The 43,457-nt window shown below is 65.6% G+C and carries 41 protein-coding genes and 1 tRNA gene; 29 read left to right on the forward strand and 13 right to left on the reverse strand.

The genetic code is table 11. The features are described from left to right. The first annotated feature begins 75 nt into the window (after positions 1-75). A complete protein-coding gene (locus tag RT97_RS02400) occupies positions 76-861 on the forward strand; it encodes an IclR family transcriptional regulator (protein ID WP_042577185.1) in 786 nt (261 codons plus the stop codon). A gap of 120 nt (positions 862-981) precedes the next feature. On the opposite strand, the gene RT97_RS02405 is transcribed toward RT97_RS02400, so the two are convergent. Then, positions 982-1,638, reverse strand: coding sequence for a GntR family transcriptional regulator (locus tag RT97_RS02405; protein WP_042577186.1), 657 nt, complete (start codon positions 1,636-1,638; stop codon positions 982-984). Positions 1,639-1,778: 140 nt separating this feature from the next. Here RT97_RS02405 and scpA point away from each other — a divergent pair, with 140 nt between their 5' ends. From scpA to RT97_RS02445, 8 genes are read left to right on the forward strand one after another with little or no spacing between them, the layout of a single operon-like run. Then, positions 1,779-3,941, forward strand: a complete 2,163-nt coding sequence (scpA, locus tag RT97_RS02410) for a methylmalonyl-CoA mutase (RefSeq protein ID WP_042577187.1) — start codon at positions 1,779-1,781, stop codon at positions 3,939-3,941. A 14-nt stretch (positions 3,942-3,955) separates the two neighbouring features. Next, positions 3,956-4,465 carry a GNAT family N-acetyltransferase gene (locus tag RT97_RS02415; protein ID WP_042577188.1) on the forward strand — a complete coding sequence of 170 codons (510 nt, stop codon included), beginning with the start codon at positions 3,956-3,958 and terminating at the stop codon, positions 4,463-4,465. A gap of 26 nt (positions 4,466-4,491) precedes the next feature. Then, positions 4,492-4,980: a GIY-YIG nuclease family protein gene (locus RT97_RS32305; protein ID WP_080898148.1), complete on the forward strand. Its 489-nt coding sequence runs from the start codon at positions 4,492-4,494 to the stop codon at positions 4,978-4,980. A gap of 20 nt (positions 4,981-5,000) precedes the next feature. Next, a complete protein-coding gene (gene meaB, locus RT97_RS02425; RefSeq protein WP_042577189.1) occupies positions 5,001-6,044 on the forward strand; it encodes a methylmalonyl Co-A mutase-associated GTPase MeaB in 1,044 nt (347 codons plus the stop codon). Between the two features lie 40 nt (positions 6,045-6,084). After that, a complete protein-coding gene (locus RT97_RS02430) occupies positions 6,085-7,629 on the forward strand; it encodes an acyl-CoA carboxylase subunit beta (protein ID WP_042577190.1) in 1,545 nt (514 codons plus the stop codon). Positions 7,630-7,649: 20 nt separating this feature from the next. Beyond that, on the forward strand, positions 7,650-9,698 hold the full coding sequence (gene accC, locus RT97_RS02435; RefSeq protein WP_042577236.1) for an acetyl-CoA carboxylase biotin carboxylase subunit: 2,049 nt from the start codon (positions 7,650-7,652) through the stop codon (positions 9,696-9,698). After that, positions 9,698-10,729: a biotin synthase BioB gene (bioB, locus tag RT97_RS02440; RefSeq protein ID WP_042577191.1), complete on the forward strand. Its 1,032-nt coding sequence runs from the start codon at positions 9,698-9,700 to the stop codon at positions 10,727-10,729. The genes accC and bioB overlap by 1 nt, the downstream gene beginning before the upstream one ends. Beyond that, positions 10,726-11,211, forward strand: coding sequence for a VOC family protein (locus RT97_RS02445; protein ID WP_042577192.1), 486 nt, complete (start codon positions 10,726-10,728; stop codon positions 11,209-11,211). The genes bioB and RT97_RS02445 overlap by 4 nt, the downstream gene beginning before the upstream one ends. A 111-nt stretch (positions 11,212-11,322) precedes the next feature. Here the strand turns inward: RT97_RS02445 and RT97_RS02450 are convergent, their stop codons facing one another. Further along, positions 11,323-11,820: an Lrp/AsnC family transcriptional regulator gene (locus RT97_RS02450; RefSeq protein ID WP_042577193.1), complete on the reverse strand. Its 498-nt coding sequence runs from the start codon at positions 11,818-11,820 to the stop codon at positions 11,323-11,325. A gap of 120 nt (positions 11,821-11,940) precedes the next feature. Here RT97_RS02450 and yedA point away from each other — a divergent pair, with 120 nt between their 5' ends. After that, a complete protein-coding gene (gene yedA, locus RT97_RS02455) occupies positions 11,941-12,852 on the forward strand; it encodes a drug/metabolite exporter YedA (protein WP_042577194.1) in 912 nt (303 codons plus the stop codon). Between the two features lie 26 nt (positions 12,853-12,878). On the opposite strand, the gene RT97_RS02460 is transcribed toward yedA, so the two are convergent. The 4 genes from RT97_RS02460 to RT97_RS02475 form a co-directional block, all read right to left on the reverse strand. Further along, positions 12,879-13,517 (reverse strand): LysE family translocator, encoded by a 639-nt coding sequence (locus tag RT97_RS02460; protein WP_042577195.1) that lies wholly within the window; start codon positions 13,515-13,517, stop codon positions 12,879-12,881. Beyond that, on the reverse strand, positions 13,514-14,149 hold the full coding sequence (locus RT97_RS02465) for an RnfABCDGE type electron transport complex subunit B (RefSeq protein ID WP_042577196.1): 636 nt from the start codon (positions 14,147-14,149) through the stop codon (positions 13,514-13,516). Before RT97_RS02465 ends, RT97_RS02460 begins: the two co-directional genes overlap by 4 nt. A gap of 17 nt (positions 14,150-14,166) precedes the next feature. Beyond that, a complete protein-coding gene (locus tag RT97_RS02470; protein ID WP_042577197.1) occupies positions 14,167-15,603 on the reverse strand; it encodes a polyhydroxyalkanoate depolymerase in 1,437 nt (478 codons plus the stop codon). A 157-nt stretch (positions 15,604-15,760) separates the two neighbouring features. Further along, positions 15,761-16,957 (reverse strand): amino acid aminotransferase, encoded by a 1,197-nt coding sequence (locus RT97_RS02475; RefSeq protein ID WP_042577198.1) that lies wholly within the window; start codon positions 16,955-16,957, stop codon positions 15,761-15,763. A gap of 105 nt (positions 16,958-17,062) precedes the next feature. On the opposite strand from RT97_RS02475, the gene uvrB reads away from it, so the two are divergent. From uvrB to RT97_RS02525, 10 genes are all read left to right on the forward strand, one after another. Continuing rightward, a complete protein-coding gene (gene uvrB / locus RT97_RS02480) occupies positions 17,063-19,180 on the forward strand; it encodes an excinuclease ABC subunit UvrB (protein ID WP_042577199.1) in 2,118 nt (705 codons plus the stop codon). A gap of 234 nt (positions 19,181-19,414) precedes the next feature. After that, positions 19,415-19,951 carry a Fe-S cluster assembly transcriptional regulator IscR gene (gene iscR, locus RT97_RS02485; RefSeq protein ID WP_007828186.1) on the forward strand — a complete coding sequence of 179 codons (537 nt, stop codon included), beginning with the start codon at positions 19,415-19,417 and terminating at the stop codon, positions 19,949-19,951. An 88-nt stretch (positions 19,952-20,039) separates the two neighbouring features. Beyond that, positions 20,040-21,260 (forward strand): IscS subfamily cysteine desulfurase, encoded by a 1,221-nt coding sequence (locus RT97_RS02490; RefSeq protein ID WP_042577200.1) that lies wholly within the window; start codon positions 20,040-20,042, stop codon positions 21,258-21,260. A 50-nt stretch (positions 21,261-21,310) separates the two neighbouring features. Then, on the forward strand, positions 21,311-21,730 hold the full coding sequence (gene iscU / locus RT97_RS02495) for a Fe-S cluster assembly scaffold IscU (protein ID WP_042577201.1): 420 nt from the start codon (positions 21,311-21,313) through the stop codon (positions 21,728-21,730). Position 21,731: 1 nt separating this feature from the next. Beyond that, a complete protein-coding gene (gene iscA, locus RT97_RS02500; protein ID WP_007828190.1) occupies positions 21,732-22,055 on the forward strand; it encodes an iron-sulfur cluster assembly protein IscA in 324 nt (107 codons plus the stop codon). 63 nt (positions 22,056-22,118) lie between these two features. Then, positions 22,119-22,637 carry a Fe-S protein assembly co-chaperone HscB gene (gene hscB, locus RT97_RS02505; protein ID WP_042577202.1) on the forward strand — a complete coding sequence of 173 codons (519 nt, stop codon included), beginning with the start codon at positions 22,119-22,121 and terminating at the stop codon, positions 22,635-22,637. Between the two features lie 6 nt (positions 22,638-22,643). Next, positions 22,644-24,506: a Fe-S protein assembly chaperone HscA gene (gene hscA / locus RT97_RS02510; RefSeq protein ID WP_042577203.1), complete on the forward strand. Its 1,863-nt coding sequence runs from the start codon at positions 22,644-22,646 to the stop codon at positions 24,504-24,506. Positions 24,507-24,515: 9 nt separating this feature from the next. After that, entirely contained in the window at positions 24,516-24,854 is a 339-nt protein-coding gene (gene fdx / locus RT97_RS02515) for an ISC system 2Fe-2S type ferredoxin (protein WP_013542153.1), read from the forward strand. Then, positions 24,854-25,576, forward strand: coding sequence for a DNA polymerase III subunit epsilon (gene dnaQ, locus RT97_RS02520; RefSeq protein ID WP_042577204.1), 723 nt, complete (start codon positions 24,854-24,856; stop codon positions 25,574-25,576). The genes fdx and dnaQ overlap by 1 nt, the downstream gene beginning before the upstream one ends. A 57-nt stretch (positions 25,577-25,633) precedes the next feature. Further along, positions 25,634-25,708: transfer RNA gene (locus RT97_RS02525), tRNA-Val, on the forward strand. Between the two features lie 52 nt (positions 25,709-25,760). Here RT97_RS02525 and RT97_RS02530 read toward each other — a convergent pair. Further along, on the reverse strand, positions 25,761-26,558 hold the full coding sequence (locus tag RT97_RS02530) for a DUF1266 domain-containing protein (protein ID WP_042577205.1): 798 nt from the start codon (positions 26,556-26,558) through the stop codon (positions 25,761-25,763). 174 nt (positions 26,559-26,732) lie between these two features. On the opposite strand from RT97_RS02530, the gene RT97_RS32310 reads away from it, so the two are divergent. From RT97_RS32310 to RT97_RS02545, 4 genes are all read left to right on the forward strand, one after another. After that, entirely contained in the window at positions 26,733-26,855 is a 123-nt protein-coding gene (locus RT97_RS32310) for a stereocilin (RefSeq protein WP_080898149.1), read from the forward strand. Between the two features lie 32 nt (positions 26,856-26,887). Further along, positions 26,888-27,991: an NAD(P)/FAD-dependent oxidoreductase gene (locus RT97_RS02535; RefSeq protein WP_042577206.1), complete on the forward strand. Its 1,104-nt coding sequence runs from the start codon at positions 26,888-26,890 to the stop codon at positions 27,989-27,991. A gap of 130 nt (positions 27,992-28,121) precedes the next feature. Further along, positions 28,122-28,418 (forward strand): glycine zipper domain-containing protein, encoded by a 297-nt coding sequence (locus RT97_RS02540; RefSeq protein WP_042577207.1) that lies wholly within the window; start codon positions 28,122-28,124, stop codon positions 28,416-28,418. A 69-nt stretch (positions 28,419-28,487) separates the two neighbouring features. After that, complete coding sequence (locus RT97_RS02545; protein ID WP_042577208.1) at positions 28,488-29,207, forward strand: phage holin family protein; 720 nt, start codon at positions 28,488-28,490, stop codon at positions 29,205-29,207. A gap of 15 nt (positions 29,208-29,222) precedes the next feature. Here RT97_RS02545 and RT97_RS02550 read toward each other — a convergent pair whose 3' ends face one another. Further along, a complete protein-coding gene (locus tag RT97_RS02550; protein ID WP_042577209.1) occupies positions 29,223-30,299 on the reverse strand; it encodes a quinone-dependent dihydroorotate dehydrogenase in 1,077 nt (358 codons plus the stop codon). Between the two features lie 40 nt (positions 30,300-30,339). On the opposite strand from RT97_RS02550, the gene rpiA reads away from it, so the two are divergent. Next, positions 30,340-31,053, forward strand: a complete 714-nt coding sequence (gene rpiA / locus RT97_RS02555; RefSeq protein ID WP_042577210.1) for a ribose-5-phosphate isomerase RpiA — start codon at positions 30,340-30,342, stop codon at positions 31,051-31,053. 19 nt (positions 31,054-31,072) lie between these two features. Here the strand turns inward: rpiA and RT97_RS02560 are convergent, their stop codons facing one another. From RT97_RS02560 to RT97_RS02580, 5 genes are all read right to left on the reverse strand, one after another. Then, on the reverse strand, positions 31,073-31,717 hold the full coding sequence (locus tag RT97_RS02560) for a glutaredoxin family protein (RefSeq protein WP_042577211.1): 645 nt from the start codon (positions 31,715-31,717) through the stop codon (positions 31,073-31,075). Between the two features lie 30 nt (positions 31,718-31,747). After that, positions 31,748-33,805 (reverse strand): M3 family metallopeptidase, encoded by a 2,058-nt coding sequence (locus tag RT97_RS02565; RefSeq protein ID WP_042577212.1) that lies wholly within the window; start codon positions 33,803-33,805, stop codon positions 31,748-31,750. A 5-nt stretch (positions 33,806-33,810) separates the two neighbouring features. Then, a complete protein-coding gene (gene folD, locus RT97_RS02570; protein WP_042577213.1) occupies positions 33,811-34,662 on the reverse strand; it encodes a bifunctional methylenetetrahydrofolate dehydrogenase/methenyltetrahydrofolate cyclohydrolase FolD in 852 nt (283 codons plus the stop codon). Between the two features lie 76 nt (positions 34,663-34,738). Continuing rightward, positions 34,739-35,371 (reverse strand): response regulator transcription factor, encoded by a 633-nt coding sequence (locus RT97_RS02575; RefSeq protein WP_012747279.1) that lies wholly within the window; start codon positions 35,369-35,371, stop codon positions 34,739-34,741. Next, complete coding sequence (locus tag RT97_RS02580) at positions 35,368-37,908, reverse strand: PAS domain-containing sensor histidine kinase (protein WP_042577214.1); 2,541 nt, start codon at positions 37,906-37,908, stop codon at positions 35,368-35,370. The genes RT97_RS02575 and RT97_RS02580 overlap by 4 nt, the downstream gene beginning before the upstream one ends. A 216-nt stretch (positions 37,909-38,124) precedes the next feature. Between RT97_RS02580 and aceE the strand changes: the two genes are divergently transcribed. The 4 genes from aceE to RT97_RS02600 all read left to right on the forward strand — a co-directional run. Further along, positions 38,125-40,851 carry a pyruvate dehydrogenase (acetyl-transferring), homodimeric type gene (gene aceE / locus RT97_RS02585; RefSeq protein ID WP_042577215.1) on the forward strand — a complete coding sequence of 909 codons (2,727 nt, stop codon included), beginning with the start codon at positions 38,125-38,127 and terminating at the stop codon, positions 40,849-40,851. A 49-nt stretch (positions 40,852-40,900) separates the two neighbouring features. Then, positions 40,901-42,571 carry a dihydrolipoyllysine-residue acetyltransferase gene (gene aceF / locus RT97_RS02590; protein ID WP_042577216.1) on the forward strand — a complete coding sequence of 557 codons (1,671 nt, stop codon included), beginning with the start codon at positions 40,901-40,903 and terminating at the stop codon, positions 42,569-42,571. Further along, positions 42,568-43,161, forward strand: a complete 594-nt coding sequence (locus tag RT97_RS02595) for an MFS transporter (protein ID WP_042577217.1) — start codon at positions 42,568-42,570, stop codon at positions 43,159-43,161. Before aceF ends, RT97_RS02595 begins: the two co-directional genes overlap by 4 nt. Continuing rightward, positions 43,158-43,457, forward strand: a 300-nt coding sequence (locus RT97_RS02600) for an acetyl-CoA carboxylase biotin carboxyl carrier protein subunit (RefSeq protein ID WP_042577218.1), incomplete at its 3' end; no start/stop codon positions are given. The genes RT97_RS02595 and RT97_RS02600, both read left to right, overlap by 4 nt.

The raw sequence follows: 43,457 nt of genomic DNA on the forward strand, positions 1-43,457 counted from the left end.
GCAACAGTGTGGCTCGCCCGCCCGTTTTTGCTCAAGAATAAAGAGGTCAGGGGAAACAATAAAAGAGGTTCTCACATGAGCGAAGCTGTGGGCAGCAAAGAGGAAGTGAGCGCGCTGGCACGCGGCTTGGTACTACTCAAGACCATCGGCATGGCCGCTGCACCGATGGGCAACCGGGATCTGGCCGACACGACCGGCATTCCGAAAGCGACCGTCTCGCGATTGACCGCAACGCTGGTAGGTGCCGGGTACCTGCGTCAGGCTCGCGACAGCGAGCGCTTCAGCCTCGGGCCGGCGCTCCTGGACATGAGCAGCCGGTACCTGCGCCATTTCGACCTGCGAACGATGGCGCGCCCGTATCTGACCGAGCTGTCGGAGTTCGCGGGCGCAAGCATCCACATGGGCGTGCGCGACGAGCTCGACATGCTGGTCATCGACTCGCTGCGTCCCCGCTCGGCGCTCATCAGTTCGCGCATCGAGGTGGGATCGCGCCTGTCGATCACCACTTCGGCTGCGGGCCGCGCGTACCTGGCGGCGCTGCCCGATCCGGAGCGGGACGTGCTGCTCGAGCAGATCCGCACCGAGACCGGCGAGAACTGGTCCACGGTGGCACCGCGGCTGATGGCGGGCATCGAGGAATACACGCGGCTGGGCTATTGCAGCTCCTTCGGCGAATGGCACCCGCATATCCACTCCCTGGGCTTTGCGCTGCAAGGCCCGAGCGGCGAGCGCTACGGCCTGAGCTGCGGAGGCCCGGCCTATCTGCTGCCCAAGGACGTCATGCTGGACCGCGTGGCGCCCCGCCTGCTTGACGTAGCCCGGCGGATTGCAACGGAAGCCGGCACAGTCACCCCCAACTGAACCTAAGAGAGCGCTGCCTTTTCGCGGGATACCGCGGAACCGGCTCCGCCGGGCCGCAGGTATCGCCCCCGGAAGGGGGAAGGCGAAGCGACACGAAGTGCGCGAAGCCTGGGGGCGAGCCTAATTCGCCGCTTCGAGGCCGTTCTTGAAGTGCTCGCGCATGCGCGCCATGGCAGCGGCTGCGTCGCGCGCCTCGATGGCCGCCATCACCGAGCGGTGCTCGGCCAGCGACTCGGCAATGCGTCCCGCCTTCAGCAGCGAGTTGTGGCGGTTCAGCTTCATCACCTTGCGCAGGTCGGCCACCATCTGGTCGCGCCACTTGTTGTTGGCGATGGCCAGGAGCTGCATGTGGAAGCGCTCGTTGAGCGCAAAGAAATGCTCGCGGTCTTCCTTGCCCGGCGCGGCGGCGGCTTCGAGCTCGGTGTGCAGGCGCTTCAATTCGGCACGCTCGGCATCGGTGGCGCGTTCGGCCACCACGCCGGCCGCGTCGCTCTCCAGCAGCGAGAGCAGGTGGTAGACGTCCGCCAGGTCCTGCTCCGACACCTCGGTCACGTAGGCGCCGCGGCGCAGCTTCATCGTTACCAGTCCTTCGGCGGCCAGCACCTTCAGCGCTTCGCGCAGCGGTGTGCGGCTGATGCCGTATTCCTCGGCGAGCTTGAGCTCGTCGATCCAGCTGCCGGGCTCCAGCTCGCGGCGGAAGATCCGCTGGCGCAGCAGCTCGGCCACTTCTTCGTACAGGGCGCGCGGGGTGAGCGGGGTCAGGGGGACGGCGGACATGGGCAGGAATGTACCGCAGAAAACGGGTTTGAATTAATAATTATGGATGGGTTAGACTCGCTGCCGGCCTGCAAATCCTTGCGGGCGAATCTGCGAATCCCTGTAATCCCCTGCAAGACAACTGCAAAGCGGCGCCTTCCATGAGCAGCACACCCGAACCCACCTTCAAGCCCGCCGATCTCGGCGCCTGGGCCAAGTCCGCGGCCAAGTCCGCGCCGGGCGGCGACGTGAGCGCGCTGAACTGGGTCACGCCCGACGGCATCACCGTCAAGCCGCTCTACACCGCGGCCGATCTGCAGGGCCTGAAGTACACCGACACGCTGCCCGGCTTCGAGCCGTACCTGCGCGGCCCGCAGGCCACCATGTATGCGGTGCGCCCCTGGACCATCCGCCAGTACGCGGGCTTCTCGACCGCCGAGGAATCGAACGCGTTCTATCGGAAGGCGCTGGCCGCCGGCGGTCAGGGCGTGAGCGTGGCCTTCGACCTGGCCACCCACCGCGGCTACGACAGCGACCATCCGCGCGTGACGGGCGACGTCGGCAAGGCCGGCGTGGCCATCGATTCGGTGGAAGACATGAAGATCCTGTTCGACCAGATCCCGCTGGACAAGGTCTCCGTGTCGATGACGATGAACGGGGCGGTGCTGCCGGTGCTCGCGGGCTACGTGGTCGCGGCCGAAGAGCAGGGCGTGGCGCAGGACCAGCTGAGCGGGACCATCCAGAACGACATCCTCAAGGAGTTCATGGTCCGCAACACCTACATCTTTCCGCCCGCGCCGAGCATGCGGATCATCGGCGACATCATCGAGTACACGGCGCAGAACATGCCCAAGTTCAACTCGATCTCGATCAGCGGCTACCACATGCAGGAAGCTGGCGCCAACCAGGCGCTGGAGCTGGCTTTCACCCTGGCCGACGGCAAGGAATACGTGAAGACGGCGCTGGCCAAGGGCCTCGATGTGGACGGCTTCGCCGGGCGCCTGAGCTTTTTCTGGGCCATTGGCATGAACTTCTATCTCGAAGTGGCCAAGATGCGCGCGGCGCGCCTCTTGTGGTGCCGCATCATGAAGGAGTTCGAGCCCAAGAACCCGAAGAGCCTGATGCTCCGCACGCACTGCCAGACCTCGGGCTGGTCGCTCACCGAGCAGGACCCCTACAACAACATCGTGCGCACCACCATCGAGGCGATGGCTGCGGTGTTCGGCGGCACGCAGAGCCTGCACACCAACGCGCTGGACGAGGCGATTGCGCTGCCCACCGAGTTCAGCTCGCGCATCGCGCGCAACACGCAGCTCATCATCCAGGAAGAGACGCACATCACCAACGTGGTGGACCCCTGGGCCGGCAGCTACATGATGGAGAAGCTCACGCAGGACATGGCCGACGCGGCCTGGGCCATCATCGAAGAAGTCGAGGCAATGGGCGGCATGACCAAGGCGGTCGACAGCGGCTGGGCCAAGCTCAAGATCGAGGCGGCCGCCGCCGAGAAGCAGGCGCGCATCGATTCGGGCAAGGACGTGATCGTGGGCGTCAACAAGTACAAGTTGAAGAACGAGGACGCGATCGACAGCCTCTCCATCGACAACGTGATGGTGCGCGACCAGCAGGTGGCGCGGCTGCAGAAGATCCGGGCTTCCCGCGACACAGCCAAGGTGCAGGCCGCGCTCGACGCGCTCACCGAAGCGGCCGAGAACGGCACCGGCAACCTGCTCGCGCTGAGCATCGACGCCGTGCGCCTGCGCGCGACGGTGGGCGAGATTTCGGACGCGCTCGAAAAATCATTCGGCCGCCATCGGGCCGACACGCAAAAGGTGACCGGTGTGTACGCAGCTGCTTATGACTCCGCCGAGGGCTGGGAAGCCCTCAAGACCGAAATCAACGCCTTCGCCGAAGCGCAGGGCCGCCGCCCGCGCGTGATGATCTCCAAGCTCGGGCAGGACGGGCACGACCGCGGCGCCAAGGTCGTTGCGACCGCATTCGCCGACCTGGGGTTCGATGTGGACATGGGGCCGCTGTTCCAGACGCCCGAAGAATGCGCGCGGCAGGCGATTGAAAACGACGTACATGCCGTCGGCGTGAGCACCCTCGCAGCCGGCCATAAGACTCTCGTGCCCGCCATCATCAACGAGCTCAAGAAGCAGGGCGCGGACGACATCATCGTGTTCGTCGGCGGGGTGATCCCGCGGCAGGACTACGACTTTCTCTACGAAGCCGGCGTCAAGGGCATCTACGGACCGGGCACGCCCATTCCGGCCAGCGCCAAGGACGTGCTGGAGCAGATCCGCGCGGCCGTCGCGGCCTGACGGGGACGCCAGACGTGGGCGATCTTTTGTCGCGGCTGTCGCTGCAGCCTGTGGATTCCAGCGATTTCGAGGACATGCTGGCCGTGCGCATCGATGCGATGCGCCCGAGCCTGGAGCGTGTCGGGCGCTTCGACCTCGCGCGTTCGCGCGAACGGCTGAGCGCCGGTTTTGCCGTGCCGTTCATGCACCACATCGTGCTGGACGGCGACCAGCGCGTCGGCTTCGTCACGCTCAAGCCCGAAGGCGCGGATGCGCTGCGACTGGACCACCTGTACCTGCGTACCGGCTTCCAGGGCAGCGGCATCGGCGAATGGGTGGTGCGCTGGGCGAAGGCAGAGGCGCGCGAGAAGAAGCTCGACATCAAGCTCACCGCGCTCGTGCAGAGCGATGCCAACCGCTTCTACCTGCGGCACGGCTTCGTGCTCGAAGGCGAGGAGGGCGTCGACCTGCACTACCGCTGGCGCGTCCAGGACACAAGCGTCCTCTCGAACGTCCACTCGAAAACAACCACCCGTTCGGGCTGAGCTTGTCGAAGCCTTCCACCACCCTCGTGAAACCCTTCTTCTCCTACCTGCTGCGCTGTTCGGATGGCTCGTATCACGCGGGCCATACCGATGACATCGATATCCGGATGCGCCAGCATGTCGATGGGCAGGACGGATACACCGCAACGCGAAAGCCGCTCGAGTTGGTCTGGCAGGGCGGGTTCGACACGCGAGAAGGTGCGATCGCGTTCGAGCAGCAGATCAAGGGATGGTCGCGTGCAAAGAAAGAGGCTTTGATCCGGGGCGAGTGGGACCGCATCAAGGAATTGGCGAAGTCCAGCAGCGCGCGTGAGCAGCTTCGACAAGCTCAGCCCGAACGCTCGGGGGAGAGTCCCGGCGCCATTGTTCGTGCTGAAGCTTTTGATCGTTGCACCAGCGCCGATCGTGCCGACCCAGCCGCTCGTCCTGTTCGCCCCGAGCCTGTCGAAGGGCTATCCACCGCACAGCCCCGGCTTCGACAAGCTCAGGCCGAACGGTCAGAGGGGAGGATATGAATACTGTTTCATCTCGTCCCTTGGCTTCCTCCGCCTTGTTGGATGGTGTCGTTTCGGACACTGCGTCCATCCAGCGCCGCGCGATCGCCAAGGCCATCACGCTGCTCGAATCCACGCGTGCCGACCACCGCACCCAGGCCGACGAATTGCTCACTGCGCTGCTGCCGCGCACCGGCAATTCGTTTCGCCTCGGCATCTCGGGCGTGCCCGGCGTGGGCAAATCGACCTTCATCGAGACGCTGGGCCTCTTGCTGATCGACAAGGGGCATCGCGTCGCGGTGCTCACCATCGACCCTTCATCCACGGTGTCCGGCGGTTCCATCCTCGGCGACAAGACGCGCATGGAACGGCTCTCGGTGCACGAGCGCGCCTACATCCGCCCGAGCCCTTCGAGCGGCACGCTCGGCGGCGTCGCCGAGAAGACGCGCGAGGCGATGCTGGTGTGCGAGGCCGCCGGCTACGACGTCGTGATCGTGGAGACGGTGGGCGTGGGCCAGTCCGAGACGGCCGTCTCCGGCATGACCGACATGTTCGTGCTGATGCAACTGCCCAATGCCGGCGACGACCTGCAGGCGATCAAGAAGGGCGTGATGGAGCTGGCCGACCTCGTGGTCATCAACAAGGCCGACATCGACAAGGACGCCGCCACGCGCGCGCAGGCCCAGATCACGTCGGCGCTGCGCCTCTTCGGCCACCAGGGCAACCCGGACCACGCGCACGCGGTGCACGACGCGCACAGCGGCGCGGAGGTGCGCTTCTGGCTTCCCAGGGTGCTGCAGCTGAGCGCGCTCGCGGGCACCGGCGTCGATGCCTTCTGGGAAGCCGTCACTCAATTCAGATCGCTGCAGACCGCCAACGGCAAGCTCGCCGGGCGCCGCGAGAAACAGGCCACCGCATGGATGTGGGAACGCATCGACGCGGGCCTCAAGCACGCCTTCAGGCACCACGCGCAAGTGCGCGAACTGTTGCCGCAACTCACCCGGCAGGTGGCGCAGGGCGCGCTGCCGGCATCGACCGCGGCGCGCCAGCTGCTCGCGGCGGCAGCCATCACCGCCAGCCCCTGACCGCACACCCCATTCACGACCACAGCTTCGGAAGCACACCATGCAAGAACTGATTGAACAACTCGAACAGCGCCGCGCCAAGGCGCGCCTGGGCGGCGGGCAGAAGCGCATCGACGCGCAGCACGCCAAGGGCAAGCTCACCGCGCGCGAGCGCATCGAGCTCTTGCTCGACGACAACACCTTCGAAGAGTGGGACATGTTCGTGGAGCACCGCTCGGTCGACTTCGGCATGGCCGAGCAGAAGATCCCCGGCGACGGCGTGGTCACCGGCTACGGAATGATCAACGGCCGCCTGGTATTCGTGTTCAGCCAGGACTTCACCGTCTTCGGCGGCGCGCTCAGCGAGGCGCACGCAGAGAAGATCTGCAAGGTGATGGACCAGGCGATGAAGGTGGGCGCACCGGTTATCGGCCTGAACGACTCGGGCGGCGCGCGCATCCAGGAAGGCGTGGCGTCGCTCGGCGGCTATGCCGACGTGTTCCAGCGCAACGTGATGGCCTCGGGCGTGGTGCCGCAGATCAGCATGGTGATGGGCCCGTGCGCGGGCGGCGCGGTGTACTCGCCCGCCATGACCGACTTCATCTTCATGGTCAAGGACTCCAGCTACATGTTCGTCACAGGCCCCGACGTGGTGAAAACCGTGACCCACGAGACCGTGACGGCCGAAGAGCTCGGAGGCGCCATCACCCACACGACGCGCAGCGGCGTGGCCGACATGGCGTTCGAGAACGACGTCGAGGCGCTGATGATGCTGCGGCGCCTCTACAACTACCTGCCGCTCAACAACCGCGAAAAGCCGCCGGTGCGCCTGGGCAACAACGGCCAGGGAGACCCGGCCGACCGGCCCGACTACTCGCTGGACACGCTGGTGCCCGACAACCCGAACAAGCCCTACGACATCAAGGAACTGATCCTCAAGGTGGTCGATGACGGCGACTTCTTCGAGCTGCAGCCCGACTACGCCAAGAACATCGTGATCGGCTTCGCGCGCATGGAAGGCCAGACGGTCGGCATCGTGGCGAACCAGCCGCTGGTGCTGGCGGGGTGCCTCGACATCAAGAGCAGCATCAAGGCCGCGCGCTTCGTGCGCTTTTGCGATGCGTTCAACATCCCGGTCATCACTTTCGTCGACGTGCCCGGCTTCATGCCCGGCACGGGGCAGGAGTACGGCGGCATCATCAAGCACGGGGCCAAGCTGCTCTACGCCTACGCGGAGTGCACGGTGCCGAAGATCACGGTCATCACGCGCAAGGCGTACGGCGGTGCGTACGACGTGATGGCTTCCAAGCACCTGCGCGGCGACGTCAACCTCGCATGGCCGCGTGCCGAGATCGCGGTGATGGGTGCCAAGGGCGCGGTGGAAATCATCTTCCGCGAAGACAAGAACGACCCCGAGAAGCTGGCCGCACGCGAGGCCGAATACAAGGCGCGCTTTGCGAACCCGTATGTGGCGAGCGCCCGCGGCTACATCGACGACGTGATCCTGCCGCACGAGACGCGCAAGCGCATCTGCCGCTCGCTCGTGATGCTGCGCGAGAAGAAGCTCGAGAACCCGTGGCGCAAGCACGGAAACATCCCCCTGTGAGCGGCCTGGAGAAGAAGAACATGTTCAAGAAGATCCTGATCGCCAACCGCGGCGAAATCGCCTGCCGCGTGATTCAAACGGCCAAGAAGATGGGCATCCTCACGGTCGCCGTCTACTCCGACGCCGACAAGGAAGCGCGCCACGTCGAGCTGGCCGACGAGGCCGTGCACATCGGCGCCGCGCCCAGCCGCGAGAGTTACCTGCAGGCCGACCGCATCATCGCAGCGTGTAAGCAGACGGGCGCCGAGGCGGTGCACCCGGGCTACGGCTTCCTGTCGGAGAACGAAGCGTTCGCCCGCAAGGTCGAGGAAGAGGGCATTGCCTTCATCGGGCCGAAGCACTATTCGATCGCGGCGATGGGCGACAAGATCGCCTCGAAGAAGCTCGCGAACGAGGCCAAGGTCAACACCATCCCCGGTTGGAACGACGCCATCGAGACGGCCGAGCGCGCCGTCGAGATTGCCAAGGACATCGGCTACCCCGTGATGATCAAGGCCTCGGCCGGCGGCGGCGGCAAGGGCCTGCGCGTGGCCTTCAACGACAAGGAAGCCTTCGAGGGCTTCACCTCGTGCCGCAACGAGGCGCGCAACAGCTTCGGCGACGACCGCGTGTTCATCGAGAAGTTCGTCGAGGAGCCGCGCCACATCGAGATCCAGGTGCTGGGCGATTCGCACGGCAACGTCATCTATCTGAACGAGCGCGAATGCTCGATCCAGCGGCGCCACCAGAAGGTGATCGAAGAGGCGCCTTCGCCCTTCATCAGCGACGAGACGCGCAAGGCGATGGGCGCCCAGGCGGTGCAACTGGCCAAGGCCGTGAACTACCAGAGCGCAGGCACGGTGGAGTTCGTGGTCGGCAAGGACCAGAGCTTCTACTTCCTCGAGATGAACACGCGCCTGCAGGTGGAGCACCCGGTGACGGAGTGCATCACGGGGCTGGACCTCGTGGAGCTGATGATCCGCGTCGCGGCCGGCGAGAAGCTGCCGCTCACGCAGGAAGAGGTCAGGCGCGATGGCTGGGCCATCGAGTGCCGCATCAACGCAGAAGACCCGTTCCGCAACTTCCTGCCTTCGACCGGGCGCCTGGTGAAGTTCCAGCCGCCGGCCGAGACCATGTTCGCGAGCGACACCGGGCACCTGAACGGCGTGCGCGTGGACACCGGCGTGTACGACGGCGGCGAGATCCCGATGTACTACGACTCGATGATCGCCAAGCTCATCGTGCACGGCAAGGATCGCCAGCATGCGATCGCCCGCATGCGCGAGGCGCTCAACGGTTTCGTGATCCGCGGCATCAGCAGCAACATTCCGTTCCAGGCGGCGCTGCTCGCGCATCCGAAATTCGTGGCGGGCGACTTCAACACCGGCTTCATCGCCGAGCATTACGGCAAGGGCTTCCATGCCGAAGACGTGCCGCACACCGATCCGTCGTTCCTGGTCGCGCTCGCGGCCTATGTGCACCGCCGCTACCGCGCACGCGCCTCGGGCATCAGCGGGCAGCTCGAAGGCCACGGCGTGAAGGTGGGCGAGCAGTTCGTGGTGGTGGAGCTGGGGGCCGAAGGCAAGCATGTGCACCACCCCGTGTCCGTCACCGACTTCCACGGCAAGACCGGCGCGAGCGCGGTGGCCGTGGGCGGCAAGAGCTACAAGATCGACAGCAGCTTCGCGCTCGGCGCGGTCCGCGTGCAGGGCATCGTCAACGACAAACCCTTCACCGCGCAGGTCGAGCGCGGCGCGGGCAAGAATCCGCTGGCGCTGCGCGTGTCGCACGATGGCACGCAGATCGAGGCGATGGTGCTGTCGCCGCTCGGTGCGCGCCTGCTCGAGCTGATGCCCTACAAGGCGCCGCCGGACCTGAGCAAGTTCCTGATGTCGCCGATGCCGGGCCTCCTGGTCGAGGTGTCGGTGCAGCCAGGGCAGCAGGTGCGCGCCGGCGAGAAGCTGGCCGTGATCGAGGCCATGAAGATGGAGAACGTGCTCTTCGCCGCGCAAGACGGCGTGGTGGGCAAGATCTCGGCGGGCAAAGGCGAATCGCTCGCGGTCGACCAAATCATTCTGGAGTTCAACTGATGGGTGCCAACGACCTGCAACAGACGATCACGCTGCACCGCCCCGCAAAGCCGGTGGCGCCGCAAGGCCCGTGGTCGGTCGAGGCGATCCAGGCGCTGCTCGACAAGCCGCTGATGGAACTGCTGTTCGAGGCGCAGACGGTGCATCGCCAGCACTTTCCCGAGGGCGACATCGAGCTTGCAACGCTGCTCTCGGTCAAGACCGGCGGCTGCCCCGAGAACTGCGGCTACTGCCCGCAGTCGGCCGAGTTCGACACCGGCGTGAAGGCGCAGAAGCTCATGGAGGTCGAAGAGGTGCTGCGCGCCGCGCAAGCCGCCAAGGACGCTGGCGCCACGCGCTTCTGCATGGGCGCCGCATGGCGCGCGCCGAAGGACCGCGATGTGGAGAAGGTGGCCGTGCTGGTCGAGGCGGTGAAGGGCCTGGGCATGCAGACCTGCGCCACGCTCGGCATGCTGGAGCCGCACCACGCGCACCAGCTCAAGGCCGCGGGCCTCGATTACTACAACCACAACCTCGACACTGCGCCCGAGTACTACACCGACATCGTCGACACGCGCAGCTACCAGGACCGGCTCGACACGCTGGCCCATGTGCGCAGTGCCGGCATCAGCGTGTGCTGCGGCGGCATCGTCGGCATGGGCGAGCAGCCGGTGCACCGCGCCGGGTTGATCGCGCAACTGGCCAACCTGAGCCCTTACCCGGAGTCGGTGCCGATCAACAGCCTGGTGCGCGTGCCTGGCACGCCGCTGGCGGATTCGGAGCCGGTCGATCCTTTCGACTTCGTGCGAATGATCGCGGTCGCGCGCATCACGATGCCGACCGCGCGCGTGCGGCTGTCGGCCGGGCGCCAGCAGATGGGTGATGCGGTGCAGGCGCTGTGCTTCATGGCGGGTGCGAATTCGATCTTCTATGGCGACAAGCTGCTGGTCACCGGCAACCCCGATGTGGATGCGGACGTGCAGTTGCTGCGCAAGCTCGGCTTGCAGTCGCGCCGCACGACAACCACCGAAACGCTGGAGGTCTGCGCATGACGACCACGGCGCGTCCCTTCAAGGTGCTGGGCATCCAGCAGATCGCCATCGGCGGGCTCGACAAGACGCGCCTGCAGAAGCTCTGGGTCGACATGCTGGGGCTCGAAGTCACCGGCACCTTCAAGAGCGAACGCGAGAACGTCGACGAGGACATCTGCGCGATGGGCAGCGGCCCGTTCAAGGTCGAGGTCGACCTGATGCAGCCGCTGGACCCGGAAAAGAAGCCCGCGGTGCACGCGACGCCGCTCAACCACGTGGGGCTGTGGATCGACGACCTGCCCAAGGCCGTCGAATGGCTCACGGCGCAGGGCGTGCGCTTTGCGCCCGGCGGCATCCGCAAGGGCGCGGCGGGGTTCGACATCTGCTTCCTGCATCCGAAAGCGAACGACGAATTCCCGATCGCGGGCGAGGGCGTGCTGATCGAGATGGTGCAGGCGCCGCCTGAGGTGGTGAAAGCTTTCAGCGCACTCGCGAACCACTGACACTGCGCCGTCGACAGCCGTTCGGGCTGAGCTTGTCGAAGCTTTGCGCGAGGCTTCGACAAGCTCAGCCCGAACGGGTTTTGGGGTTTGAGAACGTGAACGCAGCCGGTATCAGGCGTTGAGCACTTTCCGGATCGGCGGCTTCACGTCGCTGCGGCGCGGCGGCAGCATCGGCTGGTGCTCGCGCGCCGGGTTCAGGATGATCGAGGTCGCGGTCTCGGTGAGGATGCAGAACTTGGTGACCACCGCGTCGAGGTGGCTCACGTCGATCACCGCGATCTCGAGGATCCAGCTGTCCTCGCCGGTCACGTTGTAGGCGTTCACGCATTCGGGCGTGTCCTGCACCAGCTTCACGACAAGGTCGTAGTCGGCGCGGCCGACGCGGATGATCGCGCGGATGCCGTAGCCCAGCTTGCCCAGGTTGACGGTGGCGCGGTAGCCGCTGATGACGCCCGCGGCCTCCAGCTTCTTCACGCGCTCGGTCACGGCCGGCTGGCTCAGGTGCACGCGGCGGCCGAGCTCGGCCATCGTGAGGCGCGCATCGCCCTGCAGCTCGGCGAGGATGCGGGTGTCGTGCGCATCCAGCGCGGGGTTCAAGGTGAAGTCCATGGAACTCCTTTAAATCGACGGTGGTGGGGCGGTAGAACCGTGGAATGTCCATGGTTCGACGAAGGCGCCTTTCATACCATGGGCGGCGCTTCAATACCGATAAATCAGAGACTCCTCGACATGCCGACCCTTGCCGCCCCCGCCGCGCCCGGTGCCAACCGTGGCGCACTGCCGCCTTTGCTTTGGCTTTGCCTTGCCGCCACCTGGGTGGTTTGGGGCTCGACCTACCTGGCGATCAAGTACGCGCTGATCAGCTTCCCGCCGTTCCTGCAGATGGGATCGCGCTTTCTCTTTGCGGGCGTGCTGCTCGCGGTGTGGATGCGGTGGCGCGGCGCCGCCTGGCCTTCGCGACTGCAGTGGCGCAATGCGCTGGTCGTGGGGGCGTTGATGCTCGGCGGCGGCATGGGCGGTACGGCCCATGCCGAGGTGACGATCGGCTCGGGACTCGTGGTGGCCTTCATCGCGGTGGTGCCGCTGCTGATCGCATTGCTGAACCTCATATGGGGCATCAAGCCGACGCGCATGGAGGCGGCCGGCATCGCCCTCGGCCTCATCGGCGTGCTGATGCTGACGCAGGGCAGCGGCTTCCAGTCGTCGCCCGCGGGGCTCGCGGCGATTTCCATCGCCTGCATCTGCTGGTCGATGGGGAGCGTGCTGAGCCAGCGCAGCCTGCCGCTCGCGCCCGGTGCGATGGGTTTTGCGAGCGAGATGATCTGCGGCGGCGTGGTGCTGCTGGTGCTCGCGGCCGTGTCGCGCGAGAGCCTCGCGTGGCCCCCGGCGCCGGAGGCCGTCTGGGCGTGGCTGTACCTCGTGGTGTTCGGCTCGCTGATCGCTTTCAACGCCTACATGGTGCTCCTTGCGAAGGCGCCGGCCGCACTGGCGGCGAGCTACACCTTCGTGAACCCGGTGATCGCGATGCTGCTGGGCGTGTGGATCGCCAACGAGACGGTCACACGCTTCGAGTGGTACGCGGTGGCGGTCGTGCTGGCGGGGGTGCTGTTGCTGCTCTTCAAGCGCCCCAAGAAGGACTGAAGCGCTGAGGCGCTGGCACGTTCTCTTCAGGTACCCGGGCGGCGCCAGAACGCCAGGGTGGCCGCCAGCAGCCACATGCAGGCCGCGCAGCTGCGGTTCAGCACCTTGAGGCCGCGGCGCGAGAGCCAGCGCACGGCCTGCGTGCCGGCGGCCGCGTAGGCCAGCATCACGCAGGTGTCGAGCACCACGAAGATCGCGCCGAGCACGAGGTACTGCACCCCCTGCGGCTTGGTGATGTCGATGAACTGCGGCAGGAAGGCCGCGAAGAACAGCACCGTCTTCGGGTTCGACAGCGCCACGAGCAGGCTTCGCACCAATGCGACGCGGCCATGCGGCCGGACCTCGACGGCGGACTTGGCCAGCGCCGCGCCCAGGTCGGTCGCTTCGCTGCGCCAGAGCTTGATGCCGAGCCAGACGAGGTACGCGACACCCGCCACGCGGATCACGTTGAAGAGCAACTCCGACGCGGCGAGCAGCGAGCCCAGCCCCAGCGCCACCACCGCGATCAGCGTGACGCTGCCGAGCGACGCGCCTGCGATGCCCCAGCTCGCACGCCGCATGCCGCCGTCGATACCGTTGGACAGCGCCAGCAGCATCGTGGGGCCGGGAATGACGGCGAGGGCGAGCGAGGCGACGACGTAGATCGGCAGGGTGTCGAGTGTCATGGCTTGGAGCCGGCTTTGTCGCGTTGTTCGGCGGCGGCCCGGGCGCGCGCCAGGGCGGCTTCGACGATGGAGCGCTTGCGCGTGTCGGCGGCTTGGGGCTCGGCGACGGCAGGGGCCGCTTCGGCCTCGCGCTTCGCGGCGTCACGGTGCTGGCCGTGCAGCTTGTAGCGCTGCAGCGCGGCTTCGGCCTGCGCTTGCGACCAGGCTTGCCAGCCGCTGCGGCCCGGCGTTTCGACTTCGAGCGAGATGCAATCGACCGGGCAGACCGGAATGCAGAGCTCGCAGCCCGTGCAGTGCGCCTCGATCACCGTGTGCATGCGCTTGTTGATGCCGACGATCGCATCCGTCGGGCAGGCGTCCAGGCAGAGCGTGCAGCCGATGCACCAGGCCTCGTCGATGACGGCCATGGCGCGGGGGCCTTCGATGCCGAACTGCGGATCGAGCGGCAGCGCGGGGCGGCCGGTGACGATTGCGAGGCGGGCGATGCCTTCGGCGCCGCCCGGCGGGCATTGGTTGATGTCCGCTTCGCCGTCGGCGATGGCTTGCGCGTAGCCGGCGCAATCGGGGTAGCCGCACCGTGTGCACTGCGTTTGCGGCAGTGCGTCGTTGATGCGTGCGGCCAGCCCGTTCACTTCAGGTTGCGCGCGCCTCAGCGCGCGGCGCTGGCGCGGGGCTTCTTGGCGGCCGCGGGCTTTTTGGCAGGGGCCGCCACAGCGGCTTTTTTCGCGGCCGGCGACTTCTTGGCCGCGACGGCCGGGACCTTCTGGCCCGGCTTGATCCGGTCTTCGGCAGCGAGGCTTTCGCGCGCGCCGGCACGGCTTTGCGGCTGGTCGTTCGCGGCGATGAACTTCACCAGCTTCGGGTAGACGAGGTCGCGCCAGCGGCGGCCGCTGAAGATGCCGTAGTGGCCTGCGCCCTTGACTTCGTAGTGCTCGCGCTTCGAATCGGCAACGCCGGTGCACAGGCTGTGCGCGGCTTCGGTCTGGCCCGAGCCGGAGATGTCGTCGAGTTCGCCTTCGACCGTGAGCAGCGCGGCCGTGCGGATGTCTTGCGGACGCACGCGCTCGATCTGGCCTTCGGGGTTTTTCACGTCCCAGGTGCCGTTCACGAGTTCGAATTGCTGGAACACGGTGCGGATCGTGTCGAGGTAGTAATCGGCGTCCATGTCGAGCACGGCGTTGTACTCGTCGTAGAACTTGCGGTGCGCCTCGGCACTGGCGTCGTCGCCCTTGATCAGGTCTTTGAAGTAGTCGTAATGGCTCGAGGCATGGCGGTCGGGGTTCATCGCGACGAAGCCCGTGTGCTGCAGGAAGCCCGGGTACACGCGGCGGCCTTCACCCGGGAAGCCCTGCGGCACGCGGTAGATCACGTTGTTCTCGAACCATTCGTAGCTCTTGTTCATCGCGAGGTTGTTGACCGCGGTGGGCGACTTGCGGGCGTCGATCGGGCCGCCCATCATCGTGAGCGTGAGCGGCAGCGGCTCCTTGCGGCTCGCCATGAGCGAGACGGCCGCGAGCACCGGCACGGTGGGCTGGCACACGCTCACCACGTGGCAGTTGCCGTACTCGGCCTGCAGGCGGCGGATGAACTCCTGCACGTAGTTGATGTAGTCGTCCAGGTGGAATTCGCCTTCCGACATCGGCACGAGGCGCGCGTTCTTCCAGTCGGTGATGTAGACCTTGTGGTCTTGCAGCATGGTGCGAACGGTGTCGCGCAGGAGCGTGGCGTAGTGGCCCGACAGCGGCGCCACGATCAGCACCACGGGCTGGCTCTTGAGCGTTTTTAGGATGTGCGGCTCGTCGGTGAAGCGTTTGAAGCGGCGCAGTTCGCAGAAGGGCTTGTCGAGCTCGACGGCCTCTTGGATGACGACTTCCTCGCCCTCGACCTTCACCGACTTGATGTTGAACTCAGGCTTCTCGTAGTCCTTGCCCAGGCGATAGAGCAGGTCGTAGCCCGCGGCCATGCGCTGGGCCATGGGCAGTTGGCCCCACACGGCGCCGGGGCCGTAGAGCTTGGAGGCCGCCTGCGCGAAGTCCGAGAACGGCTCCATCAGGGAACGCTGGGCTTCGTAGAGTTGGTAGAGCATCGCTGGTCTTGGAGTGGAATGTTGCAGTGCAATATATCAGCGCATCTACCGGCATGCAGGGGGCCTAACCCCTAGTCCGACCCCGCGACAGGGGCCCTTTTCGCGAAAGGTGTGAAGGAATCGTCACAAGACGGACTCCTTCACGCCTTCCTGTCACCTAGATGACTTTGGCGATCGACGCGCAGACGTAGTCGATGTTCTTGCTGTTGAGCGCGGCCACGCACATGCGGCCGGTGTCGGTGCCGTACACGCCGAATTCATTGCGCAGGCGCACCATCTGGTCCTTGCTGAGACCCGAGTAGCTGAACATGCCGATCTGCGTGGTGATGAAGCTCATGTCTTCTTTCACGCCCGCGGCCTTCAGGCCGTCGACCAGCTTCTGGCGCATCGCCTTGATGCGCACGCGCATCTCGCCGAGTTCCTTTTCCCACAAGGCGCGCAGTTCGGCGTTGCCAAGCACGGCGGCCACCACCGCGCCGCCGTGGATCGGCGGGTTGCTGTAGTTGGTGCGGATGGCGATCTTGAGCTGCGACAGCACGCGGCCGGCTTCTTCCTTGTTCTCGCACAGCACCGACAGGGCGCCCACGCGCTCGCCATAGAGGCTGAAGCTCTTGGAGAACGAGGTCGAGACGAAGAAGGTCAGGCCGGCTTCGACGAACTTGGCGACGGCGGCGCCGTCTTCCTTCAGGCCATAGCCGAAGCCCTGGTAGGCCATGTCGAGGAAAGGCACGAGGCCCTTGGCCTTGACCGCGGCGACGACCTGGTCCCACTGGGCGGCGGTGATGTCGTAGCCGGTCGGGTTGTGGCAGCACGCGTGCAGCACGACGACGGTGCCCGCGGGCGCTGCGTTGAGCGCTGCCAGCATGCCGTCGAAGTTGATGCCGCGCTTGGCGGCGTCGTAGTAGGGGTAGCTTTCGACTTCGAAGCCGGCGTTGGTGAACAGGGCCCGGTGGTTTTCCCAGCTCGGGTCGCTGATCAGCACCTTGGCCTTGGGGTTGAGCTTCTTCAGGAAGTCGGCGCCGACCTTCAGGCCGCCGGTGCCGCCGATCGCTTGAATGGTGGCCACGCGGCCCGAGGTGACCGGCTCGCTGTCGGCACCGAAAACCAGCGTCTTCACGGCGTTGTCGTACGCGACGATGCCGTCGATGGGGAGATAACCGCGCGCCGAGGGCGCTTTCATCATGTTTTGCTCGGCGGCCTGCACGCACTGGAGCAGGGGCAGCTTGCCGTTGTCGTCGTAATAGACGCCGACGCCGAGATTGACCTTGTTGGGGTTGGTATCGGCTGCAAATTGCTCGTTGAGGCCGAGGATCGGGTCGCGCGGTGCCATTTCGACCGCGGTGAACATAGACATGGAAAGGTCCTTTGGGATGAAAGCTTCGCTGGCAACCGGACTTGCGCTACGCTTTCCGGTTGCCTTGAATTTTACCGGCGCCATCGCCACCTGTCGGGAACAGCCATGCCAGAGAACACCGAAGCCATAGCAGACCTGAAGAAACTGGACCCGATCGGTCCGGCCAAGCAGGGCGAATTCATCAAGTACCCCGGTTCCCCGTTCGAGCTTTTCCAGCCTTATCCGCCGGCGGGCGATCAGCCCAAGGCAATCGATGGGCTGGTCGACGGCGTGAACGATGGCGAGGTGTTCCAGACGCTGCTGGGCGTCACGGGCTCGGGCAAGACCTTCACCATGGCCAACGTGATCGCGCGGCTGGGCCGCCCGGCCATCGTGTTCGCGCCCAACAAGACGCTGGCGGCTCAGCTCTACAGCGAGTTTCGCGAGTTCTTCCCGAAGAACGCGGTCGAGTACTTCGTAAGTTATTACGACTACTACCAGCCCGAGGCCTACGTGCCGCAGCGCGACCTGTTCATCGAGAAGGACTCCTCGATCAACGAGCACATCGAGCAGATGCGCCTGTCTGCCACCAAGAGCGTGCTGGAGCGGCGCGACACGGTCATCGTGGGAACGGTGAGCGCGATCTACGGCATCGGCACGCCCGAGGACTACACGCAGATGCGTTTCATCATGCGCGTGGGCGACAAGATCGGGCAGCGCGACGTGATCAGCCGGTTGATTCGCATGCAGTACACGCGCAACGAACAGGACTTTGCGCGCGGGACCTTCCGCGTGCGTGGCGACACCATTGACGTGTTCCCGGCGGAGCACAGCGAGTTGGCGATCCGCATCGAACTGTTCGACGACGAGATCGAGTCGCTGCAGCTGTTCGATCCGCTCACGGGGCGCATCCGCCAGAAGATTCCGCGCTTCACGGTGTACCCGTCGAGCCACTATGTGACGCCCCGCGACAAGGTGCTGGGCGCGGTGGAGACCATCAAGATCGAGCTGGCCGAGCGCCTGAAAGAGTTCGTGGGGCAGGGCAAGCTCGTGGAGGCGCAGCGCCTGGAACAGCGCACCCGCTTCGACTTGGAGATGCTGGCCGAGATCGGCCACTGCAAGGGCATCGAGAACTACTCGCGCCACCTTTCGGGCGCGGCGCCCGGCGATCCGCCGGCCACGCTGACCGACTATCTGCCGAAGGACGCGTTGATGTTCCTCGACGAGAGCCACCAGATGATCGGCCAGCTCAACGCCATGTACAGCGGCGATCGGGCGCGCAAGACCACGCTGGTCGAGTACGGCTTCCGGCTGCCTTCGGCGATGGACAACCGGCCGCTCAAGTTCGAGGAATTCGAAAAGCGCATGCGGCAGGCGATCTTCGTCTCGGCCACGCCGGCGCAGTATGAAAAGGACCACTCCGGCAATGTCGTCGAGCAACTGGTGCGTCCAACGGGCCTGATCGATCCCGAGGTCGAGGTGCGTCCCGCCACGCACCAGGTGGACGACGTGCTGGGCGAGATCCGAATCCGCGTGGACAAGAACGAGCGTGTGCTCATCACGACGCTGACCAAGCGCATGGCCGAGCAGTTGACCGACTACCTTGGCGACAACGGCGTGAAGGTGCGCTATCTGCATAGCGACGTGGACACGGTCGAGCGGGTGGAAATTCTGCGCGACCTGCGCCTGGGCACCTTCGATGTGCTGGTGGGCATCAACCTGCTGCGGGAAGGGCTGGACATTCCCGAGGTGTCGCTGGTGGCGATCCTCGACGCGGACAAGGAAGGTTTCCTGCGCGCCGAACGTTCGCTGATCCAGACGATCGGCCGCGCGGCGCGGAACCTGAACGGGAAGGCGATCCTGTACGCCGACCGCATGACCGATTCGATGAAGAAGGCCATCGACGAGACCGAGCGTCGCCGCGCCCGCCAGATCGCCCATAACGAGGCCCACGGCATCACGCCGCGCAGCATCGTCAAGCAGGTGCGCGACCTGATCGACGGCGTCTACAGCGAGAAGACGGGCAAGGAAATGGCCAAGCTCGACCTGGAACGCGCCAAGGTCGAGGACATGAGCGAGAAGGACATCGCGCGGGAAATCAAGCGCCTGGAGAAGCTCATGCTCGAGCACGCACGCAACCTCGAGTTCGAGAAGGCGGCGCGGGTACGGGACCAGTTGGCGCTGCTGCGGGAGCAGGCATTTGGGGCTTCTGGCGGCGACAACATCGTGATCTTGCCGTCTTAGGCCGGAAGTCCGCGTTCTTCAAGGGGTTGGCGCTGGGGTTTACCCCAGCAGAGTTGAGGGGCTTCTGCTATACTTGACCGAAACACTCAACAACAAAAACTAGAACTTCGCGATGAAGGACCGACTCCTACCGACTGGTTCACCAGCGTCAAGGGTCGGGCAGGGCGGAGACGAAGTCACCGCGGTCCAGGACCACGGTGTCATTTCAACGGTAAGCACTTGAAGGAGCTTGCGATGCGTCTCACTACCAAAGGCCGTTTTGCGGTCACCGCCATGATCGATCTGGCCCTCCGCCAGAACACCGGTCCGGTTACCTTGGCTGCAATCAGTCAGCGGCAGCAGATTTCGTTGTCGTATCTCGAACAGCTGTTCGGCAAGCTGCGCCGTCACGAACTGGTCGAATCGACCCGTGGCCCCGGCGGCGGCTACAGCCTCGGCCGCAAGGCTGCGGACATTACCGTGGCCGACATCATCGTCTCCGTCGACGAGCCCATCGATGCCACCCAATGTGGCGGCAAGGAAAACTGCCTCGGCGAAGCGGGCCGTTGCATGACGCACGAACTCTGGGCTTCGCTGAACCAGCGCATGGTCGAGTTTCTCGATTCCGTCACGCTGCAGAAGCTGGTCGACGACCAGATCGCCAAGGGCGTGCAGATCGAGAACAAGCCGGTCGTCAAGCGCGCGATCTCGGCCCAGCCGGTGGTCAAGCCGATTCGCGTGAATGCGCCGAATTCGGTGTTTGCCCTTGGTAACGCCTTCGCCAAGTCCTGATGCCCTGAATCGCGGCACGAGCCTGCGGGCGTTGCCGCGAGAGAAGCCCAGATTAAAGAACAACCCCCCACGCCAGCCCGAGCCAGCCATGGACGTCACTCCTCATTTCCCGATCTATCTCGATTACGGCGCGACCACGCCAGTCGACCCGCGTGTGGTCGACGCCATGATTCCCTGGTTGCGCGAGCACTTCGGCAACCCGGCGTCGCGCAGTCACGCATGGGGCTGGGAAGCTGAAGAGGCTGTCGAAAAGGCGCGCGGCCAGGTGGCGGACCTGATCAATGCCGACCCCCGCGAGATCGTCTGGACTTCGGGAGCCACCGAGTCCATCAACCTTGCGCTCAAGGGTGCAGCCCAGTTCTACAAGGGCAAGGGCAAGCACCTGATCACGCTGAAGACCGAGCACAAGGCCGTGCTCGACACCATGCGCGAACTCGAGCGCCAGGGCTTCGAAGTCACCTACCTCGACGTCGAGGAAAACGGCCTCGTCGATCTCGACAAGTTCAAGGCCGCGATCCGCCCCGACACCATCCTGGCCAGCGTGCTGTTCGTGAACAACGAGATCGGCGTGATACAGGACGTAGTTGCCTTGGGCAATGCCTGTCGCGAAAAGGGCGTGATCTTCCACGTCGACTCGGCCCAGGCCACCGGCAAGGTCGAGATCGACATCACGAAGCTGCCCATCGACCTGATGAGCCTCGCTTCGCACAAGACATACGGCCCCAAGGGCATCGGCGCCCTGTACGTGCGTCGCAAGCCCCGCATTCGCCTCGAAGCGCAAATGCACGGTGGCGGTCACGAGCGCGGCATGCGTTCGGGCACCTTGCCCACGCACCAGATCGTCGGGATGGGCGAGGCCTACCGCATCGCCAAGCTCGAGATGAAGGACGACATCGCCCATGCGCGCCGCCTGCAGCAGCGCCTGCTCGATGGCCTGAAGGACGTCGAACAGGTGTTCATCAACGGCGACCTCGAACGGCGCGTGCCGCACAACCTGAACATGAGCTTCAACTACGTCGAAGGCGAGTCGTTGATCATGGGCATCAAGGGCCTGGCGGTGTCGTCGGGTTCGGCCTGCACCTCGGCCAGCCTGGAGCCCAGCTATGTGCTGCGCGCCCTGGGCCGCAGCGACGAGCTGGCCCACAGCAGCCTGCGCATGACCATCGGCCGTTTCACCACCGAAGAAGAAATCGACTACGCCATCTCGACCATCAAGCACAACGTGGCCAAGCTGCGTGAGCTGAGCCCCCTTTGGGAGATGTTCCAGGACGGCGTCGACATCAGCACGATCCAGTGGTCGGCCCACTGACCCAGGCCCGCCCAAGGCTCCACGATTGAACAAAGTTTGAGAGGTACACCATGGCATATTCTTCCAAGGTCATCGACCACTACGAAAATCCCCGCAACGTCGGCTCCTTCGAAAAGGGCGACGACTCGGTAGGCACCGGCATGGTCGGCGCGCCGGCCTGCGGCGACGTGATGAAGCTGCAGATCAAGGTCAACCCCGAAACCGGCGTTATCGAAGACGCGCGCTTCAAGACCTATGGCTGCGGCTCGGCCATTGCCTCGTCGTCGCTCGTGACGGAATGGGTCAAGGGCAAGACGCTCGACGAAGCGGCCGCCCTGAAGAACGCGCAGATCGCCGAAGAACTGGCGCTGCCGCCGGTCAAGATCCACTGCTCGATCCTCGCGGAAGACGCCATCAAGGCAGCCGTGAGCGACTACAAGGCCAAGCACGGCGCCAAGACCACCGAGTCGACCGCCGAAGCTGTTCACTGAGATGGCCGTCACGCTGACCGAAGCCGCTGCGCGCCACGTCACCCGTTACCTCGGCAAACGAGGCAAGGGCGTGGGTGTGCGGCTGGGCGTGAAGACCACCGGCTGCTCGGGCTTGGCCTACAAGCTCGAGTACGTGGACGAGTTCACGCCTGAAGACGTGGTGTTCGAAGACCACGGCGTGAAGGTGCTGGTCGACCCGAAGAGTCTGGCCTACATCGACGGCACGCAACTCGACTTCGTGCGCGAAGGCCTGAACGAAGGCTTCAAGTTCATCAATCCGAACGAGCGCGATCGCTGCGGCTGCGGGGAAAGCTTCCGCATCTGATGCGTCGTCGCTGACCGCGACCACAGCCGCCACCATGTCATGTGCTGGCGGTTTTTTCTTGCCATGAACCTGAACGACACCGACTTTGAACTGTTCGCCGTCCCGGCGACTTTCGCGCAGGACCGCGCTGCGCTCGACGCGCGCTGGAAAGAGCTGCAGCGCGAAGCGCACCCGGACCGCTTCGCCGCGCAGGGCGCCGCCGCGCAACGCGTGGCCATGCAGTGGTCGGTGCGCATCAACGAGGCCTACCAGCGGCTGAAGGACCCGATCCGCCGCGCGAGCTACATCTGCGAACTGCACGATGCGCCGCTCGACGCCGAGAACAACACGGCGATGCCGGCCGACTTCCTGATGCAGCAGATGGAATGGCGAGAGGCGCTCGACGACGCCGGCGACATCGCAGGGGTCGAGAAGCTGCAGGCCGAGGTCGATGCTGGCCGCGTCCGCGTGCTGTCGTCGCTCGACTGGCTGATCGACGAGAAGGGCGATTACCCCGCCGCTGCGCAGCAGGTGAGAGCCCTCATGTTCATTGAGCGCTTCGGACAGGACGTCGAAGCGAAATTCGATCAGTTGGGACAATAAGCCCTTATGGCTCTTCTTCAGATTTCCGAACCCGGCCAGGCGCCCGATCCCCACCAGCGCCGCATTGCCGTGGGCATCGACCTGGGCACCACGCATTCGTTGGTGGCTGCGGTGCGCAACGGCGTGGCCGAATGCCTGCCCGACGACCAGGGCCGCGTGCTTTTGCCCTCGGCCGTGCGCTATCTCGAGGGCGACCGCCGGCAGATCGGCTTCGATGCGCTCGCCGCGCGCGCGCAGGACCCCGCCAACACCATTACCTCGGTCAAGCGCCTCATGGGCCGGGGCCTTGCCGACATCGCGAACCGCGAAGCCATGTCGTACCGTATCGGCGGCGACGAGGGCGGCATGGTGAAGGTGCGGACCTCGGTGGGCGAGAAGTCGCCGGTCGAGATCAGCGCCGAGATCCTGGCCACGCTGCGTTTCCGCGCCGAAGACACTTTCGACAACGAGCTCTACGGCGCCGTCATCACCGTGCCGGCCTACTTCGACGAAGGCCAGCGCCAGGCCACCAAGGACGCCGCACAACTCGCCGGCCTCAATGTGCTGCGCCTGATCAGCGAGCCTACGGCCGCGGCCATCGCCTACGGCCTGGACAACGCGAGCGAAGGCGTCTATGCGGTCTACGACCTCGGCGGCGGCACCTTCGACATCTCGATCCTGCGGCTGACCCAGGGCGTGTTCGAGGTCATCGCGACCGGCGGCGATTCGGCGCTCGGCGGTGACGACTACGACCACGCCCTCGCCAATTTTGTGCTCGAGCAGACCGGCGTGAAGGCCGGCAACGACAGCGACAGGGCAGCGGTGCTCGTGGCAGCCCGCGCGGCGAAAGAAGCGCTGACCGATTCGGACACTGTTGAGTTCAAGGCCGACGTGGCCGGCGGTGTCGTCCTGTTCGACCTGACGCGTGCGCATTTCGACGCAGCGACGAAACCGCTCACGGACAAGACCATTGCTGCCGTCCGCAAGGCCCTGCGCGATGCGAAGCTCAAGGCCGACGACCTGCAAGGCATCGTCCTGGTCGGCGGCTCCACCCGCATGCCGCAGATCCGCGAGGCCGTGGCGGCATTCTTCGGCCGCGAGCCGCTGGTCAACCTGAATCCCGATGAGGTCGTCGCGCTCGGTGCCGCGATCCAGGCCAACCAACTGGCCGGCAACAACGGCGCGGGCGATCTGTTGCTGCTCGACGTGATTCCGCTCTCGCTCGGTATCGAGACGATGGGGGGGCTTGTCGAGCGCATCGTGCCGCGCAACCAGACCATCCCGACCGCGATGGCCCAGGACTTCACGACCTACCAGGACGGCCAGACGGCCCTTGCGCTGCATGTGGTGCAGGGCGAACGCGATCTGGTGTCCGACTGCCGCAGCCTCGCGCGCTTCACGCTTCGCGGCATCCCGCCCATGGCGGCCGGCGCGGCGCGCATCCGCGTGACCTTCACCGTCGATGCCGATGGCTTGCTGAGCGTGAGTGCGAAGGAGCAGGGCAGCGGCGTCGAAGCCAGCGTGGCTGTCAAGCCGTCTTACGGCCTTTCGGACGACCAGATCGCGACCATGCTGCAGGAGAGCTTCTCTACCGCGCAGCAGGACATGCAGGCCCGTGCGCTCGTCGAGGCGCGCGTCGACGCCGACCGCATGTTGCTCGCCACGCAGAGCGCCCTCGATGCCGACGGCGACCTGCTGAACGAAGACGAGCGCGCCGCCATCGATGCGTCGATGGCCAGGCTGCGCGAAGCGGCCAAGGGCAGCAGCGAAGCCGCCGCCATCGAAGCCGCCACCAAGGCGCTTGCCAACGACACCGAAGCCTTTGCTGCCCAGCGCATGAACGCGGGCATTGCGCGTGCCCTTGCCGGCCGCAAGGTCGAATCCCTCTAGAACAAGAACATGCCCACGATCAAGATCTACCCGCATCCCGAGTACTGCCCGCAAGGCGCCGAGATCACCGCGCCCGCCGGCACCTCGATCTGCGAGGCGCTGCTGGACAACCACATCAACATCGAGCATGCCTGCGAGATGAGCTGCGCCTGCACCACCTGCCACGTGATCGTGCGCGAGGGCTTCAACTCGCTCAACGAAGCGGAAGAGGGCGAAGAAGACCTGCTCGATCGCGCCTGGGGCCTGGAGCCGCAATCGCGCCTGAGTTGCCAATCGATCCTGGCGCAGGAGAATGTGACGATCGAGATTCCGAAGTACTCGATCAATCACGCTAAGGAAAACCACTGATGTCGCGCCAGATCGTCCTCGATACTGAAACCACCGGCCTCTCTGCAGAGAACGGCGACCGCATCATCGAGCTCGGCTGCGTGGAGCTGTTCGCCCGCAAGCTCACCGGCAACGACCTGCACATCTACTTCAACCCCGAGCGCGAGAGCCACGAGGACGCGCTTAAGGTGCACGGCCTGACGACCGACTTCCTGCGCGACAAGCCGAAGTTCGCCACGTTGGGCAACGACATCATTGAGTACCTGCGCGGCGCCGAAATCATCATTCACAACGCGGCCTTCGACGTCGGCTTCCTCAATAAGGAGTTCGAACTGGCCGGGCTGCCGCCGCTGCGCAGCTTTGTCGGCGAAGTGACCGACACGCTGGCCATGGCGAAGCTGGTCTACCCGGGCAAGCGCAACTCGCTCGACGCGCTGTGCGACCGCTTCGGCGTCGACCGTTCGAACCGCACCTTCCACGGCGCCAAGCTCGACGCGCAACTGCTGGCCGACGTCTACATCAACCTCACGCGCGGCCAGGATGCACTGCTGATCGACGTGGCGTCGAACGAGCCGGCGCAGGGCACCACCGTGGTGGCGATCGACCTGAGCCAGTTCGAGCTGCCGGTGATCACGGCCGGGGAGCAGGAGCTGGCGGCGCACGAGGCGGTGTTGTCGCAGCTCGACAAATCGAGCGGCGGCCGCACGCTGTTTCGCCAAAACAGCGGAAATGCTGTGGCATAATCGAAGGCTTCGCACACAGCGCGATTGATTTCCACGGCACTGCACACGCGGTGCCACGGGCGGTTAGCTCAGGGGTAGAGCACAGCATTCACACTGCTGGGGTCGGAGGTTCGAAACCTCCACCGCCCACCACAATTCCATAAAGCGGCACCCTCGGGTGCCGTTTTCGTTGGTGCCTTCGTTATCAGCGAAACGGCACGCTGCGGTAGGGACTGCGGGCGTCGTTCAACAGCATGCGGTTCGTGCGAAGCAGGTGTTCTTCGCGCGCGTCGGAGTAGCGCCAGATCAGGCCGGCGGCAATGTACGCGGCACTCACCTGCGACCAATCGGCATAGGCTTGGCGCACCTGCGCGTTCAACGCGCCGGCGAAAACTGCAAATTCCGCGCGCTCGATGAATCCCAATTGCACCGCCCAGCGCGACAGGCTGGCCAGTCGCACGGCATCCCAGGCGACCAGGTTGGTGATCTGGGGCGGCGAAACCTTGAAGTGCTTGCGCAAGTCGTTGACCCAACTCTGGCTGCCCGCCGTCAGCTGGGTCAGGTCTGTCACCGTGCGACCGCTTTCCGCCGCCAGCGCGCGGTAGTCCAGGCTCTTTCGCGCCTTGATCTGGAAGAACGCGGGAAACCACGCATCCATGACCAGCCGGAGCACGGCAGGCGTGCTCTGGGTCGCCTCATCGATTGCGGCAATGGCCCGCCACGTGGAGAGGTAGGTCGAACGCTGCCCCTCCTGCGCAAGCCAGTGTGCCGTTTGCTCGAAGCTGTCCCGGTCATGCACGTTCCAGACTTCCGTGATGCCCTCGCGCAGCGCATCGTCGTCTTTTCCGGTGGCCACGGCATTCACGTAGTCGCCGTTGAACGCAGAGAGCGGTGCGCTCAGCGTGACAAGCCATTGCTCCTCTGCCGCGAGTGTCTCCGCGCTGCTGAAATGAAGCTTCTCGTTGTCGAGCAGTGCATGCCCGAGCGTGTCCCTGATGCCCATTGATTCCCTCCAGTTTTTTTGAAACGGCGTCCGGATCGGATGTCCGGAGCGTCGCACGCAAATCTTAAACAGCGACGCCAATGAGTTGTGTCGGCCAACACCGACGCCAAGTGCCGCTCCATGCTGGCCGACCGCCCGTGGCGACGGTGTAGAAAGGAGAAAAAGGAAACGACCATGGCCACACATCCAGACCTTCCGACCCCCGTCACACCCGATCTGCCCGTGGAGCCCGACCAGGGGCCGAGCACGCCGCCCGACGAACCCACCGACCCGGAGCCGCCACCCACCGTCTCGTGATTCCATCGCGCGAGCCGCGATAAGCTTGCGCGATGGACGAACTCGATTGCGCCGTCATCGGCGGTGGTGTGGTGGGGCTGGCAGTGGCGCGCGCCTTGGCGCTCGCAGGCCGTGAAGTGCTGGTGCTCGAAGCAGCGGGTGCCATTGGCACCGGGACCAGTTCGCGCAACAGCGAAGTGATCCATGCAGGCATCTATTACCCGGAGGGTTCGCTGAAGGCGCGACTGTGCGTCGAAGGGCGGCAGGCGCTTTATGCCTATGCAGCGGAGCGCGGCGTGCCGCACCAGCGTTGCGGCAAGCTGATCGTGGCTACCTCGGCCGACCAAGTGGGCCAACTCGAGGCGATCCGCATGAAGGCAGTGGCGAATGGCGTCGACGACCTCGTGCAGATCACCTCAGACCAGGCCCGCGAGCTGGAGCCGCAGTTGCATTGCACGGCGGCACTGCATTCGCCCAGCACCGGCATCGTCGACAGTCACGCGCTCATGCTGAGCCTGCTCGGGGATCTGGAAAACGCGGGTGGAATGCTGGCACTGAAGTCGCCGATCACGCGCGCCGAATGTAGCGACAGCGGCATCGTGCTGATCGCCGAGGACGGCACGGCGCTGCGCTGCCGCAGCGTCGTCAATGCGGCAGGTCTCGGCGCTCCGGCGCTGGCCCGGCGGTTCGAAGGCCTCCCTGCCACGGCAATTCCGACAGCGTACTTCGCCAAGGGAAACTACTTCACCCTCTCGGGCCGCGCGCCGTTCAGCCGCCTCATCTACCCGGTGCCCGAGCCAGGCGGCCTCGGCGTGCATCTGACGATCGACCTGGGTGGCCAAGCCAAGTTCGGCCCCGACGTGCAGTGGGTCGAGTCGGCCGATGATCTTGTGGTGGATTCCGCCCGCGGTGACGGTTTCTATGCCGAGGTGCGCAAGTATTGGCCGGCATTGCCCGACGGCGGATTGATCCCCGGCTACGCCGGCATGCGACCCAAGATCTCCGGACCTGGCGAGCCTGCCGCCGACTTCCGGATCGACGGCCCTGATTCGCATGGCGTGCCGGGCCTGGTCAACCTGTTCGGCATCGAATCGCCGGGCCTCACCAGCAGCCTCGCGATCGGCGCTCACGTTGCGCGGTTGCTGGCCGATGTGTGAAGCAACGCGTGCACAAGTCTGCACATCTGCCGCGCATGAGGGGCTTTCGAGCCTGTAACATGACACCACGCCATTTGCTGGCGTGAAGCCGCCGGCGCGGTGCCGGTGTCATCACGGAGGAAAGATTCCAATGAGTGCATCCCAAAATCTTGAAGCAGCAGCCGAAGACATCGCAAGCGACGTGCGCGGCGTGCTGGCCAGCAAGGACCTGGATTCGGTTCCTCACATCAAGGCGCTGCGTCAGCGCATCGACACCAAGCTCGCCATCGCGCGCGAACTCGCAGCCGAGAAGAGCAAGCTCGCCGCCAAGAAGGCGCGCGAGGCGGCCACCGCCACCAACGCCTATGCCCACGACGAACCTTGGCAGATCGCAGGCGCCGCACTGGCCGTCGGCGTGCTGGTGGGTCTGTTGCTTGGCCGCCGCTGATCGCGCTGACCCAAGCGCGCACTGCCGGACCGTTCGCCGCCGCTCGCTGAGCGGGGCTGGAGCATGCGCATGAGGCTGCTCTCCCTGTTCGGCTTGAGCGGCCGTATCCGCCAGTTGCGCATTGCCGCTGCCGAAGGCGCACTCGCCGCCGAAGACCGGGTGCAACTGCTGCGCATGGCCTGGGAGGACGAAAAGCAGCGCCTGAAGCTGATGCTCGTTCTCGTGGTGGCCGTGCTCGGGCTGACCACCGTCACGGTGGCTTTGCTGTCGATGGCCGTGGTGGTGCATTTCTGGGAAACGCCGTACCGCATCACGGCCGCATGGTCGGTGGCCGGCGTGTGGATCGTGCTCTGGGTGAGTGCTGCCGTCGGCTTGCTGCTGACCTTGCGCAACGCTTCCAACAGCTTCGTGCCGGCACGCCAGGAGTTCGCGCGCGACTGGGCCTGGGTGCAGGACAGCTTCGGTATCGGCAAGGACCCAGAAGACGAAGAAGCCCCGCGCCCCCCGCGGCCGACCACGCGCGAGGAATTGCTGGCGCGAATGGAGCGTCAGCGCGAGCGCATCGCGACCCTGCAGGGCGGTCGCGAGACGCAGCCGGCGGGCGCCACGGAGCAGGAGCGCGAGGCACCTCCGCCGAACGAATCGGCCACCGCCGCTGCACTGCGTATCGCGCGGGCGCATCCGGTGGCCGCTGGTGTCGTCGCCGCAACTGCCGTTGTGGTGATTCGCCCGAAGCGCTTGCTGCGCTGGGCGGCCGTCCTTGCGCCAATCCTCTGGCGCATGCGCTGAAGAAGTGAAAAGGCCTCAGGCCTTGCTGCGGTCGCGCAGCAGCGCCTGGGCCGCTTCGCGGACCAGCGCGGGGCCGCGATAGATCAGTCCGGTGTAGATCTGCACCACGTCCGCGCCCGCGGCGATCTTGGCCTTTGCATCGGCCGCGCCCAGGATGCCGCCCACGCCGATGATCGGGAAGTCCGTCCCCAACGCCGCGCGCAGTTGCGCAATCACGCGGTTGCTCGCCTCGCGCACCGGCGCCCCCGACAGGCCGCCGGCTTCGTCCGCATGCGGCAGACCCGCCACTGCATCGCGCGCCAGCGTGGTGTTGGTCGCGATCACGCCGTCCATGCGGTGACGCTGCAGCGTGGCGGCGATGACCGCGACCTGGGCTTCATCGAGATCGGGCGCGATCTTCACGAATAACGGCGAGCGCTTGCCGTGGCGCGTGGCCAGCGCCTCGCGCTGCTCGGCCACTGCGCCCACCAGCGCATCGAGCGCTTCGTCGCTCTGCAGTGTGCGAAGGTTGGCCGTGTTGGGGCTCGAGATGTTGATCGTCACGTAGTCGGCATGCGCGTACACGCCGTCGAGGCAGGCCAGGTAATCGTCCACCGCGCGCTCGATCGGCGTGGCGGCGTTCTTGCCGATGTTCAGGCCCAGGAGCATCGGCGTCTTGCTGCCGGCGCTCTTGCGAAAACGCGCCTTCTGCACGTTGGCCAGGAAGGCGTCGAGTCCTTCGTTGTTGAAGCCGAGCCGATTGATCAGTGCGTCACGCTGCGGCAGGCGGAACATGCGCGGCTTCGGGTTGCCCGGCTGCGCCTTCGGCGTCACCGTGCCGACTTCGACGAAACCGAAACCCATGGCTGCAAAGGCGTCGATGCAGCGCGCGTTCTTGTCGAGACCGGCCGCCAGGCCGACGCGGTTCGGAAAGGTCAGCCCGGCCAGCGTGACGGGGTCGTCCACGCGTGGGGCGGAATAGGCGCAGGCCAGCGGCGTGTTCTGCGTGCGGGCCAGGCCGTCGAGCGTGATTTCGTGGGCGTGCTCGGGATCGAAGCCGAACAGGAAAGGGCGGGCCAGGCCGTAGAGCGAAGAGGGCAGCAGCAGGGGCATCGGATAATTCTCGACTTCAATGAGCCAAGGATTCTCCGCGATGACCGCACCCGCCTCCCCATCCCCCGCGCCCGCCGCGCTTTCCCAGGACGAACTGAAGGCCCAGGTTGGCCGCGCCGCATTGGCCTACGTGGTCAAGGGCGAGATCGTCGGCGTCGGCACCGGCTCGACGGTCAACAAGTTCATCGACGCGCTGGCCACGATCAAGGACGAGATCAAAGGCGCTGTCTCGAGCTCGGTCGCATCGACCGAACGCCTGCGGGCGCTGGGCATCCCGGTGTTCGACAGCAACGAGGTGGAAGAGCTGGCCGTCTACATCGACGGCGCCGACGAAATCGATCACCGGGGCTTCATGGTGAAGGGCGGCGGCGCGGCGCTCACGCGCGAGAAGATCGTCGCGGCCCAGTCCAAGCGCTTCGTGTGCATCGCCGACGCCTCCAAGCTGGTCGAGACGCTGGGCGCCTTTCCGCTGCCGGTGGAGGTGATCCCGATGGCGGTGCGCCGGGTGATGCGCCAGTTCGCCAGCCTTGGGGGCATTGCGCAGGTGCGCGAAAAGGATGGCCTGCCGCTGGTGACCGACAACGGCCAGCACATCGTCGACGTGACGGGCCTGCAAATCAGCGATCCGCTCGCCTTCGAGTCCGAAGTGAGCCAATGGCCCGGCGTGGTGACGGTCGGCGTCTTCGCCCATCAGAAGGCCGACGTATGCCTGCTAGGCACCGCGACCGGCGTCCAGACGATGCAGTTCGCCTGAGGCGGTGAACCGCCCGGCGTCAGAACTTGATGCCGGCCGGGTTGCCCGCACCCGGATCGCTCGGGGCAGCGGGCGGTGGCGCGGGTTGCACAGCGGGTGCCGCGGCGCGGGGTGCGGGTGCCGCCTGTTGCGCGGCGATCAGTGGCCGGGCTGGCCCATTGCGGTAGCCGGCGGGCAGGCTGTTGCTCTTGGGGTAGCCGGCTGCGTCGAGGTACTGCGACCACTCGTTGTCCGCGTACCCCTTGAGCTGCTGTGAGCCGATGGTGAGCAGCGGCAGCGAACTCTGGCTGCTCAGGCGCTGCAGCGCCTCGATTTCTTCATTGCTCTTGACCGTGCGCTCGTCGAACGGAATGCCCCGCGTGGTGAGCAGCGTGCGGGCCGCGCTGCAGGGGGCGCAGTCTTCGCTGGTGTAGAGCGTGACGGGATAGCGCTGCGCCACCTGCCGCAGTTCATAGGGGAGGCCTGCCGTGTTGGCCGGCGCGGCGGCGCCCTGTGGTGCCGCGGCTGGCTCGGTGCTGGCGGCGGGCGCGCGGTCCGAGAATGTGACCTTGCCGTTCTTGTCGACGTTGCGATAGATCGGCTGGGCCATCGCGCCCGCCGCGACGAGCAGCAGGGCGAGACAGGTCAGGCGACGCGACGGGGATTTGTAAGAGGTCAGATACATATCCCGAGTATCGCAAGCTTCAGCCCCGCATCAAGCGGGCTGGGCCTCGGCCATGCCCTGGTGTCGCAGCAATGCATCAAGCTGGGGCTCGCGGCCGCGGAAAGCCTTGAACGAATCCATGGCGCTGCGGCTGCCGCCGGCCTCCAGGATGGCCTGGCGGTACTTGCGGCCGGTCTCGATGTTCGGCTCGCCGTCGGCGCCCACGGTTTCCTCGAAGGCTGCGTAGGCGTCGGCGCTCAGCACCTCGGCCCACTTGTAGCTGTAGTAGCCGGCCGCGTAGCCGCCCGAGAAGATGTGGCTGAACGTATTCGGCGTGCGGCTGAAAGGCGGCGAGGGCATCACCGCCACTTCGCTGCGCACCTTGCCCAGCAGCGCCATCACGTCGCCGGGCTTGGCGGTGGCCGCGTGGTATTCGGTGTGCAGCAGCATGTCGAACAGCGAGAACTCGATCTGCCGCAGCGTCTGCAGGCCGCTCTGGAAGTTCTTGGCGGCGGTCATCTTGTCAAAAAGGGCGCGCGGCAGCGGCTCGCCGGTGTCGACGTGGGCCGTCATGTGGCTGAGCACGTCCCACTCCCAGCAGAAGTTCTCCATGAACTGGCTCGGCAGCTCGACCGCGTCCCACTCGACGCCGCTGATGCCCGAGACGTCGCGCTCGTTCACCTGCGTGAGCATGTGGTGCAGGCCGTGGCCGAACTCGTGGAAGAGGGTGGTCACGTCGTCGTGCGTGAGGAGCGGCGGCTTGCCGTCGACACCGCTCGCGAAGTTGCAGACCAGCTGCGCGATGGGCGTCTGCAGCACGCCGTTGTCGGGGCGCAGCCACCGAGCGCGCACGTCGTCCATCCAGGCGCCGCCGCGCTTGGCGGCGCGAGCGGAGGGGTCGAGGTAGAACTGCCCGACCTTCTGGCCGGCGCGCTCGATGCGGTAGAACTCGACGCTCGGGTGCCACGTCGGCGCGCTGTCGCGGCGGATCGACACTTCGAACAGCGTCTCGACGATCTTGAACAGGCCCGCCATCACCTTCGGCGCAGGGAAGTACTGCTTCACCTCCTGCTCGCTGAATGCATAGCGCGCTTCCTTGAGCTTCTCGCCGATGTAGCTCCAGTCCCAGGGCTGTGGATCGGTGATGTTCAATTGCGCGGCGGCAAAAGCGCGCAGGTCGGCGAGGTCGCGCTCGCCATAAGGCTTGGCCTTGGTCGCCAGGTCGCGCAGGAACTTGACCACCTGTTCGGGCGATTCGGCCATCTTCGGCACCACCGAGAGTTCGCCGAAATTCTGGTAGCCCAGCAGCTTGGCCTCTTCTTCGCGCAACGCGAGGATCTCGGTGATCAGCGCGGTGTTGTCGAAGGCCGCATCGCCGAATTCGCTCGCACGCGTCACGTAGGCGCGGTAGAGCGTTTCGCGCAAGGCGCTGCTCCTGGCGAACTGCATCACCGGCAGGTAACAGGGCATCTTGAGCGTGAGCTTGTAACCCGCCTTGCCTTCGGCCTCGGCGGCCGAGCGTGCGGCGCTCACCACGTCTTCCGGCACGCCTTCGAGCTCGCCGAACTTGGCGTAGTAGGCGAAGGCGTCGGTGGCATCGAGCGCGTTCTCGCTGAACTTCTGGCTCAGCTCGGCCTGGCGCTCCTGGATGTCGGCGAAGCGCTTCTTGGCGTCGCCCTGCAGCTCGGCGCCGCCGAGCACGAAGTTGCGCACGGCGTTGCGGTGCGCCTGGCGCTGCTCGGCATTGAGCGTCGCGACGTCGATGGCCTTGTATTTCGCGTAAAGGCGTTCGTCGGAGCCCAGGCGGGTCCAGAAGGCGGTCACGCGCGGCATGGCCTCGTTGTAGGCGGCGCGCAGCTCGGGCGTGTCGGCCACGGCGTTCAGGTGACCGACCGCGCCCCAGGCGCGGCTGAAGCGTTCGGAGGCCACGTCGAGCACCTTCGAGATCGCATTCCAGTCGGCGGGAAATTCAGCCGCCGTCACGGCCTGCAATGCGGCCTCGGCCTCGGCCAGCAGCGTGTCCACGGCGGGCGCCACGTGTTCGGGCCTGATGCGGTCGAACAGCGGGAGATCGGTGAAGTCGAGGAGGGGGTTGTTCGTGGTGGCCATGAAAGTTACTTTGCGGCGCGTTCGGCGGCTTCAAGGGTGTTGGCGAGCAGCATGGCGCGGGTCATGGGGCCGACGCCGCCGGGCACGGGGGTGATCCAGCCGGCCACTTCCTTCACCGCGTCGAAATCGACGTCGCCGGCGAGCTTGCCGTCTGCCTTGCGGTTCATGCCGACATCGATGACGACGGCGCCCGGTTTCACCATGTCGGCGGTGAGCAGGTTGAGCTTGCCGACGGCGGCAACAATCACGTCGGCCTGACGGGTGATGGCACCCAGGTCCTGCGTGGCGCTGTGGCAGATGGTCACGGTGGCGCTCTTGGCCAGCAGCATCATGGCCATCGGCTTGCCGACGATGTTGCTGCGGCCGATGACCACCGCATGCTTGCCGCGCAGGTCGTAGCCGATGGCTTCGAGCATCTTCATGCAGCCATGCGGCGTACAGGGCCAGAAGCCGGGCGCGCCGGTCATCAGCGCGCCGGCGCTGGCGACATGGAAGCCGTCCACGTCCTTGGCGGGCGAGATCGTCTCGATGACCTTCTGGCTGTCCATGTGCTTGGGCAGTGGCAACTGCACGAGGATGCCGTGGACCTTCGGGTCGTCGTTGAGCGCGCGGATGCGGGCCAGCAGGTCGGCCTCGGTCATGTCGGCGGGGTAGGTCTCCAGCGTGGCCTCCAGGCCCGTCTGCGTGCTGTCGTTGACCTTGTGCTTCGTGTAGACCTGGCTGGCCGGGTCTTCGCCCACGAGGATGATGGAGAGGGCCGGGTTCACGCCACGGGCCTTGAGTGCGGCGGTGCGGCCTGCGACTTCGGCGCGGATGGTTTTGGCGAGGGCGTTGCCGTCGATCAGTTGGGCGGTCATCGGTTTCGATTTTCCAAGTAAAAACGCCCGCTTGCGCAGGCGTGGGGGATATGCATCGCTATCGGGGAAATAGCTTCTAGGCCTTGGCCGCGGGTGCCGCCTGTCCGAGGGCGATCTTCAGGAGGTCGGCCACGGTGTTGGCGTTGAGCTTTTCCATGATGTTGGCGCGGTGCGCCTCCACCGTCTTGATGCTGATGCCCAGGTCGTCGGCGATCTGCTTGTTCAGGCGGCCGGCGACGATGCGCTCGAGCACCTGCGCCTCGCGGCCGGTGAGCTTGGACAGCAGCGCGTCGCGGCTGGCCGACTGCTGGTGCTGCGTGAAGGCGCCGCGCGCATGTTCGAGCATGCGCTCGACCAGCGTGACGAGCTCTTCGTCGTTGAAGGGCTTCTGGATGAAATCCATTGCGCCCTTCTTCATGCTGTCCACCGCCATCGGCACGTCGCCGTGGCCGGTGATGACCACGATCGGCAGCGGGGAGCGCCGCTCGATCAGCCGATCCTGCAATTCGAGGCCGGTCATGCCGGCCATGCGGATGTCGACGATCAAACAGGCGACTTCGCGCGGGTCGTATCGGGAGAGAAAGGATTCGGCGGAATCGAAACAGCGGACTCTGTAGTCCTTGCCTTCGAGCAGCCATTGCAGCGAATCGCGTACGGCTTCGTCATCGTCGACGACGTAGACCGTGCCCTTCTTCGGAATCAAACTCATGCAGGTACCTTTGCCTCGTCGCTAGCTACGGAACTGATAGCGTCCAACACCGGAATCCAGAAGGAAAAACGGCATCCGATCACATCCGGGCCATTGTAGATGTTCTCCGCCTGCATCCGGCCGCGGTGCGATTCCACAATCGTGCGACATAAATTCAACCCGATGCCCATGCCTTCGGGCTTGGTGGAGAAGAAGGCTTCATAGAGCCGGTCCATCACTTCGGGCGAGAGTCCCTTGCCCGTGTCCTGCACCGAGAACTCGATGGCGTTCTGTCCCTCGATGGTCTTGGGAAGCACGCGCAGCTCGACGCTGCGGCGCGCGAGCGGCCGGTCGGCCAGGTCGATGGATTCGGCCGCGTTCTTCAGCAGGTTGACCATCACCTGCTCGATCAGGATCGGATCGACCCGCACCACCGGCAGCCGCGCGGCCACATAGTGGTTCAGGCGCACGTTGCGGCGGCGCAGTTCGATGCCCGCGAGCTCGACCGCTTCGCTCACCATGGTGGCCACGTCGGCCGGTGTGCGGTTGGGCTCGCTGCGTTTCACGAAGGAGCGGATGCGCTGGATGATCTGGCCCGCGCGCTGCGCCTGCTTGGAGGTCTTCTCCAGCGCGGCAAGCAGCGCCTCGGTGTCGATCGTCTGCCCCTTGATGCGCGACATCATCCCGTTGCAGTAGTTGGTGATGGCCGTGAGCGGCTGGTTGAGTTCGTGCGCGACGCTAGACGCCATCTCGCCCATCGTGATGAGGCGGCTCGCGGCCTGGGCCTTGTCGGCCTGCGCGGCGGCTTGCTCTTCGGCATCGCGGCGCGGCGTGATGTCAGTGGCAATCACGAGCTGCGCGAGGCGGCCGTCCACCCATGTCAGGTAGCGCGAGCGCACTTCGAGCCATTTGCCCAGGTGCGGCACGAAGATTTCGTTGTTGGCCGCTTGTGCCGCAGTAAGCGTGTCGATCGGAAGACCGGCATACGGGTCCACATCGTCCAGACCCTCGTCGTGCGCGTTCGACGCCGGCACGCCTGCCTGCGCCACCATGCCCAGATGGCCCACGGTGTCGGAGCCGAACCAGAGGCGATACAGCTTGTTGGCGAACAGCAGCTCTTCGCTGCCGATGGGCGCAACCGACACGGCGGCGTCGAGCGCTTCGAGCACCGTGGTGAAGCGTTCGTACGATGCCGACAACTGCTCGCGGATGCGCGTCGGCTCGGTGATGTCGGTCATCGACGTCATCCAGCCGGTCTGGTGGCCGCGTGCGTCGATCAACGGAGAGACGTAGAGCCGGGCGTTGAACACGCTGCCGTTCTTTCGTTTCACGCGCACCTGGAAACCGCCGGGCAGGGCGCGGCCGTGCAACTCTTCTTCGAGCCGCTCGTTCATCACTTCGCGGTCGGATTCGAGCCAGTAGGGGAAGGGCGGCGACTGGCCGACCAGCTCGGCTTCGCTCCAGCCGGTCATCGCGCAGAACGCGGCATTCACATAAGTGATGCGCCCTTGCAGGTCGAGCACGCGCATGCCGGTCAGCATGGAGTTTTCCATCGCGCGGCGGAAGTTGGTCTCTGCGACCAGCCGCTGCTGCGCCTGCAGGCGCCGGCGCGTGTGGCGCCAGGTGCCGATCAGCATCCAGCTCGTGAGCACGCTGAGCGCGCAGACCAGCCAGAAGAGGCCATTGCCCACCACCCCCTGCGAGGTGCGGTAGGCCTGTGCGCGCAGCAGCAGCGCATTGCCGACGGGCGACACGGGCACTTCGTATTCGTTGGTCCGCTCCGACCACGGCAGCAGCCGCGTGCCGCTGTCCTTCAGATTGGCCGTGTTGCCGGCAATGACGTTGCCCTTGGCGTCGAGCAGCGAGACCGCATAACGCGCCTGCACCTCGGAGGGCATGCCGTAGCGCAGCAACCCGTCGACCGAGAACTCGCCGAGCACGACGCCCGCGAAAAGGCCCTGGTCGAACAGCGGGATGTGCAGCTGAAGCATCGCGGCCGGATCGCCACCGGCCACGGGCTGCGAATACACCGGCTGGCGCAGCTCGCGCGCCAGGGCGTAGTTGCTCTCGATGTCGCCGGGCCGCAGCACGTCGCCGATCAGGTGCTGCTGCGCCGGATGCACGCTCGGCGCCGCATAGCCGGCCTTGAATCGGCGGCGGTCGTCGATCCAGGTGATGGTCTGCAGCTCGGGGAACTGGCTCACGAGCGATTCGGCGCGGCTGGTGAACTCGGTGGGGTCGATCTCGCGGTTGGAGGCATCGCGCGCGATGCGCATCAGCTGCTCCTGGCGCTCCAGCAGACGCAGGCGCATGCGCTGCTGCGCGTATTCGACGTCGCGGCGTACCGACTCCTGCTCGCGCTCGACTTCTTCGGTGCGCAGGTACCAGAAGGCGGAAACGATGGCGGCAAGGAACAGCAGTACGGCCGCCATCGGCGCCAGCATCGCGACGGCGTCCTGCAGCACGGGCGTTTGCCGACGCCACCAGCGGCGCCACCAGGACAGCGGCGAGGCATTCACGGCACTGCGGGCAACCGCCAGCGGGGAGGAAAAAGGCATCGCGCGAGTTTAGGGGATGCCCCTCGGGAAACGACGGAAATGCGCCAGTGCCATTGATTTCGTCACGGTCGCGTCTGAGGAGGAAAAGTCACAAAAATATCACATTAAGAAATCACCATGCGCCATTTGAAATAACGGGATTTCTATGCGAAACTCGCCCGCGTTTATTGCAGAGCGCACTAAATTACAGCCACAGCCCTAAAAGGAGAGACAAGCATGTCGGCAAATCCCGAGAACCTGTTCGGCTCGGCCGCAAACGATGCGGACGCCCAGGAGACCCGTGAATGGATGGATGCACTGTCTTCCGTCATCCAGAGCGAGGGTCCCGAGCGGGCCCACTTCCTTCTCGAGCAGCTGCTCGAACATGCCCGGCAGCACAGCATCGACAAGCCGTTCTCTGCCAACACTGCCTACGTCAACACCATCGAGCCCGACCAGGAAGAGCGTTGCCCCGGCAACCTGGAGATCGAGGAACGCCTGCGTGCCTACATGCGCTGGAACGCGATGGCGATGGTGGTCAAGGCCAACCGCCACCACCCCGCAGAAGGCGGCGACCTCGGTGGGCACATCGGCTCCTTTGCCTCGCTGGCGAACATGTTCGGCGCCGGCTTCAACCACTTCTGGCACGCCGAGAGCGAAAACCACGGCGGCGACTGCCTCTACATCCAGGGCCACGTCTCTCCCGGCATCTACGCCCGCGCCTACCTCGAAGGCCGCCTGAGCGAAGAGCAACTGCTCAACTTCCGCCAGGAAGTGGACGGCAAGGGCCTCTCCAGCTACCCGCATCCGAAGCTGATGCCCGAGTTCTGGCAGTTCCCCACCGTGTCGATGGGCCTGGGCCCGCTGATGGCCATCTACCAGGCGCGCTTTCTGAAGTACCTGCATGCCCGCGGCATTGCCAACACCGAGAACCGCAAGGTCTGGGTGTTCTGCGGCGACGGCGAAATGGACGAAGTCGAATCGATGGGCGCCATCGGCCTCGCAGCGCGCGAAGGCCTGGACAACCTGGTCTTCGTCATCAACTGCAACCTGCAGCGCCTGGACGGCCCGGTGCGTGGCAACGGCAAGATCATCCAGGAGCTCGAAGGCGAATTCCGCGGTTCGGGTTGGAACGTCATCAAGCTGATCTGGGGCAGCGGCTGGGACCAGCTGATCGCACGCGACAAGGAAGGGGCCCTTCGCAAGATCATGATGGAGACGAACGACGGCGACTACCAGTCGTTCAAGGCCAACGACGGCGCCTACGTCCGCAAGCACTTCTTCGGCCGCGACCCGCGCACGCTGGAGATGGTCGCCAAGATGAGCGACGACGACATCTGGCAACTGCGCCGTGGCGGCCACGACTCGCAGAAGGTCTACGCGGCCTTCGACGCGGCCGTCAAGCACAAGGGCCAGCCGACGGTGCTCCTGATCAAGACGGTCAAGGGCTTCGGCATGGGCAAGATCGGCGAGGGCAAGAACAACGTCCACCAAACGAAGAAGCTGAGCGACGAGGACATCATGGCCTTCCGCGACCGCTTCAACATCCCGATCCCGGACAGCCAGATCGCCGACCTGCCGTTCTACAAGCCGGCCGACGACACCCCGGAAATGAAGTACCTGCACGAGCGCCGCAAGGCTCTCGGCGGCTACCTGCCGCATCGCCGCACCAAGGCCGACGAGAGCTTCACGGTGCCCTCGCTGGAGACCTTCAAGTCGGTGATGGAGCCCACGGCCGAAGGCCGCGAGATCTCGACGACGCAGGCTTACGTGCGCTTCCTCACGCAGCTCCTGCGCGACAAGGCACTCGGCCCGCGCGTGGTGCCCATTCTGGTGGACGAGGCCCGCACCTTCGGCATGGAAGGGTTGTTCCGCCAGATCGGCATCTATAACCCCGCAGGCCAGCAGTACACCCCGGTCGACAAGGACCAGGTCATGTACTACAAGGAAGACAAGGCCGGCCAGATCCTGCAGGAAGGCATCAATGAGGCCGGCGGCATGTCCAGCTGGATCGCTGCCGCCACCTCGTACAGCACGAACAACCGCATCATGGTGCCGTTCTACGTGTACTACTCGATGTTCGGCTTCCAGCGCATCGGCGACCTGGCCTGGGCGGCGGGCGACATGCAGGCCCGCGGCTTCCTGCTGGGCGGCACCTCGGGACGCACCACGCTCAACGGCGAAGGCCTGCAGCACGAAGATGGTCACAGCCACATCCTGGCCAACACCATCCCGAACTGCGTGAGCTACGACCCGACCTTCGCGCACGAAGTGGGCGTGATCCTGCACCATGGCCTGAAGCGCATGGTCGAGAAGCAGGACAACGTTTACTACTACCTGACGCTGCTGAACGAAAACTACGCGATGCCAGGCCTGCAGCCCGGCACCGAAGAGCAGATCATCAAGGGCATGTACCTGTCCAAGCAGGGCCCCGTGGTCAAGGCAGCCAAGGGCAAGGAAGCACCGACGGTGCAACTGCTGGGCAGCGGCACGATCCTGCGCGAGAGCTTCGCGGCGCAGGAGTTGCTCGAGAAGGACTGGGGCGTGTCGGCTTCCGTGTGGAGCTGCCCGAGCTTCAACGAGCTCACCCGCGACGGCCAGGACGCCGACCGCTGGAACCTGCTGCACCCCGACCAGACCCCGCGCGTGCCCTTCGTGGCCGAGCAACTCGCGCCCACGACCGGCCCGGTGGTGGCATCGACCGACTACATGAAGGCCTACGCGGAACAGATCCGCCCCTTCATCCCGAAGGGCCGCACCTACAAGGTGCTGGGTACCGACGGTTTCGGCCGCAGCGACTTCCGCAACAAGCTGCGCGAACACTTCGAGATCAATCGTCACTACATCGTGGTGGCTGCGCTCAAGGCGCTGAGCGAAGATGGCACCGTGCCGGTGGCCAAGGTGGTGGAAGCGATCAAGAAGTACGGCATCAATGTCGACAAGGTCAACCCGCTCTACGCTTGAACATCAACAACCAACGAACGAACGGCGCCTCGCGGCGGGAGACAACGATATGGCAGCAGTGGAAGTAAAGGTGCCGGACATCGGCGATTTCGATGAAGTCGCGGTGATCGAGGTGCTCGTGAAGGTGGGCGACACGGTCAAGGCCGAGCAGTCGCTCATCACCGTGGAATCGGACAAGGCGTCGATGGAGATTCCGTCGTCGACGGCCGGTGTGGTCAAGGAAATCAAGGTCGAGGTCGGCGGCAAGGTGAAAGAAGGCTCGGTGGTGCTCGTGCTGGAGGCCGAAGGTGCCGCAGCAGCGCCCGCACCTGCAGCAGCCCCGGCCCCTTCGGCTGCCGCTCCGGCACCAGCAGCCGCGGCGCCTGCGCCGGCGGCCGCACCCGCAGCAGCCTCCGGCCCGGTCGAGATCAAGGTGCCGGACATCGGCGACTTCAAGGACGTCGCGGTCATCGAGCTGCTGGTGAAGCCGGGCGACATGATCGCGGCCGACCAGTCGCTGATCACGGTCGAATCGGACAAGGCCTCGATGGAGATTCCGTCGTCGGCTGCCGGCGTGCTGAAGGAACTCAAGGTCAAGGTCGGCGACACAGTCAACATCGGTGACCTGATCGCAATCCTGGAAGGTTCGGCTGGTGCCGCGGCACCAGCGCCTGCGCAAGCTGCTGCAGCCGCCCCGGCCGCGGCAACCGCCAGCGCCCCCGCGCCGGCCGCTGCTTCGCCGGCTCCGGCCGCAAGCCCTGCAGCCGCAGCACCGCACGATCCCACCACGGCGCCCAGCGCCAACCTGCCGCACGCCTCGCCCTCGGTGCGCAAGTTCGCCCGCGAACTCGGCGTACCGCTCGAAGAGGTCAAGGGCTCCGGTCCCAAGGGCCGCATCACGCAGGAAGACGTCCAGGGCTTCACCAAGGCCGTGATGAGCGGCCAGGCCAGCACCAAGGCCTCGGCGGCCAAGGCGCCGGCCGGTGGCGGCAGCGCCGATGGCGCAGCGCTGGGCCTCATTCCGTGGCCCAAGGTCGACTTCGCCAAGTTTGGTGCGGTCGAGCGCAAGGACCTCTCGCGCATCAAGAAATTGAGCGGCGCGAACCTGCACCGCAACTGGGTGATGATTCCGCACGTCACCAATAACGACGAAGCCGACATCACCGAGCTCGAGGCCTTCCGCGTCTCCACCAACAAGGAGAACGAGAAGTCGGGCATCAAGGTCACGATGCTGGCCTTCGTGATCAAGGCGGTGGTTGCTGCGCTGAAGAAATTCCCCGACTTCAACGCCAGCCTGGATGGCGACCAGCTCGTCTACAAGCAGTACTTCAACATCGGCTTCGCGGCGGACACGCCCAACGGGCTCGTGGTGCCGGTGCTCAAAGACGCCGACAAGAAGGGCATCCTGCAGATCAGCGCCGAGATGGGCGAACTCGCCAAGAAGGCGCGCGACGGCAAGCTCGGATCGGCCGACATGCAGGGCGGGTGCTTCTCGATCAGCTCGCTGGGCGGCATCGGCGGCACGCACTTCACGCCCATCATCAACGCCCCCGAAGTGGCCATCCTGGGTCTCTCCAAGGGCCAGATGAAGCCGGTGTGGGACGGCAAGCAGTTCGTGCCGCGGCTCACGCTGCCGCTGTCGCTGTCGTACGACCACCGCGTGATCGACGGGGCCCTGGCTGCGCGCTTCAACGCCTACCTGGGCCAGGTGCTCGCAGACTACCGCCGAATCCTGCTATGACCACGGTAGTGGCCGTCCGCAAGGGCGGCCAGGTCACGATGGCAGCCGACTCTCTGGTGACCTTCGGCGACACGCGGCTTTCGCACCGCGCCGAGGCGAATCAGAAGATCTTCACCGTCGAGGATGCGGCGGGCACCAGCCTGTTCGCCATGGCCGGCGCCGCGGCGCACTTCCTGGTGCTGCAGCACGCGCTGGCCGCGCAGGAGCGCGAGAAGCTCCTGTTCGGCAGCAAGCACGAGATCTTCCGCACCTTCACGATGCTGCATCCGGTGCTCAAGGACTCGTTCTTCATGCAGACCAAGGAAGACGACCACGAGCCCTACGAGTCGAGCCAGTTCACGATGCTGATGGCCAACCAGAGCGGCATCTACGGCATCTACAGCTACCGCGAGGTGTTCGAGTTCAAAGAGTTCTGGGCCATCGGCTCGGGACGCAGCTTTGCGCTCGGCGCGATGCACGCGGCCTATGACATCAAGTCGCGCACCTCGCGCGACGTGGCGGAGGCGGGGATTGCCGCCGCCTGCGAATTCGATCGCAATTCGGCCCCACCGGTCGACGTTCTCACACTCAAACTGAAAGTGTCCAAATGAGCGAACAACAAATCAAGGTGCCCGACATCGGCGACTTCGACGAAGTCGCGGTGATCGAGGTTCTGGTCAATGTCGGAGACGCGGTCAAGGCCGAGCAGTCGCTGATCACGGTCGAATCGGACAAGGCCTCGATGGAGATTCCATCATCGGCGGCCGGCGTGGTGAAGTCGCTCGCAGTGAAAGTGGGCGACAAGGTCAAGGAAGGCTCGGTCGTGCTGACGCTGGAAGTGGACGGGGCCGCGGCGCCTGCGCCGGCAGCAGCCGCACCCGCGCCCGCGCCCGCCGCGGCGGCTCCT

This window comes from Variovorax paradoxus (assembly GCF_000834655.1).
Taxonomy (GTDB): Bacteria; Pseudomonadota; Gammaproteobacteria; order Burkholderiales; family Burkholderiaceae_C; genus Variovorax; species Variovorax paradoxus_F.

Coding starts and splice junctions, on each gene's coding strand:
- RT97_RS02400 (WP_042577185.1), top strand. CDS start 76: ATGAGCGAAGCTGTGGGCAGCAAAGAGGAAGTGAGCGCGCTGGCACGC.
- RT97_RS02405 (WP_042577186.1), bottom strand. CDS start 1,638: ATGTCCGCCGTCCCCCTGACCCCGCTCACCCCGCGCGCCCTGTACGAA.
- scpA (WP_042577187.1), top strand. CDS start 1,779: ATGAGCAGCACACCCGAACCCACCTTCAAGCCCGCCGATCTCGGCGCC.
- RT97_RS02430 (WP_042577190.1), top strand. CDS start 6,085: ATGCAAGAACTGATTGAACAACTCGAACAGCGCCGCGCCAAGGCGCGC.
- accC (WP_042577236.1), top strand. CDS start 7,650: ATGTTCAAGAAGATCCTGATCGCCAACCGCGGCGAAATCGCCTGCCGC.
- bioB (WP_042577191.1), top strand. CDS start 9,698: ATGGGTGCCAACGACCTGCAACAGACGATCACGCTGCACCGCCCCGCA.
- RT97_RS02445 (WP_042577192.1), top strand. CDS start 10,726: ATGACGACCACGGCGCGTCCCTTCAAGGTGCTGGGCATCCAGCAGATC.
- RT97_RS02450 (WP_042577193.1), bottom strand. CDS start 11,820: ATGGACTTCACCTTGAACCCCGCGCTGGATGCGCACGACACCCGCATC.
- yedA (WP_042577194.1), top strand. CDS start 11,941: ATGCCGACCCTTGCCGCCCCCGCCGCGCCCGGTGCCAACCGTGGCGCA.
- RT97_RS02460 (WP_042577195.1), bottom strand. CDS start 13,517: ATGACACTCGACACCCTGCCGATCTACGTCGTCGCCTCGCTCGCCCTC.
- RT97_RS02470 (WP_042577197.1), bottom strand. CDS start 15,603: ATGCTCTACCAACTCTACGAAGCCCAGCGTTCCCTGATGGAGCCGTTC.
- RT97_RS02475 (WP_042577198.1), bottom strand. CDS start 16,957: ATGTCTATGTTCACCGCGGTCGAAATGGCACCGCGCGACCCGATCCTC.
- uvrB (WP_042577199.1), top strand. CDS start 17,063: ATGCCAGAGAACACCGAAGCCATAGCAGACCTGAAGAAACTGGACCCG.
- iscR (WP_007828186.1), top strand. CDS start 19,415: ATGCGTCTCACTACCAAAGGCCGTTTTGCGGTCACCGCCATGATCGAT.
- RT97_RS02490 (WP_042577200.1), top strand. CDS start 20,040: ATGGACGTCACTCCTCATTTCCCGATCTATCTCGATTACGGCGCGACC.
- iscU (WP_042577201.1), top strand. CDS start 21,311: ATGGCATATTCTTCCAAGGTCATCGACCACTACGAAAATCCCCGCAAC.
- iscA (WP_007828190.1), top strand. CDS start 21,732: ATGGCCGTCACGCTGACCGAAGCCGCTGCGCGCCACGTCACCCGTTAC.
- hscB (WP_042577202.1), top strand. CDS start 22,119: ATGAACCTGAACGACACCGACTTTGAACTGTTCGCCGTCCCGGCGACT.
- hscA (WP_042577203.1), top strand. CDS start 22,644: ATGGCTCTTCTTCAGATTTCCGAACCCGGCCAGGCGCCCGATCCCCAC.
- fdx (WP_013542153.1), top strand. CDS start 24,516: ATGCCCACGATCAAGATCTACCCGCATCCCGAGTACTGCCCGCAAGGC.
- dnaQ (WP_042577204.1), top strand. CDS start 24,854: ATGTCGCGCCAGATCGTCCTCGATACTGAAACCACCGGCCTCTCTGCA.
- RT97_RS02530 (WP_042577205.1), bottom strand. CDS start 26,558: ATGGGCATCAGGGACACGCTCGGGCATGCACTGCTCGACAACGAGAAG.
- RT97_RS32310 (WP_080898149.1), top strand. CDS start 26,733: ATGGCCACACATCCAGACCTTCCGACCCCCGTCACACCCGATCTGCCC.
- RT97_RS02535 (WP_042577206.1), top strand. CDS start 26,888: ATGGACGAACTCGATTGCGCCGTCATCGGCGGTGGTGTGGTGGGGCTG.
- RT97_RS02540 (WP_042577207.1), top strand. CDS start 28,122: ATGAGTGCATCCCAAAATCTTGAAGCAGCAGCCGAAGACATCGCAAGC.
- RT97_RS02545 (WP_042577208.1), top strand. CDS start 28,488: ATGAGGCTGCTCTCCCTGTTCGGCTTGAGCGGCCGTATCCGCCAGTTG.
- RT97_RS02550 (WP_042577209.1), bottom strand. CDS start 30,299: ATGCCCCTGCTGCTGCCCTCTTCGCTCTACGGCCTGGCCCGCCCTTTC.
- rpiA (WP_042577210.1), top strand. CDS start 30,340: ATGACCGCACCCGCCTCCCCATCCCCCGCGCCCGCCGCGCTTTCCCAG.
- RT97_RS02560 (WP_042577211.1), bottom strand. CDS start 31,717: ATGTATCTGACCTCTTACAAATCCCCGTCGCGTCGCCTGACCTGTCTC.
- RT97_RS02565 (WP_042577212.1), bottom strand. CDS start 33,805: ATGGCCACCACGAACAACCCCCTCCTCGACTTCACCGATCTCCCGCTG.
- folD (WP_042577213.1), bottom strand. CDS start 34,662: ATGACCGCCCAACTGATCGACGGCAACGCCCTCGCCAAAACCATCCGC.
- RT97_RS02575 (WP_012747279.1), bottom strand. CDS start 35,371: ATGAGTTTGATTCCGAAGAAGGGCACGGTCTACGTCGTCGACGATGAC.
- RT97_RS02580 (WP_042577214.1), bottom strand. CDS start 37,908: ATGCCTTTTTCCTCCCCGCTGGCGGTTGCCCGCAGTGCCGTGAATGCC.
- aceE (WP_042577215.1), top strand. CDS start 38,125: ATGTCGGCAAATCCCGAGAACCTGTTCGGCTCGGCCGCAAACGATGCG.
- aceF (WP_042577216.1), top strand. CDS start 40,901: ATGGCAGCAGTGGAAGTAAAGGTGCCGGACATCGGCGATTTCGATGAA.
- RT97_RS02595 (WP_042577217.1), top strand. CDS start 42,568: ATGACCACGGTAGTGGCCGTCCGCAAGGGCGGCCAGGTCACGATGGCA.